Genomic DNA, 57,671 nt, shown 5'->3' on the forward strand with positions numbered 1-57,671 from the left:
CACCCTGGAAATGGCGCCACTTGAAATCCGTCATCGTTCCGTCCGTCCAATCTCCGCCAAGCATGCTCAAGCTTCACGATTTTTGCAACAGAGCCTGTCTGCGTAACCGGCTCAAACGCGTCCACGCACAGCCCCGGGCGCCTTACCGCTGCTCGACATCGTGTACGGAGAGGCATCTGCGCAGGTCAGAGCCCTCGCCAGACGTCTCGCAGCACCATGTCGCCCGGGGGACCGTGGTGATTCATCTGATGCAATACGCAGACTAGCTGCTGACATAAGCTCATTTTTCGTAAGAGGTCGGTCATCGACGGCGCTGCTCCCGGTCCCCGGGTCGGTGCACGACCGTAGACAGGGAGCAACGACATGAACCAATACTCGTCGGAGGGGTGGAACGGCCAGTCCGGTGGGCCGAACAACAACCCGCCCACGTCCGAGTTCGGTCCCGTGCAGCAGAATCCGCAGGGGTACGGGCCACTGCCGCCCAGGCCGGGGATGTCGACCCCGGTGGTCGTGGTGATCACTCTGCTCGTCGCGCTGTTGGTCGGTCTGCTGGTCGCCGCGGCGTTCTTCGTCACCTCACGTCTCATGGGCAGCTCGGAGGGGGCGGCCACCTCGACGGTTTCCGTGACGGCGACCGCGCCCGCTGAGTCGGCGGGTGAGCCCGGCGGGGAATCGGCACCGACCGTCCAGCCCGCACAGCCCGTCCAGCCCGCCCGGCCGGCGCCGGCGGGTCGGCCGGCGGGTGCATACGAGTGCTGGACCAGCGGGTCGGCCGGATATAACTCCGTGGCCGTGGGCTCGTCAGTGACCTCGTGCGAGTTCGCCGAATCGGTCTGGGGAGAGTACATCGGGTCTGGCGGCAACGGCGGGTCCATGACCGTTCGGGCATACAGTCCGGTGACCGGATCCGGATACACGATGTCCTGCTCCGGCGGTGCCGTCGTCACGTGCACCGGCGGGAACAACGCGGTCGTCTACATCTACTGATGCCCCATAATCGCGCAGTGGCGCTCGCCCTGGCCGCAGTTCTCGCTTCCGCGGGCTGTGCCGGCCCCGGCGGCTCGGGGGAGCCCGTGGTGGTCACCGAGACCGTGGCCACCGTGACGGGAGCCCCGGTCCAGGGTGGAGTGGGCGCTCCGGCGGAATTCGCGGAGACCCCGCCGGTGGTGCCCTCTGCGACCGGCGGGCCCACACCCGCTCCGTCGGCCGATGTGGTCGATGCCGAGCTCGCGACGGTGGTGGCTCCGATCTCTCTCCCGGCCGGAGTGGCTGTTGCTCCGGTTGGCGACCACGGAGGGGTCACTGCTGCGGGGACATGGCAGACAGGGGTCGCCTGGTCGACCATCAAGGTGCCGCTCGCCGTCGCGGTCGCTCGCTCCGACCCACAGTTGTTGGAATGGTCGGCGTCGGCGATCACGACGTCGGACAACCAGGCCGCTGAATCGCTGTGGTCCGCTCTCGGCGGGGGGCAATCTGCGGCCTCGACCCTCATGGCCGTTCTGGCAGAAGGTGGGGACACGGTCTCACAGGTGCCGTCGGTCCCTATCCGCGCCGGCTACTCGATTTTCGGTCAGACCCGGTGGTCGCTGGTCGACCAGGCCCGATTCGCGGCGGGACTGCCATGCCTCGAGGGCTCCGCCCGCGTCGTGGATCTGATGGCGCAGATCTCATCTGATCAGCGCTGGGGGCTTGGCGGGATCCCAGGGGCCCGTTTCAAGGGTGGATGGGGGCCGGGCGACGATGGCGGGTATCTCGTCCGGCAGTTCGGCGTGGTGCCCGGTGCAGGCGGCGATCTGGCGGTGGCAATGGCCGTCGAGGCCCCCACATTCGAGGCCGGGGCCGCGGCGCTGACCACGATGGCCGACAGGCTCGCACCGATGATGCCCGGCCTGACGGGCGGGGCATGCTGACGATCGGGGTCGGCATTGTCGCTTACGATCGCCTAGGAGCCGCCTACAGCAGGCCGAGTTCGCGGGCCCGGGCCACCGCGGCCGTCCGAGACGTCACCCCGAGCCTGTCGAAAACATGCACCAGATGGGTCTTCACGGTCGCCTCCGACACATGTAGAGAGGCCGCCACCTGCCGGTTGGTCGACCCCTCGGCCACCGCGTGCAGGACCTCCGCCTCGCGCTCGGTCAGGGCCGGCCGGGGGTTGCGTAACCGGCCCATGAGAGTCGCCGCGACGGTGGGGGAGAGCGCACTCTCCCCGGCCGCCGCGGCGTGGACCGCGCCGAGGAGCTCGTCGGGCCCGGCGTCCTTGAGCAGGTATCCGCACGCCCCTGCCTCGATCGCGCCCACGATGTCTGCATCGGTGTCGTGGCTGGTCAACACCAATACCTGCGGCGGGTCGGGCAGTTCGCGGAGACTGGCCGTGGCGCGGACGCCGGCGGTGGCATCGCCGGCGAATCGCAGATCCATGAGGACCACGTCCACGTCCCCGACCCGCGAACGTTCCACCGCGGCTGAAGCCTCGGAGACGTCGGCCAGCACCTCGATCGCCGGGTCGGACGCCAGCAGCGCCCGCAGGCCGGTGCGTACCACCGCGTGATCGTCGGCGATCAGAATCCGGATCGTCGTCGTCATCTCGTCCTCTCCACCGGCAACGGCAACACCGCTCGCACCGTCGTGCCCCGGCCCACCTCGGAGTCGACGGTGAGCGTCCCGCCCAGGTCGGCCACGCGACGCGCCATACCGTCGAGGCCGAACGAGGCGGCCGCCCGCGGGGCCTCCGGGTCGAATCCGCGGCCGTCGTCCGTGACCGTCAGCGCGATGCGGTCGGCGGATTCGGCGATCGTCATCCCGATCCGCGAAGGCGTACCGTGCTTGACCGCATTGGTCAGGGCCTCCTGCGCCACACGCACTGACACCGCAGCGAGTTCGGCCGGCGGCTCCGCGGGCAGTTCGCCCGTCACCGACACCTCCACCCGCGGGTGTTCCGCACGGACCCGCCCGGCCACCCGGTGCAGCGCGCCGTCGAGCGAGACCCCCTCCAGCGGTGCCGGTCGCAGTGCCTCGATCAGCCGCCGGGTCTCGGTGAGGTTCTCACCGGCCACCTCGCGGGCCAGGCGGATCTGCTCGATCGCGGGATGCCCCGGGTCGGCGCGCTCGGCGGCGTGCAGCAGCATCCCGATGCTGGCCAGGCCCTGCGCCACGGTGTCATGGATCTCGCCCGCCAGACGGGCCCGCTCGGTCTCACGGCCCACCTCCCGCTCCCTCGAGGCGAGCTCGGATCGGGCGGCCACCAGTTCGGCGATCACCTCGCGACGTGCCTGGGACTCGCGGTACAGCGCCCGGACCCCGGCGGCCAGCCCCAGGGCGACGAGTGCGCCGACGACGGGCCCCACCACGCCGGCGGGTGTGAAGCCGTTATGCACTCCCAGTGCGACCACCGCGACCGCGGCCAGGCCCGCGACCGCCGCCGCCCCGGCCCAGGAACCGAGCAGGAACAGCGCGAGGAAGAACAGCGGGAAAACCAGGTAGGCGGCCTCCGGGACCTGCACCACCAATGCCGCCCACAAGGCGAGGACGGCGGCCAACCATCCGAGCCGGGCGGCACGGCCGGTGTGCCGCCGCCGCTCCCACACCGTCCCGGCCACGTACGCGGCCGCAAACCCGATCGCCGCGGCCACGGCCGGGAGATTGGGCTCGCCGGCTGCGTCACGATGCGCGCTGACCAGCGTGAGGACCAGCAACGCGGCCACCAACGTGTGTAACGCCACCTGCAGCTGCGCCAACACCGCGCGCACCCCCGCGGATTCGGGCGGGAGCTCCATGTCGGGTGCGGGCACAGAGGTCACGCCGACGACGCTAGTCGCTTCGGCGAGGCCCGCGCATCCATCGAAAGGTGGAGCGGGGCGTCCTCCGTTCGTGCCCGCGGAACCAACCCCACGGCCGATTCGGATCCGCGCGGACGCGACGAGGGTGGAGACAGACCTTCACGAGAGGAAACCCGATGTTCTTCGCACTGCGTGACCTGCGCACCGCCCGGTGGCGCTTCGCCCTCATCACGGGCGTCGTCCTGCTGCTGTCCGTCCTCGTCGCCGGCCTTCTCGGCCTCACCGCCGGCCTGGCCAACCAGAGCGTGTCCGCGCTCCGGTCTCTCGGATCGGGCGGCGCGTCGTTCGTGCTCCCGGCCGACGAGTCCGGGCCCGTCGATCTCGACCGCGCCGCCCTCACCGACGAGCAGATCGACGCCGTCACCGCGTCGGACCCCACCGCGGTGCCCGTGGGGATCGCGCGGATCAACCTGGACGACGGGACGGAGACGGGCGTCTCGGCCGTCGCCGTGGGTCTGTCCGCACCGGTGGGATCGGTGTCTCCGCCCGCAGGTGGCCAGGCCCTGGTCTCCGACGGGATCGACGACGAGCTGGGCGCGGACGTCCGCTCGATCGGAGCCGACGGAACGGACCTCGCAGTGGCCGGTCAGGCCGGTGACCTCTGGCATTCACACACCCCGGTCGTGGTGACCGATCTCGAGACCTGGCGCGGCCTGGCCCCCAGGGGCGGGCCCGCCACGGCGGTGGCGGTGAACGCGGACGCGGTCGACCCGGACCTGGTGGTCGATAGTTCGGGGCTGGCGCTCGTCGACGGCGACGGGCTCGTGGGCGCACTGCCCTCGCACCGGGCCGAGAACACCTCGCTCACCACGATGACCTACATGCTGCTGGCCGTGACCGCACTGGTCGTCGGTGCGTTCTTCGCCGTGTGGGGGATGCAGCGGCGCCGGGACATGGCCGTGCTCAAGGCCCTCGGCGCGTCCACCGTCGCGGTGGTCAGGGACTCGGTCGGACAGGCCGCGATCGTGCTGGTCGTGGGAGTGGGCGGCGGGGTCGCGATCGCCGCGCTCTTCGGACTCGCGGTGGGCGGAGCCGTGCCGTTCGTGGTGTCCGCCCGAACGACCCTGCTCCCGGCCGCCATCCTCGTGGCCCTCGGCCTGGCCGGAGCCGCCGTGTCGCTGCGGCCCGTCGTGACCGCCGACCCCAACTCCGCCCTGGGCGCCGCGCGATGAGTCCGGTCCCTGCAGGCCGGCTGCAGACGTCGTCGTTGTCGTCGTCGCATGCCACCCCGTCGCGCCCCACCTCACCTTCCCCGACCCACTCCTCGTCCATCGACACCATCAGGAGAACCGCCATGACCACCGCCTACGCCGCGACCGCCGCCCCCACAGACCGGGCCGGTGACACCGGCCCCACCCTCCGGATGGAGGACGTCGTCCTGACCTACCCGGACGGACAGGGACGCGTCACCGCCGTCGACCACGTGAGCCTGGAGATCGATCGCGGCCGCAGCCTGGCGGTGACCGGCCCCTCGGGATCGGGCAAGTCCAGCATGCTCGCGGTGGCCGCCACGCTGACCCGCCCCGACTCCGGACAGGTGTGGCTCCGGACCTCCGACTCGCTCATCCACCTGGCGATGGTCGACCGCGCCCGCGCCGCCGAGCTGCGACGCACCGAGATCGGGATCGTGTTCCAGCAGGCCAACCTCATCGACTCGCTCACCGCGCGCGAACAGCTCGAGGCCATGGTCTGGTTGGGTGCCCGGCCGACGGGTCGGACACGTCGTGCCGCACGGCGTCGGGCCGACGAGCTGCTCGACGTGGTGGGTCTCGGCGGCGCCGCCGGGCGATCCGTCGGAGCGCTGTCCGGCGGGCAGCGGCAGCGGGTCGCGGTCGCCCGCGCGCTGATGGGGCGGCCGTCCCTGCTCCTGGCCGACGAGCCGACGAGCGCCCTGGATTCAGAATCCGGTGAGGCGGTCATGGACCTCCTGCTGGGGACCGCGCGCGAGTTCGACGTGGCCCTGATGCTGGTCACCCACGACGCGCGCAACGCCGCACGGTGCGATGCGCAGGTGGGGCTCGTCGACGGAGCCGTGGTCTGACGGGACCACCGTCCCCGGGCACCCTCTCAGGTGTGCCGGATCGCGATGGCCGACAGCGCAACTAGACTGTTTCGCGGTGGTCGCGTGCCTCGTGGGCGCTTCGCGCCGGCCTCCCGGATCTCGACCGACCCGGGGCCGCCCGTGACCTGGTGAACCCGAGGAAAGGCCATGCCCATGCTCTCCCGCATCGACCTGCGCGGTCGCACGCTCGGCACCGCCGAGTTGCGTCGCACACTCCCGCGCGGAGCCGCCGATGTCGACTCGGTGATCGACACGGTGCGCCCGGTGGTCGAGGCGGTCAGGGAGCACGGCCCCACGGCCGCGCTCGACTACGGCGAGAAGTTCGACGGCGTCCGCCCGCGGTCGGTGCGGGTGCCCGCGGACGTCATCGCCCGCGCGGCCGGGGAACTGGACAGGGATATCCGTGACGCGCTCGTCGAGGCCATCCGTCGCGCGCGCATCGTCCACTCGGCCCAGAAGCGCACCGACACCGTCACCGAGGTCGCCCCCGGTGGCTTCGTGACCGAGCGCTGGGTGCCGGTCGAGCGCGTGGGGCTCTACGTGCCGGGCGGCAAGGCCGTCTACCCGTCCAGCGTCATCATGAACGTCGTCCCCGCCCAGGTCGCAGGCGTCGGGTCGCTCGTCGTGTCCTCGCCGCCGCAGGCGGACTTCGACGGATGGCCGCACCCCACGATTCTCGCGGCGTGCTCGCTGCTGGGGGTCGACGAGGTGTGGGCCGTCGGCGGTGCGCAGGCGGTCGCGCTGATGGCCTACGGCGGGCAGGACCCCGAGGGGGCGGAGTTGGAGCCGGTCGACATCGTCACCGGGCCCGGCAACGTCTACGTGACCGCGGCCAAGCGGCTGTGCCGCAGCGTGGTGGGGATCGACTCCGAGGCGGGCCCGACCGAGATCGCGGTGCTCGCCGACGAGTCGGCGGACCCGGTGCACGTGGCGTACGACCTCATCAGCCAGGCCGAGCACGACCCGAACGCGGCCAGCGTCCTGGTGACCGATTCCCAGGCCTTCGCCGACGCGGTCGACCGTGAGATCGAGGCCCGCTACGAGGTCACCCTCAACGCCGACCGCGTCCGCGAGGCCCTCGAGGGGCCCCAGTCGGCCATCGTGCTGGTCGACGGCATCGATAGCGGAGTGAAGGTGGTCGACGCGTACGCCGCCGAGCACCTCGAGGTCCAGACGCGCAACTCCGCGGCCGACGCCGCCCGGGTGCGCAACGCCGGCGCGATCTTCGTCGGCGCCTACTCGCCGGTGCCGCTCGGGGACTACGCCGCCGGCTCGAACCACGTCCTGCCCACCTCCGGCACCGCCCGTCACTCTTCGGGACTGAGCGTGCAGACCTTCCTCCGAGGGATCCACGTCGTGGACTACGACCAGGCGGCGCTCAAGGAGATCGCGCCCACCGTGATCGCGCTCGCCGACGCCGAGCGGTTGCCCGCGCACGGCGAAGCCGTCCGCGCGCGGTTCGAGGACCTCACCGCAGGGGAGGAGCAGTGACCGCCGCGCCCCGCCCGGGCGTCGGGTTGGACGCCCTCCCGCTGCGGGACAACCTCCGGGGTGGCAGTGCCTACGGCGCCCCGCAGCTCGAGGTCCCGGTACAGCTCAACACCAACGAGAACCCGCACCCGCCGAGTGCGGAGCTGGTCGCGGACATCGCCGCCGCCGTCTCCGAGGCGGCCGCCGATCTCAACCGCTACCCGGACCGGGACGCGGTGGGGCTGCGCACCGATCTGGCCGGGTACCTTGCCCGCCAGACCGGGGTGCCGCTCGATGCGGACATGGTGTGGGCGGCCAACGGCTCCAACGAGATCCTGCAGCAGTTGCTCCAGGCGTTCGGCGGGCCGGGCCGCAGCGCCATGGGATTCGTCCCCAGTTACTCGATGCACCCGATCCTGGCGGCCGGCACCGACACCCGGTGGATCCCGGTCGAGCGCGCCGCGGATCTGTCGATCGACATCGACGCCGCGGAGGCCGCCCTCGTGGAGTGCCGCCCCGACGTGCTGTTCGTGACGACCCCCAACAATCCGACCGGGCACGTCGTGGACCTCGACGACCTGCGGCGCCTGCTCGACGCGGCGCCGGGGATCGTGGTGGTGGACGAGGCGTACGCCGAGTTCTCGCCGTCGCCGAGCGCGTGCACTCTGCTGGCCGAATACCCGGCCAAGCTGGTGGTCTCGCGGACGATGAGCAAGGCGTTCGCGTTCGCCGGCGGGCGGCTCGGCTACTTCGCCGCGGACCCCTCCTTCGTGGAGGCCGTGCTGTTGGTGCGGCTGCCGTACCACCTGTCGATGGTCACGCAGGCGGCCGCACGTGCCGCGCTACGTCACGCGGAGGAGACGCTCGCCTCCGTCGCGCTGCTGGCCGACGAACGCAAGCGGGTGACCGCAGGCCTCGAGGAACAGGGGTACGAGGTGCTGCCGAGCGAGGCCAACTTCGTGCTCTACGGCCCCTTCACCGACGCCGCGCGCGCGTGGCAGCGGTATCTCGACGCCGGCGTGCTCATCCGCGACGTGGGCATCCCCGGACGACTTCGTGCGACCATCGGGCTCGAGAAAGAGAACGACCGGCTGCTGCAGGTGAGCGCCGACCTGGCGGCCGAGGAACTCGGGCCACTGACAGAGGAGAAGCGATGAGTGAGCAGACCACGCGGCGGGGCCGGGTCGAGAGGACGACCAGGGAGTCGTCGATCGTCGTGGATATCGACCTCGACGGGACCGGACAGACGGACATCTCCACGGGGGTCCCGTTCTTCGACCACATGCTCACCGCCTTCGGCCAGCACGGCGCGTTCGATCTGACCGTCCGGGCGACCGGTGACGTCGACATCGAGGCCCACCACACCGTGGAGGACACCGCCATCGTGCTGGGCCAGGCCCTCGGCCGGGCGCTGGGCGACAAGCGCGGGATCCGTCGGTTCGGACAGTGCTCCCTGCCGATGGACGAGACGCTCGCCGAGGCCGTCGTCGACGTCTCGGGGCGTCCCTACTGCGTCCACACCGGCGAGCCCGACATGATGATCGGCTACGTCGTGATCGGCCACGACAGCGCGCCGTACGGCACCGTGCTCAACAAGCACGTCTTCGAGACACTGGCCTACAACGCCCGGATCGCACTGCACGTCCGCGTCCACTACGGCCGCGATCCGCACCACATCACCGAGGCCGAGTACAAGGCGGTGGCCCGCGCGCTGCGCGCGGCCGTCGAGCCCGATCCGCGCATCACCGGCATCCCGTCCACCAAGGGTGCACTGTGATGCCGGCGTGACCCCGCGTGCCGCCAAACCGGGTGCGTTGTCGCAACTGACCCGGACCCCCGGGGTCCTCGCGGCCTTCGCCCTGGTCCTGCTGGCCTTCGGTGGGTTCTCGCTGCTGCTGCCCGTCGTGCCGCTCGCGGTGGTCCGCGGTGGCGGCAGTGAGGTCGTCGCCGGCGCGACGACCGGCGTGTTCATGACGGTCACCGTCCTGTTCCAGCTGATCACCCCGAGGATCACCGCGGCGATCGGCTATCGCTGGGTTCTCGCGATCGGTAGTTCGCTCCTCGGTCTGCCCTCCGGGCTGTTGGCGGTGTTCGACGGTCCGTTCGCGGTTCTCGCGATCAGCGGGGTCCGCGGGGCCGGTTTCGGCATGATGACCGTCGCCGGCTCGGCCCTGGTGGCCGAACTCGCACCGCCGGGCATGCTCGGCCGAGCCACCTCGCTGATCGGCCTGGCGATCGGGATCTCCGAGGCGCTGTTCCTCCCGGCGGGACTGTGGCTTCTCGATGGGTTCGGTCTCCCTGCGGTCGCCTGGAGCGCGACGGCGTTCGGGGTCGTCGGGCTGGTTGCCGCGGCCCGCCTGCCGCGGGTCTACCCGACCCCACCGGAGCCGTCGGACCTCGCCGCCATGAGTTCGAGACAGGTCCTCGTGCTTCTGGCCGGGCCGTTCCTGGTGATGCTCGCGGTCTCTCTTCCCTACGGGGCCGCGGCCTCGTTCCTGTCTCCCGCGCTCGACGAGATCGTCCATGGCAGCGGGGCGGTCGTCGCCGGTGTGGGACTCGGTCTCCTCGGGGTCGGTGTAATCATCGGTCGCACCTTCGCGGGGCTGATCTCGGACCGGCAGGGCCCGGGCGCCCTGGTCTGGCCGGGGCTGGGCTTCGCGGCTCTCGGCATGGCCGGCATCGCCGTGCTGCTGTCGATCGGGGTGAATCCGTGGTGGTTCCTCGTGCCCACCGTGGTCTTCGGACTCGGGTTCGGCGCGGTACAGAACGACGCCCTGGTCGGCTCGTTCGAACGGATGCCGCGGTCCCGGCTGGGGACGGCGTCGGCCTCGTGGAACATCTCGTTCGACACGGGGACCGGTCTCGGTTCGATTGTCATGGGCGGGCTCGCGGGCTTCGGCTACGTGGTCCTGTTCACCGTGGCCGCCGGGATCGTCCTGGTCGTGGGCGGCCCCGCCGCCGTGAACGCCAGGCGCACCAGACCCCCTCGCGAACTGCCCCTGCCCGATTCCGGCGATAAGGTGAACGGATGAGCTCAACGGCCACGCGGGTGGCGATTCTGGACTACGGATCCGGCAACCTGCTGTCGGCCCGGCGCGCCCTCGAGCGTGTCGGAGCGACCGTCGACGTCACCTCCGATCCGCGTGTGGCCACCGAGGCAGAGGCGCTGGTTGTCCCGGGTGTCGGTGCGTTCGCCGCGTGCATGCAGGGTCTGGAGGCCGTCAGAGGCCCTCGGATCATCGGCGAGCGTCTCGCCGGCTCCCGCCCGGTCCTGGGGATCTGTGTGGGTATGCAGGTGATGTTCGACCGCGGGCTGGAGTTCGCCGACGGTGAGCACGCGGAGTCCGCCGGGGCCGCGGGCTGCGGGGAATGGCCGGGGGTCGTCGAGAGGCTCGAGGCGCCCGTCCTGCCGCACATGGGCTGGAACACGGTCGAGGCGGCGGAGCACTCCGTCCTGTTCGCCGGCATGCCTGCCGACGAGCGCTTCTATTTCGTCCACTCCTACGGGGTCAGGGACTGGGTGATGGAGCCGTCCGATCACCTCCGCGCGCCCGACGTCACCTGGGCGGCGCACGGGACCCGGTTCGTGGCCGCGGTGGAGAACGGACCACTGACCGCCACCCAGTTCCACCCGGAGAAATCCGGGGATGCCGGACTGCAGCTTCTCGAGAACTGGATCCGCGCCATTGGCTAGGGGAGGAAGGTCCCCGGCGCCGGTGTCTTTCGCCGCGCTCGCGCTGTGGGTGGCGGGCGCGGGCGTACTCGGGCTCGCACTCACCGCGGTCGTGGTGGCGGTGCTCCCGGTAGGCCCGGTCGGCCGTGCGGTGGCGGCGCTCGCCGGGATCGTCCTGACCATCGTGGCGATGGGTGTGGCGTCGAGCAGAGTCACCGACCGCGCGATCCGCGCGGAGTACGGGGACGACTCCACGGGCGAGGTGGCCGATGACGGTGACCCCGGCCCGCACGGACTAGGCTGACCTCCGTGAGCAACGCTTCTTACCTCGAACTCCTGCCCGCTGTCGATGTCGCTGACGGGCAGGCCGTCCGCCTCGTCCAGGGCGAGGCGGGGACAGAGACCTCCTACGGATCGCCGCTGGATGCCGCGATGCAGTGGCAGCGCGATGGAGCCGAGTGGGTGCACCTCGTCGACCTCGATGCGGCGTTCGGCCGCGGGAGTAACCGGGAAATCCTCGCCGAGGTGGTGGGCACGCTCGACGTCAAGGTCGAGATGTCCGGCGGTATCCGCGACGACGAGTCGTTGGAGGCCGCTCTGGCGACCGGCTGCGCGCGCGTGAACCTGGGCACGGCCGCCCTGGAGAACCCCGACTGGTGCCGTTCGGCGATCGCCCGCCACGGTGACCGGATCGCCGTGGGGCTGGATGTCCGAGTCGTGGACGGCGACCCCCGGCTGCGTGGCCGCGGGTGGGTCTCCGACGGCGGCAACCTCTGGGAGGTGCTCGAGCGCCTGGACCGTGACGGGTGCGCACGCTACGTCGTGACGGACGTCTCCAAGGACGGCATGCTGGGCGGCCCCAACCTCGAGATGCTCTCGCAGGTGTGCGCCGCCACCGACGCGCCGGTCGTCGCCTCCGGTGGCGTGTCCTCGGTCGCGGACCTCGAGGCGATCGCCTCGCTCGTCCCGCAGGGCGTCGAAGGGGCGATCGTCGGGAAGGCGTTGTACGCCGGCCGCTTCACTCTGCCCGAGGCACTCGCCGCGGTGAGCACCCGCTGAGCGCCCCGACCACCTGGTAGGCACCCGCAGCATGACCTCGAGCAGGAGGCCCGAGATGGAAGATCAGCCCGGAAACACCCTGCCGACGGATCTCCCCGTCGACCCGGTCGAGGCGCTCGCGCTCGCCACCCGGGTCCTCGACGAGGCCACGCCCCGGTTCATCGAGGGCCTCGGAGCGCCGGGGGTCCAGACCAAGAGCAGTCGCACCGACTTCGCCACCGAGTTCGATCTGGAGCTCGAGCGCCGCATCTCCGATGAACTGCGTGAAGGCACCGGGCTCGAGGTCCACGGGGAGGAGTACGGCGGCCCTCCCATCAACACGGGCACGCTGTGGGTCGTCGACCCGATCGACGGCACCGCCAACTATTCACTCGGCATCCCCACGACGGGAATCCTGGTCTCGCTGGTCCACGAGAGCCAGCCGGTTCTGGGCCTGACGTGGCTGCCACTGCTGGGGTTGCGTTTCACGTCCGTGGCCGGCGGCCCGCTCCGGGAGAACGACGAGATCGTGCCCGCCCTGCCCGACGTGTCGATCCGCGACGTCGCGCTCGGTCTGGGCTCCCTCAACACCGGGGCCCGGGCCACCTACCCTCCGGCCTACCGCCGCGAGGTCTTCGAGCAGCTCACACTGGCCGCCGCCCGGACACGGAAGTTCGGTTCCACCGGGGTGGACCTCGCGTTCGTGGGCTCGGGCAGGCTGTCGGCCGCGGTGAGCTTCGGGAACTACGCCTGGGACAACGCGGCGGGCGCGTCGCATATCCGGGCCGCCGGGGGTGTGGTCACGGACCTGGCGGGCGAGCAGTGGTCCACCCGGTCGCAGTCGATCCTGGCGGCGTCCCCGCGGGCCCATGCCGAGGTCCTGGATACAGTCACGCAGCTCGGCGAGCCGGGCAATTTCTTCGAAGCGGGTCGTCGACGGGCGGCCCCGGAACCCGAGAGCCCTCGTCCGTGGCTCGAGGGAGGACGGTGAACCGATCATGACTCTTGCAACCCGAGTGATCCCCTGTCTGGACGTCGACGCGGGCCGTGTGGTCAAGGGGGTCAACTTCCTGGACCTGCGAGACGCCGGCGACCCGGTCGAGTTGGCGGCCGCCTACGGCGAGCAGGGAGCCGACGAGCTGACGTTTCTCGACGTGACCGCGTCGTCGTCCGGGCGCGGCACCATGATCGACGTGGTCAGGCGGACCGCCGAGCAGATCTTCATCCCGCTCACTGTCGGGGGCGGCGTCCGGACCGGGGACGACGTGAACCAGCTGCTGCGCGCCGGCGCCGACAAGGTCAGCGTCAACACCGCCGCCATCGCCCGCCCCGAGCTGCTCGGTGAGCTCAGCCGCCGCTTCGGCTCGCAGTGCATCGTCCTGTCGGTCGACGCACGCACCGTGCCGGAGGGTGAGCAGCCCACCCCGTCCGGTTGGGAGGTCACCACCCACGGCGGGCGCCGGGGGACCGGCATCGACGCGGTCGAGTGGGCGAAACGTGGCCAGGAGCTCGGAGTGGGCGAGATCCTGCTCAACTCGATGGACGCGGACGGCACCAAGGCGGGCTTCGATCTGGCGATGCTGCGCGCGGTCCGCGAGGCGGTCAGCATCCCCGTCATCGCCTCGGGCGGGGCCGGGGCGGTGGAGCACTTCGCGCCCGCCGTCCACGCGGGCGCCGATGCGGTGCTCGCGGCCAGCGTGTTCCACTTCGGGGACATGACCGTCGGGGACGTCAAGAAGGCGATGGCGGCCGAGGGGATCACGGTCCGATGAGCGACCACGTCCTCGACCCGGCGATCGCCGGGCGACTCTCCCGCACGGAAGACGGCCTTGTCGCGGCGGTCGTCCAGGACGCGACGTCGAATCGCGTGCTCATGATGGCCTGGATGGACGACGCCGCCCTCGCCGAGACCCTCGCGACCCGTCGCGGGGTGTACTTCTCGCGCTCCCGCGGGCAGCGGTGGGTGAAGGGCGAGACCTCCGGGCACGTCCAGGCCGTGCGCAGCGTCGAGATCGACTGCGACGGCGACACCGTGCTGCTGCGCGTGGACCAGACGGGTGCGGCCTGCCACAACGGCACCACCAGCTGCTTCGACACCGCCACACTTCTCCGGGAGGACTGAGCCCAGTGCCCTTCATCCAGATCAACCAGCTCGCCGGCATGCCCGCCGCGGACAAAGCCCGTGTCATCGACGCGGTGACCGCGGCCTACGCCGAGGCAGCGGGCAAGGACGCTGCCAAGGTGTGGGTCCATGTCGCCGACATGCCTCACGACTCCTTCGGCGTGGGGGGCAGGGTTCTCGGATGAGCACCCGGACCACGACTCTCGAGCAGTTCCGGGCCCTGGCGGCCGGACACCGTGTGGTGCCGGTCGTCCGTACGGTCCTCGCCGATTCCGAGACCCCGCTGTCGGCCTACGCCAAGCTCGCCGACGACAGGCCGGGCACGTTCCTGCTCGAGTCGGCCGAGCACGGCAGGTCGTGGTCGCGGTGGTCGTTCATCGGCTGCGGTGCGGCCGCTGCGCTGACGGTCGATGAGGCGGGTGAGGCGACCTGGTGGGGGAGCGTGCCCGCCGGGGCGCCGACGGGCGGCGACCCGTTGACGGCGCTGCGCCGCACTCTCGAACTGCTGCGTACGGACCAGATCGAGGGCCTGCCGCCGCTGACCTCCGGCATGGTGGGCTATCTCGGTTACGACATCGTGCGCAGGCTCGAACGGATCGAGCAGGACACGACAGACGACCTGCAGGTGCCCGAACTGGTGCAGTTGCTGGCCACGGACCTGGCCGCGTTCGATCACCACGAGGGGCGCATCCATCTCATCGCCAACGCCGTCAACTGGGACGGTAGCGATGAGCGGATCGAGCAGGCCTACGAGGACGCGGTGGCCAGAGTGGAGTCGATGACGGCCCGACTCGCCGCTCCCGGGAGCGGCGGGGTCAGCGTGTTCGACGCCGCGACGCCCGAGGTCCGACGCCGCACCGATGAGCAGACCTACCACTCCCGCGTCGCGAACATCATCGAGCAGATCCACGCCGGCGAGTCGTTCCAGGTGGTGATCAGCCAGCGGTTCGAGGTGGACACCTCGGCCTCGCCGCGGGACGTCTACCGGATCCTGCGTACCACCAACCCCAGCCCGTACATGTTCCTGATGACCATCCCGGACGGCTCCGGCGAGGACGGGTTCGGTGGCACGGCGTTCACGATCGTCGGCTCGAGTCCCGAGGCGTTGGTGACGGTCACCGACCGGATGGCGACGACGCACCCGATCGCGGGAACGAGGCCCCGGGGCGACGACGACGAGCACGACGCCCTGCTCGCCAAGGATCTGGTGGACGACGCCAAGGAGAATGCCGAGCACCTCATGCTCGTCGACCTCGGCCGGAACGACCTGGGCCGGGTCTGCGAGCCGGGCACGGTGACCGTGACCGAGTTCCGTCAGGTGGAGCGGTACAGCCACGTCATGCACCTCGTGTCCACGGTGACCGGGAGGCTGGCCGACGGACGTTCGGGCATCGACGCGGTGACCGCCTGCTTCCCGGCCGGCACCCTCTCCGGCTCGCCCAAGCCGCGTGCACTGCAGATCATCGAGGATCTCGAGGACACCCGCCGTGGGGTGTACGGGGGAGTGGTCGGATACGTCGATTTCGCGGGCAACACCGATCAGGCGATCGCTATCCGGTCGGCGGTGATCAAGGACGGCACCGCCTACGTCCAGGCGGGCGCGGGGATCGTCGCGGACTCCGTGGCGGCCGCCGAGGACGAGGAGTGCCGCAACAAGGCGATGGCGGTCCTGCGCGCCGTGGCGTCCGCGGAGACGCTGCGGGACGCCGCGGACCCGGGCTCCGCGGACCGGATCGACGAGGGGGAGTCGCGGTGACGCAGCGTGCCCGCCTTCTGGTCCCCGTCGTCCTGCTTCTCGTGGCCGCGGTTCTGTTGTGGCTGGCCTCCCGGGCCACCTGGCTCGAGGTGGTGGCCTTCAACGACCAGTCGGGCGAGGTCGTCCGGAGCCTGACCGGGAGCGATTGGCAGCCCGCCCTGGTGCCCTTGGCGCTCGGTGCGGTAGCGGCGATCGCCGCCGTCGCCCTGGTGCGGGGAATCGGTGCACGGGTTATCGGCGCGGTCATCGCACTGCTGGGCCTCGCAGCGGTGTTGCTGGTGCTCTCCGGCGTGGGCGACATCGACACTGATCGAGCCCACTCGGTCGTCACGAGCAGCGAGGGGCAGGCCCGTACGGACGCGGGACCGGGTGCCGAGGGGTCGGCAGCGGTCCCGGAGTGGTCGCAGATCACCGAGATCTCCGCGCGGGCGGCAGGCCCCGCGGCGACCGGCGCTGGCGCGTTCGCGCTCCTGGCCGCCGGCGTCGTCGTCATCCTCCGGCCGGCGCGGGCGGTGAGCCGCGACGATCGGTACGTCACGCCCGCCGCCCGTCGACAGGACGCCGCTACGACTGTTGAGTCGGATCCCGACTCCGGCCGTGACCTGTGGCAGGACCTGGATGACGGGCGCGATCCGACAGTGTGACGGACCCGCGGGGCGGACCCGATTCGGGAACCTCGCCGCGGACCTCTATTGTTGATCTCGATCACACTTTTCCCCCATTTCTACTGAGGGAGGTCACGGTGGGCACCGTGCTCGACTCGATTCTCGACGGGGTCCGCGAGGACGTCGCGGCCCGCGAGGCGGTTATCGACCTGGAGTCGGTGAAGAAGGCGGCCAAATCCGCCCCCGCACCGCGCGACGCGCTCAAGGTGCTGCGTGACCCTGGTGTCGGGGTCATCGCCGAAGTGAAGCGGGCGAGCCCCTCCAAGGGGCAGCTCGCCGACATCCCGGATCCCGCCGTGCTGGCCCGGATGTACGAGGACGGTGGCGCGCGGATCATCTCCTGCCTGACCGAGGAGCGCCGGTTCAACGGCAGCCTGGCGGATCTCGACGCCGTGCGCCGTGCCGTGGACATCCCCGTGCTGCGTAAGGACTTCGTCGTGGGTCCGTACCAGATCCACGAGGCCCGGGCGCACGGAGCGGACCTGGTCCTGCTCATCGTCGCGGCGCTCGAGCAGGAGGCGCTGGTCTCGCTGCTCGACCGTACGGAGTCCCTGGGCATGACCGCACTGGTGGAGGTGCACACCGAGGAGGAGGCGGACCGCGCTCTCGAGGCCGGTGCCACGGTCATCGGGGTCAACGCCCGCAACCTCAAGACCCTCGAGGTCGACCGTGACGTGTTCTCCCGCATCGCACCTGGCCTGCCGTCGGGTGTCGTGAAGATCGCGGAGTCCGGCGTTCGCGACGCCTCGGATCTGCTGGCGTACGCGAGTGTGGGCGCGGACGCGGTCCTCGTGGGCGAGGGCCTGGTGACCCAGGGCGATCCGCGGGCGGCGTGCAACTCGCTGGCCACGGCGGGTGCGCACCCCTCCTGCCCGCAGGGACCCCGGTAGGCCTTCTGCGCAGGCTTCCGGCAGACTGGGACCGTGAATTCCTACGATCTGCCACCACTTCCCACGATGGGGGACGTTCTGCGTACCCCCACCGACCACGAGCCCGATCAGAAGGGCCACTGGGGGCTGTTCGGCGGACGCTATGTCCCCGAGGCGCTCATGGCGGTGATCGACGAGGTGACCGACGCCTACGGCAAGGCGCGCGCAGACGAGGGATACCTCGGGGAGCTGGACCGGTTGCAGCGTCACTACTCCGGACGCCCGTCACCGCTGTACGAGGCGGAGCGGTTCGGTGCCGAGGTGGGCGCCCGCGTGTTCCTCAAGCGTGAGGATCTCAACCACACGGGCTCGCACAAGATCAACAACGTTCTCGGGCAGGCGCTGCTGGCCCAGCGGATGGGCAAGTCGCGGGTGATCGCCGAGACGGGCGCCGGTCAGCACGGTGTCGCCACGGCCACCGCGTGCGCGCTGCTGGGGCTCGAGTGCAAGGTCTACATGGGCGCGGTCGACGTGCGGCGCCAGGCGCTGAACGTGGCCCGGATGCGGCTGCTGGGCGCGGAGGTCGAGGCGGTGGAGATCGGCTCGGCCACGCTCAAGGACGCCATCAACGAGGCCATGCGGGACTGGGTGTCCCGGGCGGATGACACCTACTACGCCTTCGGCACGGCAGCCGGGCCCCACCCGTTCCCGGCGATGGTCCGTGATTTCCAGCGGATCGTGGGAACGGAAGCGCGAGCGCAGATGCTCGACCAGGCCGGCAGGCTCCCTGACGCGGCGGTCGCGTGCGTCGGCGGCGGCTCCAACGCGATCGGCCTGTTCCATCCGTTCATCGACGACGCCTCGGTACGACTCGTGGGCTGCGAGGCCGGCGGGGACGGTGTGGACACCGGGCGGACCGCGGCCACCGTCAACGCCGGCCGCCCGGGCGTCTTCCAGGGCTCGTACGCGCACCTGATGCAGGACGCGGACGGCCAGACCATCGAGTCGCATTCCATCTCCGCGGGTTTGGACTACCCCGGTGTCGGGCCGGAGCACTCACACCTGTCCGAGGTCGGCCGGGCCGAGTACCGCCCGGTCACGGACTCGCAGGCCATGGATGCCTTCGCCCAGCTGTGCCGCACCGAGGGCATCATCCCGGCGATCGAGTCCGCGCACGCGGTCGCGGGCGCGGCCCAGCTCGCCGCCGAGGGCGTCGGGCTGATCCTGGTCAACGTGTCGGGTCGAGGAGACAAGGACGTCGACACCGCCGCCCGGTGGTTCGGCTTGTTGGACGGGGGCGCCCCGCCCGAGGCCGGGGTTGATTCACGCCAGACCAACGACGACGGCGAGGGTGCGTACGCGGACGGGGGAGTCGAGGGATGAGCGTTCTCAGTGACGTGTTCGAGCGGTGCCGGGCCGAGGACCGGGCCGCGCTCATCGGGTACTACCCGGCCGGGTATCCGACACTCGAGGGATCGATCGAGGCCGTGCGCACGATGGTGGCCAATGGGTGCGATGTCGTCGAGGTGGGTATCCCGTACTCCGACCCGATGATGGACGGCCCGACCATCCAGGCGGCCGCCAACACCGCGCTCGAGGCCGGCTTCCGGGTTCGCGACACCTTCGAGGTGGTCCGCGCCGTCGCCGAGGCCGGCGCCGTGCCGGCGGTGATGAGCTACTGGAATCCGATCCTGCAGTACGGCGTGGAGCGGTTCGCCGCCGACTTCGCCGAGGCCGGTGGAGCCGGAGTGATCACCCCGGACCTGATCCCGGACGAGGCGGACGAGTGGATCGCGGCCACCGATGCGCATGGCGTGGACAGGGTATTCCTGGTCGCGCCGTCGTCCACGCCGGAGCGCCTCGCCATGACGCTGGCGCAGACCGGCGGGTTCGTCTATGTCCAGGCGGTCATGGGTGTGACCGGCGCCCGTGACGTCGTCACGGACGCCCCCGAGGTGCTCACGGCCCGTGTGCGCGAGCTCTCGGGTCTGGCCTGTGGCGTCGGACTCGGGGTCCGCAACGGCGACCAGGCCGCGGAGATCGCCTCGTACGCCGACGGCGTGATCGTCGGTTCCGCGTTGATCACCGCCGCGTCGGAGGGACTCGGGGAACTGGGCCGACTCACCGCCGAGCTCGCCGAGGGCGTGCGCCGGCCGGGGCGTCCGTCATGATCCCCAGTCCGCCGCAGGGGGTGTGGGAGATCGGGCCGCTGCCGCTGCGCGCCTATGCGCTGTGGATCATCCTCGGGATCGTCGTGGCGATCTGGTGGGGCGAGAAGCGCTGGGTCTCCCGCGGCGGTCGGGCCGGCGTGGTCATCGACACCGCGTTGTGGGCCATTCCCTTCGGACTGATCGGTGGCCGCGTCTATCACGTCGCGACCGACTGGTACCGCTACTTCGGTGAGGGGAAGAACCCCGTCGACGCGCTGAAGATCTGGGACGGCGGCCTCGGGATCTGGGGCGCCGTCCTGTTCGGCGCGCTCGGTGCCTACATCGGCCTGCGGCAACAGGGCATCCGTGCCATCGGCGCGTTCGGCGACTCCGTGGCGCCCGGCATCGTGTTGGCGCAGGGCATCGGCCGACTGGGCAACTACTTCAACCAGGAGCTCTACGGTCGCGAGACCGATGTGCCGTGGGCGTTGGAGATCTACCAACGTTACGACGAGACCTACGGCTACTCCGAGACCATCGGGCGATCCACCGGCCAGGTGCTCGCGACCGTCCATCCCACGTTCCTCTACGAGCTGGTGTGGAACGTTCTCGTGGCGGTCGTCCTGGTGTTGGTCGACCGCCGGTTCCGGCTCGGCCACGGCCGGGTCTTCGCCCTGTACGTGGCGCTGTACTGCTTCGGTCGGTTCTGGGTGGAGCTCATGCGCGCCGACGAAGCGACACTGGTGTTCGGTCTCCGCATCAACACCATCGTCTCGGTGGTCGTGATGGTGGTGGCGTTGATCTACGTCTGGCGGGCCCGTCGGGGCCGCGAGGAACCCGCGGAGCTGCGGGCTGCGGACGAGGCCGACACCGTCGCCTCGGACAACACTGTCGCCTCGGACAACACCGTCCCCTCGGACAACGCCGACGACCCGGCACCCGGCCGTGCCGGCGCCGACTCGCACCGCCCGGCGGGAGGCGACAACACCGGATAGTCGGGGGAAGCACCCCCGTTGGCCGGTCGTTGACGTCCGGTTCACCGGCAGTCCGACCGAGGGGACTAGATTGGTCCGGGTGAACCGTCGTACGAAGATCGTCTGCACCCTGGGTCCCGCCGTCGCCTCCGAAGCCGGCATCCGTGAACTCGTCGACGCCGGAATGGACGTCGCGCGACTGAATTTCAGTCACGGCGAGCATTCCGATCACGAGACGAACTACCGCTGGGTCCGTAAGGCCTCGGACGAGTCCGGCCGCGCCGTGGGCGTGCTCGCCGACCTCCAGGGGCCCAAGATCCGGCTCGGCCGCTTCATCGAGGGCAGCCACGTCTGGGCGGAGGGCGACCGCGTGGTCATCACCGTCGCGGAGGTCGAGGGCACCAAGGAGCGCGTCTCCACCACCTACAAGGGGCTCGCGGATGACGCGCGCCCCGGCGACCGTCTGCTCGTGGATGACGGCAACATCGGCCTCACCGTCGAGCGGGTCGAGGGAGAGGATGTGCACTGCCTGGTCACGGAGGGCGGCACGGTCTCCAACAACAAGGGCGTCTCCCTGCCCGGAATGAACGTCTCGGTCCCCGCGCTGAGTGAGAAGGACATCGCGGACCTGCGTTTCGCGCTCGAGTTGGGCGTGGACTTCATCGCGTTGTCGTTCGTCCGTTCCCCGGCCGACGTCGACCTGGTGCACGAGATCATGGATGAGGTCGGCATCCATGCGCCGGTCATCGCCAAGCTGGAGAAGCCCGAGGCCATCAAGAACCTCGAAGCCATCGTGCTGGCGTTCGACGCGATCATGGTCGCCCGTGGTGATCTCGGCGTGGAGTTGCCGCTCCAGGAGGTGCCGCTCGTCCAGAAGCGGGCCATCCAGATCGCCCGTGAGAACGCCAAGCCCGTGATCGTCGCGACCCAGATGCTGGAGTCGATGATCGGGAACTCCCGGCCGACTCGGGCGGAGGCGTCTGACGTGGCCAACGCAGTGCTCGACGGCGCGGACGCGGTGATGCTGTCCGGGGAGACCTCCGTGGGCAAGTACCCGATCGACGCGGTGCGGACGATGTCGTCGATCGCCCTCGCCGTCGAGTCGGACTCCACCGCGGCGCCGGACCTCGTCCACATCCCGCGCACGAAGCGCGGCGTGATCTCGTACTCGGCCAAGGAGATCGGCGAGCGGCTGGGGGCGAAGGCTCTGGTCGCGGTCACCTCCACCGGTGACACCGTGCGGCGGTTGGCGCGTCTGCACAGTCACCTGCCGCTCATCGCGATCACCGGCGACCCGAGGATCCGCAGCCAGCTGGCGTTGACGTGGGGCACCGAGACGTTCCTCACCGACCGGATCAACGACACCGCGGAGGTCGTCAAGGTCACCGATGAGATGTTGCTCCCGCTCGAGGGCTACAACGAGGACGATCTCATCGTGCTCGTGGCCGGGAACGTGCCGGGCGTCGAGGGGTCGACGAACTTCATCCTGGTCCACCGGATGGGCGAGGCCGACCACTGATCACTGTCGGATAACGTCGCGTAGGTGCCGGTCAGCAGTTCGCTGACCGGCATCTTTGCGCCTATTTGTTTTTTTGGCGTGACAGCACCGATACAGTTCTGTTACCTTTTTGGAGGCCACCGGGGAAGCCGGTCGGCCCTCTGCTCTACCCCGCAACAGACTTTGAGGTTTCCCTGATGACCGACGCCACTCGCATCCCCTTCGCCGAGCTCGCCGACCGGCTCGGTGTCGATGGCTCCGTTGCGGCCACCGGCCGTCACCGTGCAGTTCGTTCGTCGGCCCGGATGGGTCGCCTCGTCGCCGGCGCCGTCGCCGGTGCAGCTCTCTCCGGTGGCGTCGCCATGGCCGCCGCTCCCGCCGCCTCCGCCCAGTCGGCGGAGGTCAATCCCGACCAGCTCGCCGAGATGGCACAGGGTGTGATCCAGGGCATCGGGCTGAACGAGCAGCAGCTGCGCGACTACGCGAACGACTTCGCGATCGATCCGTCCATGCTCGGCTCGCTGGGCGTCCCGGGCGTCGGGGGCGCACACGCACCCACCCACGGCCCCATCACCTCGGGCTTCGGCCCGCGGTGGGGCACGTTCCACAACGGCACCGACTTCGGGGCGCCCATCGGCACCCCGATGTACGCCGCCAAGTCCGGCCAGGTCGTCGCCGCAGGGCCCGCGTCCGGTTACGGCCTGTGGATCCGGATCCAGACCGATGACGGCGAGCTGCTGGAGTACGGCCACAACGACACGAACTACGTCTCCGTCGGCCAGCGCGTCAACGCCGGCCAGGTCATCGGCACCGTCGGCAACCGCGGATACTCGACCGGCCCGCACCTGCACTTCGGCGTCCGCAACGCCGCCGGCCAGTGGATCGATCCGGTGCCGTGGCTGCGCGGCAACGGCGTCGTCGTCTGATACTTCGGCCCGGCTCGACACCTGATCTCGCGCCCCGTCTCCCACCCGGGAGGCGGGGCGCGAGCTGTTGTCGCGCCACCGGTCGGGCTTTCTGACACAGTGGTGCGGGAGTATTCAGATCTAGCGGAGAGGCGATCAATGTCGCAGACCGTCAAGGGCGTCATCGCCCGCAGCAAGGGGGCCGAGGTCGAGCTGGTCGACATCGTGGTCCCCGACCCCGGACCGAACGACGTCATCGTCCGCGTGCAGGCGTGTGGGGTCTGCCATACGGACCTCGCGTACCGCGACGGCGGGATCAACGACGAGTACCCGTTCCTGCTCGGCCACGAGGCCGCGGGCATCGTGGAGACCGTGGGCGAGCGCGTCACGCACGTGGCCGAGGGCGATTTCGTGGTTCTCAACTGGCGCGCGGTGTGCGGCGAGTGCCGGGCCTGTAAGCGCGGCCAGCAGCAGTACTGCTTCGCGACCCACAACGCCTCCGGGAAGATGACGCTGACCGACGGCACCGAGCTCACGCCCGCGCTCGGTATCGGCGCGTTCATCGACAAGACGATCGTGCACGAGGGCCAGTGCACCAAGGTGGATCCGTCGGCCGATCCGGCCGTAGCGGGCCTGCTCGGATGCGGCGTGATGGCCGGCATCGGCGCCGCCGTCAACACCGGCGGCGTGAGCCGTGGCCAGTCGGTCGCGGTCATCGGGTGTGGCGGAGTGGGCGTCGCGGCCATCGTCGGCGCCCGGCTCGCCGGCGCCTCGACGATCGTGGCGGTCGATATCGATGACACCAAGCTCGAATGGGCCAAGGACTTCGGCGCCACCCACACGGTCAACTCGCGAGGGACGGACCCGGTGACGGCGATCCAGGAGCTCACCGGAGGGTTCGGCGCGGACGTGGTGATCGATGCGGTCGGTCGTCCGGAGACCTACGAGCAGGCCTTCTACGCGCGAGACCTCGCCGGGACCGTGGTCCTGGTCGGCGTCCCGACCCCGGAGATGCGACTCGAGATGCCGTTGCTCGACTTCTTCGGTCGTGGCGGCTCCCTCAAGTCCTCGTGGTACGGGGACTGCCTGCCGGAGCGCGACTTCCCGATGCTCGTCGATCTGCACCTGCAGGGTCGTCTGCCGTTGGACAAGTTCGTCTCGGAGCGGATCGGTATCGACGCGGTCGAGGCGGCGTTCGATGCGATGAAGGCGGGCTCTGTCCTGCGATCGGTGGTGACGTTGTGAGCGAGACCTACACCAGTGCCAGCCACACCGGCGGGCTGCGTATCGAGAAGGTCGTCACGAGCGGGATCTTCGCGCTCGACGGCGGCGAATGGGAGGTGGACAACAACATCTGGATCCTCGGTGACGATTCCGAGGTGTTCGTGATCGACGCCGCCCACACCGCTCAGCCGATCATCGACGCGGTGGCCGGACGCAAGGTCAAGGGCATCCTGTGTTCGCACGCCCACAACGACCACATCACGGTGGCCCCCGAGTTGTCCGAGAAACTCGACGCCCCGATTCTGGTGCACCCCGGCGATCAGATGCTGTGGGACGAGACCCATCCCGACGTGTCCCACGGAGACCTCGCGGACGGTCAGAAGCTGGAGATCGCGGGCACGCGGGTCGACGTCATGAACACCCCCGGTCATTCGCCGGGATCATGTGTTTTCCATGTCCCCGAGGCGGGAGTCCTGTTCTCCGGTGACACCCTGTTCTCCGGGGGGCCGGGCGCCACCGGGCGTTCGTATTCGGACTTCCCGACCATCATCACCTCGATCCGGGAGCGCATCCTCACCCTGCCAGCCGAGACGCTCGTGCACACCGGCCACGGCGACGGCACCAAGGTCGGGGACGAGTCCCCGCACCTGGAGGAGTGGATCCGACGCGGGCACTGATCCGCACCTCGCACAGTGACGGGCGCGTCGGGCAGGATGGTTCCTGTCCGACGCGCCCGTCCGTGGGTGCCGGCCCGGCGAACACCGGTCCGCGACCAGGTCGGGCCTCGCGAGGAGGAACACCACACATGGCCAGGGTCACCGCCACCAACACCATCGTCATCGAGGCGCCAGTCGAGGCCGTGACCACGGCTATCGCCGACTATGCGGGCGTGCGCCCACGCATCCAGCCCGAGCAGTTCAGCGCCTACCGTCTTATCGAGGGCGGGCAGGGCCAGGGCACCGTCGCCGCCTGGCACCTCCAGGCCACCAAGAAGCGCAGCCGCGACGTCAAGGTGAGCGTCACGGTCGAGGACGCCGCCGGACACTGGTCACTCGTGGAGCAGGACGCGAACTCCTCCATGGCCACGACCTACACCGTGCGGGAGGCCACCGGCGGTTCGCTGGTCGAGATGACCACCTCGTGGGACGGCGCCGGGGGAGTCGGTGGCTTCTTCGAGCGCACCTTCGCCCCGGCCGGCCTCAAGCGGATCCAGCACGAGCTGCTGACCAACCTCAAGGCCGACGCCGAGAAGTAGGGTGCGCAGTCAGAACGGGGAGCCCGCCGGACGGTAGCGTTCGTCCGGTCGGCGGGCCTGCTCGGTCGGGGCCCGGGCAGGCCCGCCGGGTGTCCGCGCCTCAGCGGGCCGGGTCGGGCGGGGAACTGCTCGTCGTCGTCGCCCCTCCGGCCCCGCGGGGGTCGGTCGCTCCGCCCACGTCCGGAGTCTCCGGACCGTCCGCCACGACCGGGGCTGGAGTGGCGGCGACCTCCGCGGCCTCCGGATGTGTGCCGGAGGCCGCGGCCGCTGCAGCGGCCCGGGCGGCGTCCGCCTGCGGTGAGGTCGTCCGCAGCACGATGCGGGGCAGGAAGAACAGGACCACCGTGGCGATGACGGCCAGGATCCCGGCCACCAGGTAGATGCTGGACATGCTCAGCGCGTAGCCCTGCTCGAACGGGTACGCGACGGCAGCGGGGAGACGGTTGATCACGGCGGAATCCTTGGTCGCGGCCTCGAGCGCGCCGGCCGCCGCCCCGCCGCCGGGATCCGCGAGGGCCTCCAGGATCGAGTAGGCCTCCTTGTCCTGCCGCAGTGACGGGTCGGCCAGACCTTCCCGGATCCCGCGTGCGAGGCTGCCGTTCTTCTCCGCGATCTCGAGCTGGTCGCGGATCGCCCCTCCGACGCGGCTGAACAGGATGGACAGGAAGACCGCGACGCCGGCGGTGCCGCCGAGCTGACGGAAGAACGTCGCCGCGGCGGTGGCCACGCCGATCTCCTGTGGTCTCGCCGTGTTCTGGATGATCAGGGTCAGCGGCTGCATGCAGTTACCCAGGCCGATCCCCATGATGAACATGTAGGTCATCACCAGCCACAGCGAGGTGTGGGCATCGATGGTCGACAGCAGGAACAGCCCCACCGCGGCGATGGCGGTACCGGCGATCGGGTACCCGCGGATGTAGCCGGTCTTGGAGATGAGCTGGCCCGAGACGATCGAGGCGCCCATCATGCCCACCACGAGCGGCAGCATCATGAGACCGGACTTCATGGGGTCGGCGCCGTGCACGATCTGCATGTACAGCGGCAGGGTCATCAGCCCCCCGAACATGGCCATGCCCACGATGACGCTGCCGATGGTGATGATCGTGAACGTGCGATCGCGGAACAGCCTCAAGGGGATCAGGGCGTGGTCGCCGGCGCGGGCCTCGACGATGACGAACACGCCGATGCCCAGAACACCGACGATGTAGCACACCAGCGCGATGGGCGAGCCCCAACCCCACGTGCTGCCCTGCTCGGCGACGACCAGCAGCGGGACGAGCGCCACGATGATGGCGGCCGCGCCCGCCCAGTCCACCCGCTGCTGCACCCGCACGTTCTTCACGTTGAGGGTGAGGATGACCATGGTCAGTGCGATCGCCCCGATCGGGAAGTTGACCAGGAAGACCCACCGCCACCCGGCGATGCCCAGGATGGAACTCGTACCGGCGAAGAACCCGCCGATGAGCGGGCCGAGCACCGACGACGTGGCGAAGACCGCCAGCATGTAGCCCTGGTACTTGGCGCGCTCGCGGGGCGGGAGGATGTCACCGAGGATGGCCAGCGACAGCGACATCAGGGCGCCCGCGCCGAGGCCCTGGAAACCGCGGAACGCGGCGAGTTCGTACATCGACGTGGAGGACGAGCTCAGTATCGAACCGGCCACGAAGATGATGATGCCCACGATGAAGAACGGCTTGCGTCCGTAGATGTCGGACAACTTCCCGTACAGGGGTGTCGAGATGGTCGACGTCAGCAGGTACGCCGTGGTGACCCATGCCTGGGCGCTGAGCCCGTCCAGGTCGTCGGCGATGGTCCGGATCGCCGTAGAGACCACGGTCTGGTCGAGGCTGGACAGGAACATCGCGGCCATGAGGCCGGCGAGGATGACGAGTATCTGTCTGCGGCTCAGTTCACTGCCGTCGGAACCACTCTGGTCGGTACCACCGCGGTCGTCGCCTGTGTCGGGTGCCGCGGATTTCGGGGTCGTCAACGAGTCTCCTCTTACGGATCAGGGATCCGGGAAGCGGCGCCCCGCAGGGAACGGTGGGGAGCAGCCGGATGCCACGCGAGTATATGTGGGGTCCATGCCGTCCGACGTCGAATGACGGTCCGAGGGACACGTCTGAGGGACAGGGCGGGAGAGGGTCGGCCGTACGTGGTGCCCCCGGTCGGACTCGAACCGACACTGGACGGGTTTTGAATCCGTTGCCTCTGCCAATTGGGCTACGGGGGCGGGCGCGGCGAGCCGCTGGTCGGAAAGTCTAACCGACGACCGTCGAGCGTCTGTCCGACGCCCGCCCTAGAGTGGCGGTGTGAGCACCACGAGTCAGACCGTCGAAGCCAGTACCCCGTCAACCGCCGTCGTCGAGGACGGGCCCGCGCGTCTGCTCCTCCTGGACGGGCACTCGCTGGCGTTCCGGGCGTTCTACGCGCTGCCGGCGGAGAACTTCTCCACCGCATCGGGGCAGCACACCAACGCCGTCTACGGCTTCTTGTCCATGGTGGCGAATCTCGTGACGGAGGAGGAGCCGACGCACCTCGCGGTGGCGTTCGACGTCTCCCGCGCGACGCTGCACCGCACGGCCGAGTACCCGGAGTACAAGTCGACCCGGTCCGCCGCCCCCGAGGAGTTCAAGGGGCAGGTCGAGCTCATCCAGGAGGCGCTCGCCGCGCTCGGGGTGCGGACCCTGTCGCTCGAGGGCCACGAGGCGGACGACATCATCGCCACCCTCGCCACCCAGACCGTCGCGGCGGCCCCGGGCTCGAGCACGTTCATCTGCACCGGCGATCGGGACGCTCTCCAGCTCGTCACGGACGCGGTGACGGTCCTGTATCCGGTCAAGGGGGTCTCGGAGCTCGCCCGGTACACACCGGAGTCCGTCGAGGCGAAGTACGGCGTGACCCCCGCCCAGTACCCGGACGTCGCCGCGCTGCGTGGCGACACCTCCGACAACCTGCCGGGCGTGCCCAAGGTCGGGGACAAGACGGCGGCAAAGTGGATCACCCAGTACGGATCACTGTCCGAGCTCATCGCCCACGCCGACGAGGTCAAGGGCAAGGTCGGCGAGAGCTTCCGCGAGCATCTGCCGCAGGTGCAGCTCAATCGCCGGATCACCGAACTGACCCGCGACCTGGACCTCGGCGTCGGGCTCCCGGATCTGGTCCGCCACTCCCCGGAGCGAGCGGACGTCAACGCGCTGTTCGACCGCCTGGAGTTCGGGCCGCAGGCCCGCGACCGCTTCCTCAAGGCGTTCCTGCCGGAGGGGGCACCCGAGCCGGTCGCCGAGGTCGCACTCGAGCAGGCCTCGGTCCTGCACGCCGGTGAGGTCTCCGACTGGCTGGCCGCGCACGCGCCGGCCGGGCAGCGGCATGGCGTCGTCGTCGTCGGACCGTCCAAGCCCGGCGCGGGCGACGCGCAGACCATCACCATCGCCGCCGCGGGCGGCGCCTCCGGTCACCTCGGCCTCGCGGCGATCGGCCCCGCCGACGAGCAGGCTCTACAGGCGTGGCTCTCGGACGAGGCGGTGGCCAAGGCCCTCCACGACGCCAAGGCCGCCACCCACGCCCTCGCCGGGCGCGGTCTCGCCCTGGGCGGGGTCACGATGGACGTGGCACTCGCCGCCTACCTGGTGCGCCCCGGCCAACGGAGCTACGGGCTGGCCGAGTTGTACCAGCGCCACCTTCAGCGGGAGCTGCCCGAGGTCGAGGCGGGGGAGAAGCAACTGTCGCTGCTCGACGAGGAGGACGACGCCGAGGTCGAGCAGAAGAACGCCGACGCGGCCGCGACCCGCGCCCGCGCGGTGGTCGATCTGGCGGACCGTCTCGACGTGGAGCTCGATCAGGTGCACGGCGCCCGGCTGCTCGCCGAGATGGAACTTCCGCTGGTACCGGTGCTGGCGCGGATGGAGTCGCTCGGGATCGCGGTGGACGGTGCCGCACTGGACGAGCTGCGCGACGGGTTCGCCGACCGTGGCCGGCAGGCGCAGGAGGCGGCGTACGCGGCCATCGGCGGTGAGCAGATCAACCTCGGCTCGCCCAAGCAGCTGCAGGTCGTGCTGTTCGAGACACTCGGCATGCCCAAGACCAAGAAGACCAAGACCGGCTACACCACCGACGCCAAGGCGCTTGAGGAGTTGCTGGCGAAGGAGACCGGCGAGACCCCCGGCCGGGCGTTCCTCGAGGCGCTGCTGCTCTACCGCGAGACCACCAAGATGCGCACCACCGTCGAGGGGCTCATCAAGACCATCGGCGACGACCGGCGCATCCACACCACCTTCAACCAGACCGTTGCCGCCACCGGGCGGCTGTCCTCGACGGACCCCAACCTGCAGAACATCCCCGTCCGTACCGAGGACGGGCGCCGCATCCGACAGTCGTTCGTCGTGGGAGAGGGATACGACTGCCTGCTCACCGCGGATTACAGCCAGATCGAGATGCGCGTGATGGCACACCTGTCCGGTGACGAGGGGTTGATCGAGGCGTTCCGGACCGGCGAGGACCTCCACTCGTTCGTCGGATCGCGCGCGTTCGGCGTGCCGATCGACGAGGTGACGCCGGAGCTCCGGCGCCGGGTCAAGGCCATGAGCTACGGACTGGCCTACGGCCTCAGCGCGTTCGGTCTGGCCGCGCAGCTCGGGATCAGCCAGGGGGACGCGCGCGAGCAGATGGACGCCTACTTCGCACGGTTCGGCGGGGTCCGCGACTACCTGAAGGCCGTTGTCGAACAGGCGCGGCGGGACGGCTACACCGAGACCCTGTTCGGTCGCCGCCGGTACCTGCCCGAGCTCAACTCGGACAACAGGCTCAAGCGGGAGAACGCCGAGCGGGCCGCACTCAATGCGCCGATCCAGGGCACCGCCGCCGACATCATCAAGGCTGCCATGCTCCGGGTCGATGCCGACCTCACCGAGCGCGGGCTGAAGAGCCGGCTCCTGCTGCAGGTACACGACGAGCTCGTGGTGGAGGTCGCCGAGGGGGAGCTCGACGAGGTGCGAGACCTGGTGGTGGATCGTATGTACTCGGCCATCGAGCTGGACGTGCCGCTCGACGTGTCCACCGGCACAGGGCCCGACTGGGACGAGGCCGCGCACTGAACCCCGGACGGGGTCCCGACCCGTCCACGTTCAGATCCCGTACCGACCCCGATCCGATACGGCCGATTCATTTTGTGCCGGTCCCCGGATGCCCTAGGTTCATTGCAGATTCGGCTAAACAACGCCTGAAAGGCCTGTCATGACCTTCACTTCACGGCGCGGACTGCGTGCCGCCCTGGCCATGTCCGCCACCGCGGCCCTCGTGCTCACCGGTTGCACCACCAACACCGAGGGGCCGGAAGACTCCGGTGAACCGCGTGAGGAGGTGGCCGTCGAGGTGAACGACGAGATCGCCGCGCTCGTCCCGGCGGAACTACGCGAGCGGGGGGTCATCGTGATCGGCACCAACACCCCGTACGCGCCCAACGAGTTCAAGGACGAGAACGGCGAGATCGTCGGGTTCGACATCGACGTGATGGATGCCGTCGCCGCGGTCATGGGCCTGGAGGCGGATTTCCGCGAGTCGGATTTCGAGAAGATCATCCCCGCCATCGAGGGCGGCACCATGGACATGGGCGCCTCCTCGTTCACGGTCAACGCCGAGCGGCTCGAGACCGTCGACTTCGTGACCTACTTCGAGGCCGGGATCCAGTGGGCCGCCGCCGCGGGCAGCGACGTGAATCCGGATGACGCGTGCGGGCTGCGGGTCGCCGTCCAGCGCACCACCGTCTCCGACCAGGAGGATGTGCCCGCACGCAGCGAAGCCTGTGTCGCCGCGGGCAAGCCCGCGATCACGAAGGTCCAGTTCGATACCCAGGACGAGGCCTCCACCGCCGTCGCGCTGGGCAAGGTCGACGCCATGTCGGCGGACTCCCCGATCTCGGCGTACGCGGTCAAGCAGTCCGGCGGAAAAATGCAGCTCGTCGGCGAGGTGTTCGACTCCGCGCCGTACGGCTGGCCCGTGCGTAAGGGCAACGAGCTGGCCGTGGCCCTTCAGGCGGCCGCGAACGAGCTCATCGAATCCGGTGACTTCGAGACCATCGCCACCAACTGGGGCGTCGAGAACGGGCTGATCTCCCAGTCCGAGATCCGGGAGTGACCGCTCCGTGAGCAGCACGGAAATGGGTACCGGGACACCCTCGGGGTCGGCGCCCACACCGATCAAGGCGGTGCCGCTGCGGCATCCCTGGCGATGGGTCTCCGCGGTCGTCGTCCTGGTCCTGGTGTTCCTGTTCATCTGGGGCGCCGCCACCAATCCCGCCTACGGGTGGGACACCTACGGCCGGTACCTGTTCGACACCCGGTTCGGTACCGCGGCGTTCTACACGATCGCGCTGACGCTGCTGTCGATGATCCTCGCGGTGGTCCTCGGCATCATCCTGTCGGTGATGCGGATGAGCAGCAATCCGGTGCTCAAGTCGGTCGCCTGGGTCTACCTGTGGATCTTCCGTGGGACACCGGTCTACGTCCAGCTGCTGTTCTGGGGTCTGGTCTTCACGATCTACCGGCAGGTCCAGTTCGGGATCCCGTTCACCGAGATCCAGTTCATCCGGTTCGACGACACGATGGTCCTCTACTCGGCCTTCTGGCTCGCCGTGATCGGTCTGGCGATGAACGAGGCCGCCTACATGGCGGAGATCGTCCGCGCCGGCATCTCGTCGGTTCCGGAAGGGCAGGCCGAGGCGTCCACGGCGCTGGGTATGTCCTGGGGTCAGACGATGCGTCGGACGATCCTCCCGCAGGCGATGCGGGTGATCATCCCGCCGACGGGCAACGAGTTCATCTCGATGCTCAAGACGACCTCGCTGGTGGTGGCGATCCCGTTCTCCGGGGAGTTGTACGGGCAGGCCCGCGACATCTCCGGGGTCAACTTCCAGCCCATCCCGTTGCTGCTCGTGGCGGCCACCTGGTACCTGGTGATCACCAGCGTCCTCATGGTGGGCCAGCACTACCTCGAGAAGCGGTTCTCCCGCGGCGCGACCCGGAAGCTGACCGGCAAGCAGCTGCGGGCGTTGGCCGATGCCGAGGGGCTGACCCCGTCGTCACTGGCCGCCAGCGGGGCCGCGGGTCCGACCGTCACCGACCAGCCCGGGGGGAACCGATGACGCCGATGGTCAAGGCCGACCAGGTAGTGAAGAACTTCGGGTCGCTGGAGGTCCTCAAGGGCATCGACCTCGAGGTGGGCGCCGGTGAGGTGCTGTGTCTCGTCGGTCCGTCCGGATCGGGCAAGTCGACGTTCCTGCGGTGCATCAACCACCTGGAGAAGGTCGATGCGGGACGCCTGTACGTCGACGGCGCGCTGGTGGGATACCGGCAGAAGGGCGACAAGCTCTACGAGATCTCACCCAAGGAAGCCGCCAGGCAGCGCCGCGAGATCGGGATGGTGTTCCAGCACTTCAACCTCTTCCCGCATCGCACCGCACTCGAGAACATCATCGAGGCGCCGATGCTGGTGAAGGGCGAATCCCGCGCGACGGCCACCGAGCGGGCCGGGAGACTTCTGGAGACGGTCGGCCTCGCGGCCAAGGCCGACGCCTACCCCGCTCAGCTCTCGGGCGGGCAACAGCAGCGGGTGGCCATCGCCCGAGCGCTGGCGATGGAGCCGAAGCTCATGCTGTTCGACGAGCCCACCTCGGCACTCGACCCGGAGTTGGTCGGCGAGGTGCTCGCCGTGATGCGGGATCTCGCCGAGGCCGGGATGACCATGGTCGTGGTGACCCACGAGATGGGCTTCGCCAGGGAGGTCGCCGACACCGTCGCGTTCATGGACAACGGGGTCGTGGTCGAGTCCGGCAAGCCCGCGGACGTGCTCGGAGCGCCCACACAGCAGCGGACGAAGGACTTCCTGTCGAAGATCCTGTGACCGCCGATGCCGCCGGATCGCGTCCCCTCGTGTGCTGTCACCCGCGAGGGGACGCGTGTATCAGGACCGCGGGTGGCCACCGAACGGGCGGCCTCGCGATGTCAGGGCAGCGTGGCCACGAAGATCGCGGTGCCGGGGAAGATCCCCCCGCGCAGAGGACTCCACTGGCCCCACTCCCGGTCCAGCCACTCGGGCCACTCCGGCTCGATGAGATCCCGGACGACGAAGCCGGCCGCGACCAGCTCCCGGATCCGGTCGCCCACGGTCCGATGGTGTTCGACGTAGGTGAGCTCACCGTCGTCGTACTCCGTGTAGGGCGACCGGTCGAAGTACGGGAAGACGGCGACGAGCCCGTCGACCCCCGGGTCGTCGCGGAAGATCCACCGCATCGGATGGTTGACGGAGAACACGAAGCGCCCTCCCGGACGGAGCACCCTGGCGGCCTCGGCCATCACACCCGCCGAATCCGCGACGAACGGGATCGCGCCGAAGGCGGAGAACGCCACATCGAAGCTGTCGTCGGCGAAGGGCAGCCGCCCGGCGTCGGCCTGGATCAGAGGAACCGATGCAGCCGGGCCGGTGGACCTGCTCGCGGCCTCCGCGCCCACGCGGAGCATGCCCGCGGAGAGGTCGACCGCCACGGCCCGGGCGCCGCGGCCGGCGATCCAGCGAGCGCAGGGCGCCGAGCCGCTACCGATCTCGAGGACATCGCGGCCCTCGACCTCGCCCAGCAACCGCCAGTCGCCCTCGTGCAGGCCTTCCGGGCACCAGACGAACTCGCCGTCGGGGGAGTGGGCGCCGAGAAAGTCCCCGTGGGTGGCGTGATATTCGGTGGCCTCGGAATCCCACCACGTGCGGGAGGCGCGGACAGACTCTCCATGTCCAGGGGGGTTTGTGGACGTCACGCTGGAAGCGTACAGTTGACGGTCGCGTGCGTACACGCTCGCGTTTTTCCCGCCCACCTACGATTCCTATCCACCTCGGAGCACCCCACCATATGACCACCAACACCACGTCCCCGCAGGTAGCCGTCAACGACATCGGCTCCGCCGAGGACTTCCTCGCCGCCATCGACGCCACGATCAAGTACTTCAACGATGGTGACATCGTCGAGGGCACGATCGTCAAGGTTGACCGCGACGAGGTTCTGCTCGACATCGGCTACAAGACCGAGGGCGTCATCCCCTCGCGTGAGCTGTCCATCAAGCACGATGTCGACCCGGGTGAGGTCGTCGAGGTGGGCGATGAGGTCGAGGCTCTGGTCCTCACCAAGGAGGACAAGGACGGACGTCTGATCCTGTCCAAGAAGCGCGCCCAGTACGAGCGTGCCTGGGGCACCATCGAGGAGCTCAAGGAGAAGGACGAGGCCGTCAAGGGCACCGTCATCGAGGTCGTCAAGGGCGGCCTCATCCTCGATATCGGCCTCCGTGGCTTCCTCCCCGCCTCGCTGGTGGAGATGCGCCGCGTCCGCGACCTCCTGCCGTATGTGGGCAAGGAGCTCGAGGCGAAGATCATCGAGCTGGACAAGAACCGCAACAACGTCGTGCTCTCGCGCCGTGCATGGCTCGAGCAGACCCAGTCCGAGGTCCGCTCCGAGTTCCTGCACCAGCTGCAGAAGGGCCAGGTCCGCAAGGGCGTCGTGTCCTCGATCGTCAACTTCGGTGCGTTCGTGGACCTCGGCGGCGTCGACGGCCTCGTCCACGTCTCCGAGCTGTCCTGGAAGCACATCGATCACCCGTCCGAGGTCGTCGAGGTCGGCCAGGAGGTCACCGTCGAGGTTCTCGATGTCGACCTGGATCGCGAGCGCGTCTCCCTGTCGCTGAAGGCGACGCAGGAGGATCCGTGGCGGCACTTCGCCCGGACCCACGCGATTGGCCAGATCGTCCCGGGCAAGGTCACCAAGCTCGTTCCGTTCGGCGCGTTCGTGCGCGTCGAGGAGGGCATCGAGGGTCTGGTGCACATCTCCGAGCTGGCCGAGCGCCACGTGGAGGTCCCGGACCAGGTTGTGTCGGTGGGCGACGACGCCATGGTCAAGGTCATCGACATCGACCTCGATCGTCGTCGTATCTCGCTCTCGCTGAAGCAGGCGGACGAGGACTACACCGAGGAGTTCGACCCGTCGAAGTACGGCATGGCCGACAGCTACGACGAGGCCGGCAACTACATCTTCCCCGAGGGCTTCGATCCCGAGACCAACGAGTGGCTCGAGGGCTTCGAGAAGCAGCGTGAGGAGTGGGAGGCCCGCTACGCCGAGGCCGAGCGTCGTCACAAGATGCACACCGCCCAGATCGAGAAGGGACGCGCCGCCGCCGCGGAGGCCGCCGAGGCCGCGCCGACCAACTATTCGTCGGAGTCCGCTCCGGCCTCGCGTCCGGCCGCCGAGGCCAGCCAGGCCGAGTCGACCAGCGGTTCGCTGGCGTCGGACGAGCAGCTCGCCGCACTGCGCGCGAAGCTGGCCGGCGGCGAGTGATCCTCGTTGCCCTGAGGCGCTAGCCGTCTCGTAGCACTCAGCACGGCCCCGGCCCGCTCCCGAGATAGGGGAGCGGGCCGGGGCCGTCGCCTATTTGCCGCCCGCCCGCGGGTTCGGGCGATCGCTGCACAGCCGGAGTGGGCGTGTGACGCGTCGCTGGGGTGAACGTGGCGTCGGGCCTCGGCGCCTGTCAACGTGGCCGGGTGGTGGTATACGACGTCGAGGTCATCGGGCGCCGAGGATGCCCACAGTCCCGGGCCCGTCCTCCGCGCTCTGCCCGCGGGGTGACTGAGGCGGCAGGAGCCGGACGAGGCGGAGCGGCACTTTCGGACGGTTGCTCGAAATGAACTTACCGGCGCCGGAGGCATAGTGCTCCGACGCCGGTGGGTGTTCGTCGTACGCGTCTTTCAGGAGCGCACGGCGGTGGGTCCGCGGTTCACCGCCCGAGAGCGGCTCAGCGGCCCGCCGGTTCCGTGATCGGCTCGGGTGCGGCCGGTGCGGTCTCGGCGGCCTCCTCCAGGCGCTGCTCGTCGATCACGCCCTCGTCGTTGATGGCGCCGGCCTTCACCGCCTCGCCCACGGTGATACGGGACTGCACGTCGGTCTTGGTGTCTGCGGTGGGTGCGCTGAAGTCGAACTGGTCGAGGTCGGTGCGCAGCAGGAAGACGTTGTAGGCATCCCACGTGGAGAGTGTGTAGTAGAGGTACCTCCCGCCCGAAGTGATCGACTCCGGGTGGATCATCGGTGCGTAGGCGTTGGGGAACATGCGCCGGTTGACCAGAGTCTGGGGCTCGGACCAGGGGCCCTGTGGTTCGTTTGCGACCCGCATCGAGACGACGCCGCTCGCCATCGAGGTCAGGGACACGTACTTGTCCAGGTGCTCGTTGTACGCCACGGAAAGCTCCTCGACCGGTCGCGGAAGGACCTCGTAGTCGGTCGGCTCGTTGGCCCAGGCGCCTTCTCCCGCGTACCACTCGTATGCGGTGGGGTCCTCGATCTTGTCGAGATCGACACGCGCGAGCGTGGCCGGCCCGCGACGCCCGGACGGGGTCATGTACTCGTACAGGTGGCCGTCGGCCTCGAGGAAGGCGCTCATCTGCATGCCGTACCAGCGGTCCTGGTCGACTGCGGGCAGGTTCTCAGCGGTGTGTGGCGCATCGAACTTCACCGACTGGTTCCAATCAGTGAAGTTGGTGACGCGGCGCATCGAGTCGGTGAGGACGGTCCAGGTGGCGCCGTCGTCCTCCGACTTCACCAGTGCGGAGTAGTTGGTGTTCCAGCCACCCGGGGCGTTCCAGTCCCGCACGGACATGACGCGCATGTACATGGTGTCGCCGACGCTGATCGCGGCGGTGGGTATCACCGTCACCTCGCCCACGCCGTTCGCCTGGTGGGCGCCCTGGACCAGCGCGGTTGCCTGCTTCCCGTCGGAGGGCCGCGCGCCGGTGATCCTCAGACCGTTCGTGGGTGTGCCGGACTGCGCCGTGAGCATGACGTTGGACCGCCAGCTGTTGTCCGTCAGGGTGCAGTCGCCGAAGGTGTCCCCGAACATCACCATCGTCTCGTCGCCGTGCTCGAACATGATCCCGAGGTCCGTGCCGTGGATGTTGTACGCGGAATCGGTCTTGGCGGGGCTGGTGGGGCCGGTGACCAGCTGGAGTACGGACGTGGCGCCCTTGAGTACGGGGATCGTGCCCTGGTCACTGGTGATCCACCGCGGGAAGTCGCGCACGGAGGAGGCCGCGACACCGGCCACGGAGTTCGCGGCGTCGGCGAGTGAACCGGTGGTGAGGTTCAAGCCCAGCGAGGCGGGAGGGAAGTTGCCGAGGAAGTTGTTGCACGGCCCGCTCTGGGACCCCGTCGATCCGGTCGATCCCGCTGAGCCACTCGACCCGGGCAGTCCGGCGGAGCCGAGCGAGCCCGAGGACTGGGCGGCGGCGGTGATCGGCGCCACGAGGGATACCGACATGACGGCCACGGGCACGGTGAGGAGAAGCGAGTTGATCGCTGAACGACGACGCATAAGCGGGAGTTTAGGGGAAGTGGTTATTGGGGTGCACATTGATGGGTCACTTACACTCCAGGCATGTTGATGGTGGGTCTGACCGGAGGGATCGGTGCCGGTAAGTCGACGGTGACCGCGGTGCTCGCTGAGGCCGGGGCGGTGATCGTTGACGCGGACCGGATCGCACGTGAGGTCGTGGAGCCGGGCACTCCGGGCCTGGCCATGCTCGTCGCCGAGTTCGGCGAGCAGATCCTCGGCATGGACGGGGCACTGGACCGGGCGGCCCTGGCGGGGCTGGCGTTCGTGGACGCGGGGCGCACCGCCGCGCTCAACGCGATCACGCACCCGTTGATCGGCCAGCGCACCGCCGAACTGTTCGGCACGGCGCCGGAGGACGCGATCGTCGTGCACGACATGCCGTTGCTCGTCGAGGGCGGGATGACCCCGGGATACAACCTGGTGATCGTGGTGGACACGCCCGCCGATATCCGCCTACAGCGACTCGTCGAGCAGCGCGGAATGCCCGAGGACGACGCACGGGCCCGCATGTCCCGGCAGGCCACCGACGAGCAGCGGCGAGCGGTCGCCGACGTCCTGCTCGACAACTCGGGGGAGCGTCAGGTCGTCGCGGATCTGACGCGATCGCTCGTCGAGTCCCGGCTGCTGCCGTTCGAGCACAATCTCCGGACCGGCACGCCGGTGATAGGGGATCGGGCGGTCGTGCCGTTCCGTCCCGAGTGGGCGGGCGAGGCGGAGCGGGCGTCGGCGCGGCTGGGCCACGTCCTGGGGGAGGTCGCCGTGCGGATCGACCACGTCGGTCCGACCTCGGTGGGCGGACTCGATGCGCCGGACATCATCGATATCCAGGTGACGGTCCGTGATGAGGCGGGCCGGGACGCGGCACTGCGCGCGCTCACCGCCGCGGGCTGGGTGCGGGACCGTTCGAGCGAACGCCCGCTGTTCCACTGGTGCGATCCCGCGCGGCCCGTCGAGGTGTCGGTCATCGCGGAGGACGACCCGGAACACGAGTTCTCGTTGCTCATGTCGGAGGTGATCGCCGATGATCCCGCGGCCCGCGAGGAGTACGCCGGCATCCTTCGACGTGCGGATCGCGAGGAGACGCGGCAGTGGGAGCGCGCGCGATGCGCATCTGCGCGGTCCTGACCGGGAACGCTGCCGCGCGGTCCTGAGTAACCGATGACCGGACACCTGAAGGCCCGTCTGTCGCCGGGCCTTCAGGTGTCTTCATCGGATCACTCGGTCGGGACTACCCCGTTCACCAGTTCGGCGACCGGAACCTGTCGCACGACCTCGGACTGTGCGGGCGCCGCGGCCCTCGCGGTCCGCAGAGCGGAGGGGGCCGGGAACAGCTCGTTCAGGTCGGTGCGCACGAGGAACACGTTGTATGCGTTCCAGGTGGTGACCAGGTAGTACAGATCGCCACCCTGTGCCCACGGGTGCATGAAGCCCCCGTATACGCCCGGCAGCATCGAGTAATCGATCAGCGCGGTGGTGTCGCTCCACGGCCCCTCCGGGTGGTCCGCGGTGCGCATGACGATCGAGTCGAACCCCTTGGAGTACATCGCCGTGTACTTTCCCAGGTGCTCGTTCCACATGGTCGACAGCTCGCTGGCGGGGGCGGGCATCACGACGGAGGCGTCCTCGATATCGGACACCCACGCCTTCGCATCCCCGTCCCAGTAGTAGTAACCCGCCGGATCGAGCACGCCCGTGAGAAGGGTGTCGTCGGTGAGGTCGTCGTCGCCGAGTTCGGCAACGGTGGGGGAGTCGCCCGTCGCCACCCGCGCCAGGATCACCGCGCCCTGCCGGCCCGAGGGCGTCAGATACTCGTACAGGTAGTCGTCGTCCTCGCCCTTGACGAACGAGCTCATCTGCGCGCCACGCCAGGAGCTGTCGACGGCGGGTGCGCCGTCGCCGACGGGCACCGCGTCGGTGATCGGCCGGGCCATCTCGGGCACGGGAGTCCAGTTCTCGCCGTTGTCGGTGGAGTAGGCGATGCCCGAGTAGTTAGTCGTCCACGATCCCGGCTGTCCCCAGTGCGCCACCGACATGTATCGCAGGTACTGCACCCCGTTGACGGAGATGCCCGCGGTGGGGATGATCGTCACCTCGCCGGGCTGGTCGGCCCGGGGCACGATCGACTTGGCGAGCCCGTCGGCCCCCATCGCGGCGGAGTCTATGGTGATGCCGTCGTCCAGCACGGCGTCGCCGGAGCGGAACAGGACGTTGGAGCGCCACTGGTTGCCGGGCACGGAGCAGTCGCCCATGGTGTCGCCGAAGGCCATGAGGATCTCGCGATCATCGGCGTCGCCGTTGTCCCACATGATGCCCAGGTCGGTTCCCCCGACCCCGTACTCGGCGAGGGACTCGGAGGGGCTGGTCGGGCCGGTGACCAGCTGCAGGAACTGGGTGGGGCCGCGGAGGACGGGCACGGTGCCCTCCTCGCCGGTGATCCACGGCGGCATCCCGTAGACGGAGCCCACGAGCGGATCGAGCGATCCGGAGAGACCGTTGCCGACCGACCCGGTCTCGAGCTCCTGCACGAGCGACCCGGACCGGTCCGCTGACCCCAGCGACCCGGAAGCCGAGCCCAGCGACCCGGAGTCGCCGGTTGAGCCGAGCGACCCGAGGGAGCCGGTGGCCATCCCCGCGCCGGTCCGGTGTTCGAGAAGCGAGCCGAAGTTGCCGAACATCTCGCTGCAGGGTCCGGCGTCGGCCGTGCCCGCGCCGAGTGTGCTGACGGCCGTCACCGTGGCGGCCGCCGTCACGGTGACAGCGGCCGCCGAGGCGAGGCGCCGGGCGAGGGAGGGGGTGAGGGGGCGGGTCATGTACTAGGCCTCCGGGAGGGGGATTCGGTCGACGAGAACGGTCTCGCCGGTGTCTGCGGGGTCGGGGGTGTCGCGGGTCCAGCTGTCGTCGGCGGCGCGCATGCGGGCCGCCGCGGACGGCGCCGTCCGCGCGGGGAGCACATCGAGATCCGTCTTCATGAGGAAGACGTTGTAGGCGTCCCACGTGGACAGCGTGAAATACAGATCATCCCCGTTCGTCTTGATCGCGGGACTCCAGGGGTGCGCGAACGCCCCGTAAAGGGTGGGGAGATGGTCGTACGACAGGAGGATGTCCCTGCCCGACCACCGTCCCTGGGGCGTCGGGGCCCGGCGCATCACGACGTCGTTGTTCTGGTCGGTGTACAGCGAGATGAACTGTCCGAGGTGCTCACTCCAGGAGACCGACAGTTCGCTCACCCGGCCGTCGAGCACCACCGTCGCGGCGTCCTGATCCGCCACCCAGCCGGTGCCGTCCCAGAATTCGTAGGCGTCCATGTCCTCGATCGAGGCCTCGTCGACGCGGGCGAGGATCGCCGAGCCGTTGCGGCCCGACGGGGTCAGGTACTCGTAGACGAGACCGTCGTGTTTGAGGAAGGCGCTCATCTGCCCGGCGGTGTGTGCGGAGTGCGGTTCCCCGAGAGCGGACGGGACCAGCGCCGGATCGCCTGTCCCCGTACGGGCGGTGCCGGCGACCTCGGTCCAGATTTCGCCGTTGTCTGTGGACTTTGCCAGGGCCGAGTAGTTGGTGGTCCACTCGCCGGGTGCGCCCCACGTCCGCACGGACATGTAGCGCACGTACTGGGTCGTCCCCACGGCGACGCCCGCGGTCGGGATCACCGTGGTCTCACCCGGGACGTTCTGCCGGGGCAGGATCGACTTGGCGATGCCCGCGCGTTCCATCGGGGCGTCGTCGATGCGCATGCCATCGGAGAGGTCGCGGTCCGAGGAGCGGAAGAGGATGTTGCTGCGCCACTGGTCGCCGTCGACGCTGCAGTCGCCCATGGTGTCGCCGAGCGCCATGTGCACCTGGTTCTTCCCGTCGGCGTTGCCGTTCTCCCAGAGTATGCCCAGGTCGGTGCCGGTTATCGCGAAGCGGTCCACGGTGTCGTTGGGGCTGGTGGGCCCGGTCAGGAGCTCGACGGTGGTGGTGCGGCCCTCCAGCACGGGGATGTATCCCGACTCGCCGTTGTGCCACGGGGTGGCGGGGTTCGACGGCGCCGCGGACGAACCGCCGAGGCTGCTCGAGCCGCCCCCGCCGCCCCCGCCGCCGGCACCCGACGGCGGCCAGGGGTCGCAGGGGGCTGCGGCCGCGATCGGCGCGGCGAGGGTGAGGGTCCCCGCCGCGAGGGCGGTGGCGGTGGCCATCGCCGCGGGTCGGCGCCCGATGCGGTATCCGGGGCGGTGGGAAGTACGACGACGACGAGGTTCATTGAACACAGGGCGACTCCAGACGGACGAGCACGATTCACGCCGATTCATGGACGGGGCGGCGATGCGGGCGGTGGAGGCGTAAACACTAGACGAGCGGGACGCGTCGCAGGCTCGTATCCTGGATGTCATGGCTTTCGCGACCGAGATCCCCGACGACGGGATCCCCGTCGACCCGACTGTCCTGTCCTACTCGGAGTTCCGTCCGATCGGCGATATCGAGCGCAGTACGGACCGTTTCGAGGTGGTCAGCGAGTTCACGCCGTCGGGCGACCAGCCCACGGCGATCGCAGAGCTGGCCGAGCGGCTGGGCCGGGGCGAGCGGGATACGGTCCTGCTCGGCGCGACCGGTACCGGCAAGTCCGCCACCACGGCGTGGCTCATCGAGCAGGTGCAGCGGCCGACACTGGTGATGGCCCCCAACAAGACGCTCGCGGCGCAGCTCGCCAACGAGTTGAGGGAGATGCTGCCCAACAACGCGGTCGAGTACTTCGTGTCCTATTACGACTACTACCAACCCGAGGCGTACATCGCCCAGACGGACACCTTCATCGAGAAGGACTCCTCCATCAACGACGATGTGGAGCGGCTCCGGCATTCGGCCACGTCCTCGCTGTTGTCTCGCCGCGACGTCGTCGTCGTCAGTTCCGTCTCCTGTATCTACGGCCTGGGCACCCCGCAGTCCTACCTCGACCGCTCAGTGGCGCTGTCCGTCGGGCAGGAGGTCGACCGCGACCAGCTGCTCCGGCTCCTCGTCGACGTGCAGTACGAGCGTAACGACGTCTCGATGACCCGCGGGACGTTCCGGGCCAAGGGCGACACCGTCGACATCATCCCCACCTACGAGGAACTCGCCGTCCGCATCGAGTTCTTCGGCGACGAGGTCGACGCCCTGTACTACATCCACCCGCTCACCGGGGACGTGGTGCGCAAGGTCGACGAGGTGCGCATCTTCCCGGCCACCCACTACGTCGCGGGTCCGGAGCGCATGGCCAGGGCGATCGCCTCCATCGAGGAGGAACTGGAGGGGCGGCTCGCGGAACTGGAGAACCAGGGCAAGCTGCTCGAGGCCCAGCGGCTTCGCATGCGCACCACCTACGACATCGAGATGATGCAGCAGGTCGGCTTCTGCTCCGGCATCGAGAACTACTCGAGGCACATCGACGGGCGCGCGGCGGGCAGTTCGCCGGCGACACTGATCGACTACTTCCCGGAGGACTTCCTCACGGTGATCGACGAGTCCCATGTGACCGTCCCCCAGATCGGGGCGATGTACGAGGGCGACGCCTCCCGCAAGCGCAATCTCGTGGATTTCGGGTTCCGGCTGCCGTCCGCGCTGGACAACCGGCCGCTCACCTGGGAGGAGTTCTCCGAGCGGGTGGGGCAGACCGTTTACCTGTCCGCCACGCCGGGCAACTACGAGATGGGGCAGACCGGCGGCGAGTTCGTCGAGCAGGTGATCCGTCCGACCGGGCTGGTCGACCCGAAGGTGGTGGTCAAGCCGACCAAGGGCCAGATAGATGACCTGGTGGGGGAGATCCGGGCGCGCGCCGAACGGGACGAGCGGGTGCTGGTCACCACGCTGACCAAGAAGATGGCCGAGGATCTAACCGACTACCTGCTCGAACTGGGCGTTCGCGTGCGCTACCTGCACTCGGAGATCGACACGCTGCAGCGTGTGGAGTTGCTGCGTGATCTCCGGCGCGGCGAGTACGACGTGCTGGTGGGCATCAACCTCCTCCGCGAGGGACTCGACCTGCCGGAGGTCTCGCTGGTGGCGATCCTCGACGCGGACAAGGAGGGCTTCCTCCGGTCGAGCACCTCGCTCATCCAGACCATCGGTCGTGCCGCGCGAAACGTCTCCGGCGAGGTCCACATGTACGCGGACCGGATCACCGACTCCATGCAGCACGCGATGGAGGAGACCGATCGGCGCCGCGAGAAGCAACTCGCCTACAACGCCGAGCACGGGATCGACCCCCAGCCGCTGCGTAAGAAGATCGCCGACATCCTCGATCGGGTCGGGGAGGATCGGCCCCTGACGGGCGATGCCCAGGAGCGCCGCGAACTCGTCGGCGCCCGCGCGGTGGGCGATGCCGCCCGTCCTCGGCAGGAGTTGGAGAAGCTCATCGAGGAGATGACCGAGCAGATGGTTTCTGCGGCTACAGATCTGCGGTTTGAGCTGGCCGGACGCCTCCGGGACGAGATCGCGGAGCTCCGTAAGGAACTCAAGGGTATGCGCGAGGCCGGTATCGAGTGATAGCTCATCTGTGATGTGACACGCTTACCCCCTACGGTGGCGGCCTCTGCCGTCTACGCTGGACGAAACGTGTTCCCTAGGAGAGGACTGAGAATGAGCGCCTACACCAAGGTGATCGTGGGGACGGACGGGTCCGAGTCGTCGTACCGTGCGGTCGAACGTGCCGCGGTTCTGGCGGCCGACGCGTCCGCGACCCTGGTGGTGGCCTGCGCGTACGTGCCGGCCGATCAGCGGTCGGTCAGCCAGGTGGCGGATCAGATGGGCGAGGACGCCTACCAGATCCGTGGCGACAATCCCGCCGAGGACATCGTCCGCGGCGCCAAGGACAGGGCCCACGCCGCGGGCGCCACCGAGATCGAGGTGCGCACCGTCAAGGGCGCCCCGGTCGAGTCGCTCATCTCCCTGGCGGAGGAGACCGGCGCCGACCTGCTGGTCGTGGGCAACAAGGGTCTCAACTCGCTCACCGGTCGGCTCCTGGGTTCGGTGCCCGCCGACGCCGCGCGTCGCGCCGCCTGCGACGTGCTCATCGTCCACACCACCTAGCAGCACGCCCGGCCAGGGAACCGTGGGCATCGTTCGGCACGGAACTCCGGGGGCGGGGCGCTCGTCTTGAATCGAGGCCGGCCGGATCAGTCGCAGAGGTGAGCCCGGCTGGCCTCCACGATGGTGCGACCGACGCGGTCGGTGTCCTGGTCCCTGCTCTGTGTGGCGATCGCGCTGCTGAGGGGGCGGATCTGGTCGAGAATGGTCTCGGTGTCGACACCTTCCGCGGTGTTCTCGCAGATCCCGATCCCCACCTCGACAGTGGTTTCGGCGCTCATGCCGGTCGGCAGCCCGAACTCCGCGAGATCATCGAGAAACGCCTGCTCGGCGTCGGTCCTCGTCTCCGGTGCGGGGTCGGCAGGTGCCGGCGCGCTGTTCGCCTTCACGGAGGTGGGGGAGTCGGCGGCGGTCTCCGACGCCTCCTCGGCCGCCTGACCGCACCCGCCGGCGGCCAGCGCGAGGATGAGGAGGGCCGGCACCACCCGGACGCGATCCGGAACGGACCTCATGCGGTGAGTTCCTCTCTGCTGCCGGCCAGCGTGTCCCGGATCTCCGCGAGCAGGGGGCCGAAACCTCCTGGCTGGGCCAGGACCAGCTCCTGCGTCGCCCGGGTCGTACCCACGTAGAGGTCCTGGAGACCCTGGGGCGAGCGTGCCAGGATCTGTTCGGGATCGATCACCACCACCACGTCGAACTCGAGCCCCTTGGCCAACGCCAGCGGCAACACGGACGTGCCCGGGCGGACGCGCTCGACCGCCTCGCGAAGATCCGGATAACCGGTCGACGCGGCGGAATCGTTCACGCCACCGACGTCGGCGGTGCCGTGACCGTCCTCCGGGTGGACGCCGTTGTCGTCGTCGTACTCGTTCCCATCCGGGACCACCACCGCCACGGCCCGCTCGGGCGATACGGCGGTGACCCGCTGCACCACCAGATCCACCAACGACGCGGCGTCCGGTTCCGCCCACTCCACCGGGTGCCGGCCCTGACGGACCGGACGCGGCGATGTCGCCGCGGGGTCGATCTCGGCGAGCAACGCCTCGGCCACCGCCGACACGGTCGCCGGGGTCCGGTAGTTGACGGTGAGCTCGCACAGCACCCACCGGTCGTCCACATACGGCGACAGCGCGTCGCCCCACGAGTCGATACCCGCCGGGCTCGACGTCTGGGCCACATCGCCCACCAGGGTCATCCAGCGGTTGGGGGAGCGGCGCATGAGAGTGCGCCACGCCATCGCCGACAGCTCCTGCGCCTCGTCGACGATCACGTGCCCGAACGCCCACGTCCGGTCAGCACCGGCGCGGTCGGCGACGGTGAGATCGGAATCCGCGCTGTGCCGACGGGCCAGCGACTCCGCATCCACCACGTCGTACGCCATGAGCACCTCGGGGTCGAGATCATCCTCGATGTCCTGGACCGCGGAACCGGTGAGGATCTCGAGTGCCTCCTCCGCCTGACGGACCTGCTCGGCCCACGCGCGATCGGCCTCGGTGCCCTCCTCCGACGGGTCGTCGCCGAGGAGCTCCGCCAGCTCGTCCAACAGCGGGACGTCGGCCACCGAGAAGGCGTAACCGTCCTCGCGGAACAGCGCCTCCTGGTCCTCTGCCACATAGTCGCCGGCGGCCTCGGTGATCCGCTCACGACTCGACAGGAGCTCCGCGAGAAGCCGCTCGGGTCGCAGTACCGGCCACCACTCGTCGATGGCCTCGCCCACCTCGACGGACTCCTCGACCTCCGTCCGGAGAGCGGCCCGGTCCTCGGCGTCCAACAGGGGGCGGGCCGGATCGCCCAGATCGCCCAGGCCGTCGCCCCGGGGTGCCCACGCCTCGTCCTCCGCGTCACCCACGGGATCGGTCAGGGCGGCCATGTACTGCTCGGTCAGTGCCTCCGTGATCCGCGTCGCGAACGCGTCCCGCGCCTGATTGTGCGGGCGGCGCGTCATCCGGGCCCGGCCGCGCGCGGCACGGACCGTCGCCGGTTCCAGGACCAGCCGGTGGCCGTCGACGTGGACCTCCACCTCGTCCGCGGGGGCGAGCTGGCGTGCCCGCACCGCGGCCCTGAGGATGTCGACCATCGCCTCCGAGCCCTTGACCTCTTCGCCGCGCAGGGACTCGGGACCGGTCGCCCTCACCCCGGGGTAGAGGTCCCCGAGAGTCCGCAGAACGACCCCCGACTCGCCGAGGGACGGGAGGACGCGGGCGATGTAGTCGAGGAACCGCGGGTTCGGGCCCACGATGAGCACGCCGCTGCGGTCCAGCCGCTGGCGATGGGTGTAGAGCAGGTAGGCGGCGCGATGAAGCGCCACCGCGGTCTTCCCGGTGCCGGGGCCACCCTGGACCACCAGGACCCCGGAGTGTGGGTTACGGATGATCTCGTCCTGCTCGCGCTGGATGGTGGCGACGATGTCCGTCATGTGGCCGGAACGGGCCGCGTCCAGCGCCTCGAGCAGCGCGGACTCACCCACCACGTCGTCGTGGTCCTCCGGCACGTCGCCGTCCACCGGGGCGGTGAGGAACTCATCGTGCACGCCGATCACCCGGCGGCCGATCGTGCGCAGATGGCGACGCCGGTGGGCCCCCTCCGGGCGGGCCGTCGTGGCCAGGTAGAAGGGCCGGCTGTGGTCGGCGCGCCAGTCGAGGAGAAGCGTCGTGAGGTCCTCGTCGTCGTCCCTCAGTCCCACGCGGCCGATCCGGCGGACCTCGCCGTCCTCCATGTCCAGGCGCCCGAAGTACAGGCCCAGGTTGGCGGCGTTGAAGGACGCGAGCTCCGACGAGTACAGGCGGGCGAACGACTCGCGCTCGGATCGGGCCTGGGGCGTCCCTCCTGTCCCGCGGAGAACGGCGTCGAGCCGCGCGCGGGTGTCCTTGCGCAACTCCTCGAGCCGGTCGAGGAGTCGACCGAGGTGTTCTTGCTCCTCGGCGAGGGCATCGTTTCCCGTCACGGGCGCTCCTTCCCTGGTGGACGGCTCTGGGCAGGACGTCCAGGCTACCGGTATTCGCGACAGGACCGACGACGACGACCCCGCCCGTCGACGGGCGGGGTCGTCACTGGACCCGGGCGGCCCCAGGGTGGGCCGGAGTGGCGTCAGGGCGCGATGGCCCTGGCCGCCTTCTTGCGCAGTTTGTCGCTCTTCTTCCGGGCGTCGGCGCCGGCCTTGCGGGCGCGCTTCTCGGTCTTGCCGCCCCGCTTCTCGGCCGCCTTGCGGGCGTCCTTCGCGGTCTTGCGCACGGCCGAGGTGTCGATCTCCTCGACCCGGTCGGCCACGTTCGCCGCCACGGACCCGGCGCGGTCACGCGCCTGCGCGGCGAGCGGTCCGGCCTCCTCCGCGGCGAGGTGTGCGGCGGTGGTGGCGCGCTCTCGTGCCTCTGCCGCGTACGGGGCGACCTGCTCACGGGCGTCGGCGACGCGGTCGCGCACCTGAGCGGCGATGACCGGGGCCTTGGACTTCACCAGTCCGGCGATGCCCGACGCCTGGTCACGAACCTGCTCGGCCACCTCGGGGGCCCGCTCGCGGACCTGTTCGGCCACCTCGGGCGCCTTGTCGCGGACGGTGTCGGCCGCGTCGCGCGCCTGGTCGGCCACGGTGTGCGCCACCCCGGCGACAGCCGAGCCGGCGGTGAGGGCCTCCGCCTTCGCCCCGGGCAACCTGGCCGCGACCTTGTCCCTGGCCTTGCCGGCGCGCCAGGCCAGCCCCGGCTGGCCGGCGGTGTCGGCGGAGGCGATCAGCAGTGCGCCGAGCAGTGCGACATCGGTTGCCAGGCCGGTCGTCTTACGGCTGCGCGCCGCCGGATCGGACTCCGTCCAGAACGCGTGACGACTGACCGTCGAGGGCACGTGTGACGCGGTCAGGGCGAGGGCCGACAACCGCGGCGCCTTGCCCAGCGCGAAGAGAGCGCCCGCGCCGATCTTGACCCCGGCGAGTGCCTTGACGAGGGTCTCGGTGTCCTTGGGGACGGGCGGCACGGTCGTGTTGACGCGCTCGTTGACCGCCTGCTCCCCCTTCTCCACCAGCGGGGTGGCCTGGTCGACCAGCGGGGCCGCATCGGCGACATGGGCCTGGGGATTACGCAACGTCTCGATGCCGTCGATGACGAAAACCGAGGCGAGCATTGGTCGTGCGAGTCGTCGGATCATCGTTCCTCCTGAATCAGTGGGAGTGCGTGCTCGAACCTAGTGCGAACTCGGGTGCCGCGCCTCCGATCGCGTCATCCCGGGTCGGTGTCGACGATGTCCGACAGGGGATGGGCTGCGGGAATCGTGTGACGAGTGGGATTGATAACGATTCGGAAATGGCCGTCGCGACGGTTCGGTCGGGCGGCCGGAGCGGCGATCACCGATGTCCTTCTCCCGTCACCAGCCGCGGTCCCGCCACTCGGCCAGGTGCGGGCGCTCGGCCCCCACGGTGGTGTCGTCGCCGTGCCCGGGGTGGACCACCACGTCGTCCTCGAGTTCCGCGAACACCCGCGACTCCAGGTCGCTCATGAGACGGTCGAAGTCCTCCGGTGAGCCGGTCTTGCCCGGGCCGCCTGGGAACAGCGAATCACCCGAGATCAGGTGGGTGCCCTCGTCCGTCCTCAGCAGCAGGGCGATGCCGTCCGGGGTGTGCCCGCGCAACCCGATCACCTCGAGCCGCAGATCGCCGACGGTGAGCTGGTCCCCATGGGACGCATGACGATCGGTGGGGATGTCGATCGACCCGGCGTCACCAGGGGAGGCGATGGTGGTGAGACCGAGCGCCTCCACCGTCTCCGCGAGCCCGATCCAGTGGTCGGCGTGCAGGTGGGTCGTGAGCACCTCCTTGAGCGACGGGGCGTGCTCACGCAGGTGGGCGATCAGCTGAGGCGCGTCGTTGGCCGCGTCGACGAGGAGGACGTCGCCCGTCGCGACCGACTCGACGATGTACACGTTGTTGTCCATCTCGCCGACGGAGATCTTGGTCAGGCGGGCAGGACCCACGGTCCAGCGCTCGCCGGTGAGACGGCCGTCGAGACGGCCGGTGTAACCCTCGGTGAGGGTGATTCGGTCAGGGATTGGCGTGGTGGAAGTCGACATAGCTGCAGGCTACCGACGCTGCCGGTGGTCGGGGACCGGAAACATGTCGGACGACGTTGGTACCTTCGTGTGCGGGAACGGCGGCCATGCGGCACGTACGGCAATGTGGCGACCTCCCCCCGGAAGGAGAACCCCCATGGTGGACCGGCTGGTCGTCCGCGGCGCGCGTGAGCACAACCTCAAGGGCGTGGATATCGACGTCCCCCGAGAGGCGTTGATCGTGTTCACCGGTCTGTCGGGGTCGGGCAAATCCTCGCTGGCGTTCGACACGATCTTCGCGGAGGGGCAGCGGCGCTATGTCGAGTCCCTCTCGGCGTATGCGCGGATGTTCCTCGGCCAGATGGACAAGCCGGATGTCGACTTCATCGAGGGTCTCTCCCCGGCGGTGTCGATCGACCAGAAGTCCACCAACCGGAACCCGCGCTCGACCGTCGGCACCATCACCGAGGTGTACGACTATCTCCGGTTGCTGTACGCCCGGGCCGGCGTCCCGCACTGTCCCACCTGTGGTGAGGAGGTGTCGCGGCAGACGCCCCAGCAGATCGTCGACCAGATCCTGGAGGGCGAGGAGGGCGTCCGCTTCCAGGTCCTGGCGCCGGTGGTCCGTACACGCAAGGGCGAGTTCGTGGACCTCTTCGCCCAGCTCGCCGCTGACGGGTACAGCCGCGTCCGGGTGGACGGGGAACTGCACACCCTCGCGGAGCCCCCGACGCTGAAGAAGCAGGAGAAGCACGACATCGAGGTGGTGGTGGACCGTCTCGCCGCCAAGCCGTCCGCACGGCAGCGGCTCACCGATTCCGTGGAGACCGCGCTCGGCCTCGCGGACGGTGTGATCGTGATCGACTACGTGGATCTCGAGGAATCGGACCCGGGCCGGCGTCGGCGCTTCTCCGAGCACATGGCCTGCCCCAACGGTCACCCCATCGCCCTGGACGACATGGAGCCCCGGGCGTTCTCGTTCAACTCGCCGTACGGTGCGTGCCCGGTGTGTGACGGTCTCGGATCGCACCTCGAGGTCGATCCGGACCTGGTGGTACCCGATCCGGAGGTCTCTCTCGCGGACGGTGCGATCGCCCCGTGGGCGGGCGGCCAGAGCGCGGACTACTTCCAGCAACTCCTGACCGGACTTGCTGACGACATGGGTTTCGACCTCCGCACCCCGTGGCAGGAGCTACCCGCGAAGGTGCGTAAGGCCGTTCTCGGCGGTGCCTCGACCAAGGTCCGCGTGCGCTACCGCAACCGCTACGGGCGGGTGCGGACGTACGACGCCAAGTTCGAGGGCGTCATGTCGTTCCTCAAGCGCCGGCTCGAGCAGACCGAATCGGAGTCGCAGAAGGAGCGGTACCAGGGCTACATGCGCGAGGTGCCGTGTCCCGCGTGCGAGGGCACCCGTCTCAAGCCCGAGATCCTCGCGGTGACCCTGAGCGGTCACGGCGGGCACGAGCGCTCGATCGCCGATATCAGCAGGATGTCCGTCGCGGACTGCGCAGCCTTCCTCGACGGGCTCGAACTGAACGCCCGGCAGGCCATGATCGCCGGCCGCGTGCTCAAGGAGATCCAGGCGCGCATGGGCTTCCTGCTCGACGTCGGGCTGGACTACCTGTCGCTCGACCGCGTTGCCGGAAGCCTGTCGGGCGGCGAGGCACAGCGCATCCGGTTGGCCACCCAAATCGGTTCGGGTCTGGCGGGGGTGCTCTACGTGCTCGACGAGCCGTCCATCGGGCTCCACCAGCGCGACAACCGACGCCTCATCGACACCCTGGTGCGTCTGAGGGACCTCGGGAACACCCTCCTGGTGGTCGAACACGACGAGGACACGATCAGGGCCGCCGACTGGATCGTCGATATCGGACCTCTCGCCGGCGAGCACGGTGGCCGGGTCGTCCACTCCGGTGACTACGAGGGGCTGCTGGCCAACACCGAATCACTCACCGGTGACTACCTCGCTGGTCGACGCTCCATCGCGCTCCCGCAGTCTCGCCGTGAACGCGATCCGGACAAGCAGTTGCGGGTGCGTGGCGCCCGCGAGAACAACCTCAGGAACGTGGACGTGGTGTTCCCCGGCGGCGTGCTGTGTGCGGTCACGGGAGTATCCGGATCGGGCAAGTCGACCCTGGTCAACGACATCCTCGCGACGGCGCTGGCCAACCAGCTCAACCGGGCCCGGCAGGTCCCGGGGAGGCACTCCGGGATCGACGGCGTGGAGTCGTTCGACAAGTTGGTGCAGGTGGACCAGTCGCCGATCGGCCGGACGCCCCGGTCCAACCCGGCCACCTACACGGGCGTGTTCGACAAGATCCGCACCCTTTTCGCCGCCACCACAGAGGCCAAGGTCCGGGGCTACAAGCAGGGGCGGTTCTCGTTCAACGTCAAGGGCGGCCGCTGCGAGGCGTGCCAGGGCGACGGCACGTTGAAGATCGAGATGAACTTCCTGCCGGACGTCTACGTCCCGTGCGAGGTCTGCCACGGAGCGCGGTACAACCGCGAGACCCTCGAGGTGCACTACAAGGGCAAGACCATCGCCGAGGTGCTGGACATGCCGATCGAGGAGGCTTGTGAGTTCTTCGAGCCGATCACCTCGATCCACCGCTACCTCAAGACGCTCACCCAGGTCGGTCTCGGATACGTGCGGCTCGGTCAGTCCGCACCCACACTGTCCGGAGGCGAGGCGCAACGCGTCAAGCTCGCCGCCGAGCTGCAGAAGCGATCCAGCGGACGGACCGTCTACATCCTCGACGAGCCCACCACGGGCCTGCACTTCGAGGACATCACCAAGCTTCTCCTGGTCATCCAGGGGCTGGTGGACAAGGGCAACACGGTGATCGTCATCGAGCACAACCTCGATGTCATCAAGAGCGCCGACTGGGTGATCGACATGGGGCCCGAGGGTGGTGCAGGCGGCGGAATGGTGGTCGCCGAGGGCACGCCTGAACAGGTGGCGCGGGTGCCGGAGAGTCACACTGGGCGCTTCCTCGCCGAGATCCTGCCCGCCGGATCGCCGAGCGGTGAGGACGCAGCGGGCGATTCAGCGCCGGGCCCGGCCACGAAGCCGGCGGCCAAGAACGCGGCGAAAAAGTCCGCGGCCAAGGCGACACCCAAGAAGTCCACTTCAACGAAGTCGGCAGGGCAGAAGACCTCGGCGCAGAAGACCTCGGCGCAGAAGACCTCGGCGCAGAAGACCGCGGCCAAGGCCGCGCGAAAGGCCAGGTCGCTTCGCTGACACGCAAGGGCCGCCCCGGGGCGTTTCTGTCCCGGGGCGGCCCTGATGTGCGTGGGCGGGATCACGGTCCCGCGGGAAGTGAGTCAGTAGACGGGGCCGGTGAACTTCTCTCCGGGTCCCTCGCCGGGCGGATCGGGGTAGGCGCTGGCCTCGCGGAAGGCGCGCTGCAGGCCCTGCAGGCCGTCGCGCACCACGCTCGCCTGCGGGCCGAGGTGCTCGGCGGACCCGGCGACGAGGCCGGCCAGGGCGGTGACGAGCTTGCGGGCCTCGTCGAGATCGAGGTGGGCGCTGGCCGTCGGCTCATCGTCGGAGAGTCCGAGCTTCTCCGCGGCCGCGCTCATGAGAACGACGATGGACCGGAAGATGACTTCCTGAGCGGAGACGTCGGCCAGATCGACGATCTCGACCTCACGGGCATCGACGTGCTCCTCGAGGGGGCTGTCCGAGGCCTGGTCGGCGGATGCTGGCTGGTCGGTGGTCATGGCGAATACTGTCCCACGGACGGCCCGGTCGCGCGTGCACGGGCACCGGTTTGGGGGTCCCCGCCGAACCTGGTAGTCTCTACCTCGACTGTGGGATCCCGTTAAGCAATGGGGTCCATCGTCCAAGAGGAGCCTGATCTCCCACCATCCGACGCCAGTAGGGTTGTTTGATGGTCACCACCCCCGGCGAGGGGTCTGCGAAGTATGGCAGACGTGTCTTCGACGAGGGTGAGGAGTGAGAGGCCCCGGGTATTCGTACCGTGGGGCCTTCTCGGTTTTCCCGACGTTCGTCGGGGCGACCGGGGTCCCTCGAGGGCGCAGGTGCGATCACGCGAGTGATCGACAGCACACACGCACCGTTACTACCGAGGAGGGCCCATCAGCGCCGAAGCACGTATCAACGAACGAATCCGTGTCCCCGAAGTCCGACTCGTCGGCCCCGGGGGCGAGCAGGTGGGGATCGTTCGCGTCGAGGATGCACTTCGTCTGGCCCTGGAGGCCGATCTGGACCTCGTTGAGGTCGCGCCCAACGCCCGCCCGCCGGTCTGCAAGATCATGGACTACGGCAAGTTCAAGTACGAGGCCGCGCAGAAGGAACGCGAGGCCCGGAAGAACCAGCAGCAGACCGTCGTGAAGGAGCAGAAACTCCGTCCGAAGATCGATACGCATGACTACGAGACCAAGAAGGGGAACGTCGTCCGTTTCCTGGAGAAGGGCTCCAAGGTCAAGGTCACGATCATGTTCCGCGGCCGTGAGCAGTCACGGCCCGAGCTCGGGTTCCGTCTGCTGCAGCGGCTCGCGGACGACATCACCGACTACGGATACGTCGAGACCAGCGCCAAGCAGGACGGCCGCAACATGACGATGGTCGTGGCCCCCCATCGCGGCGCGAAGACCCGCGCCAAGGCGCAGGACTCGAAGGTCACCGACCCCGCTTCGGAGTAGTCCGCCCGGCTCTGAAACGCCGAACCAGACCCCGGACGTCCGCCGTCCGCCCCCCGAGACCCCACCGGGTCCCGGGACGAACCATGTGAGGAAGACCGATCATGCCGAAGATGAAGACCCACAAGGGCACCGCCAAGCGTTTCCGGAAGACCGGAACCGGCAAGCTGGTCCGCCAGCAGGCCAACCGCCGCCACATCATGGAGAAGAAGCCCACCAAGCGCACCCGTCGTCTCGACGGCCGCACCGACGTCGCCCCGGCCGACGTGCCCCGCATCAAGCGGCTCCTCGGGCTCTGAGCCCCTTCCCATACGTAGAACTTTCGGTCACCGCAGCAGGTGGCCACCCCAGACCAGTGAGGATTGACCAGTGGCACGCGTGAAGAGGGCCGTCAACGGCCAGAAGAAGCGTCGGACCGTACTCGAGTCCACCAAGGGCTACCGCGGGCAGCGTTCGCGGCTGTACCGCAAGGCCAAGGAGCAGATGCTCCACTCGATGAACTACAGCTACCGCGATCGTCGCCAGCGCAAGGGCGACTTCCGCAAGCTGTGGATCTCGCGCATCAACGCGGCGGCCCGCGCCAACGACATGACGTACAACCGCTTCGTCCAGGGCCTCAAGCTCGCCGGCGTCGAGGTCGACCGCAAGGTCCTCGCCGATCTCGCCGTCACCGACCCGGCCGCCTTCACGGCGCTGGTCGAGGTCGCGCGCAAGGCCCTCCCGGCCGACGTCAACGCTCCGGCGGCCTGACGTCCGCGAATTGACGCATCACACCTCGCCCGAGCAGGGCACGCAGCGACGACCCGCGGATCCGTTCACCGAACGGACCCCGCGGGTCGTTTCTGCGTCGAAGCTCCACCGGGCGGCATCCAGACGTAAGGCCGGCCGCTTCCTCGCGGAGGGCGCGAACTCGGTCGAGGCGGCCCTGGCGACCGACCGTGCGCTGGAGGTCTTCTGCGACGAGGACGCTGCCGATCGGTTCTCCGCCCTCATCGACACTGCCCGCGGACGCGGCGTTCGGGTCTCCATGGTGACCGCGCGGGCGATGCGGTCCCTCGCGGATACCGTGACGCCGTCCGGGATCGTCGCGCTGTGTCGGACCCTCGTTGTCGAATCCGGGCACGATCCGGCCGACACCGCCGGGTCGCACCCGGCACGGCTCGTGGCGATCGGGCAGGCCCTGGCCGAACCCGGCAACGTCGGCACCCTCATCCGCGTCTCGGATGCGCTCGGCGCCGACGCGGTATGGCTCACCGAGGGCTCGGTGGATCCCGAGAACCCCAAGGCGGTCCGCGCGTCCGCGGGGAGTCTTTTCCATCTACCGGTCGTGCGGGGCATCGCCGAGTCGGGGCTGGTTGCGCGCGCCCACGCCAGTGGGTTACAGATCGCCGTGGCGACCGCCGACGGCGAGGTGGACATCGAGCACGCCGACGAGATCCTGTCGCGCCCGACCGCCTGGATCTTCGGCAATGAGGCGCACGGGGTGCCCGCTGCGCTGGCCGCGGCCGCCGACGTGCGGGTCCGCATTCCGATCCGCGGGCGAGCGGAGAGCCTGAACATCGTCACCGCCGCCTCGATCTGTCTCCACACCAGCGTCCGTCTGCAGGGCGCCGGGTTGTGACGGCCACGTTGACGGCACGTGGGGTCGGGGCCACCCGCGGTGCACGGACACTCTTCGACGGGCTCGATCTCGTCGTCGCCGCCGGTGACGTCTGGGGACTGACCGGCCCCAACGGTGCCGGTAAATCCACGCTGCTCCACGCGCTCGCCGGTGCTCCCGATGCGGAGATGTCCGGTCGGATCACCGTGAGCCCACCGGAGGCGACCGTCGGAGTGTTGCGCCAGGAGGTGGAGAGCGACGACGACGAGCTCGTCCGTTCACTCCTGCACCGGGTGACCGGTGTGGCGCGAGCCCAGACGCTCATGGACGGTTTGGCCGAGCAGATGGCGGAGTCGGACGCGGCCGCCGAGGCCTACGGGGATGCCCTCGAGCGATGGCTGGCCCTCGGAGGCGGCGACCTGGACGAGCGGATCCCGGTTGTGGCCGCACGACTCGGGCTCGACGAGCAGGTTCTGGGCCTTCCGGTCGCGGCGCTGTCCGGTGGGCAGGCGGCCCGGGTCAACCTCGCGGCGGTACTGCTCAGTCAGTACGACATCCTGCTGTTGGACGAGCCGACCAACGACCTCGACCTGGCGGGGCTCGACGTGCTCGAGGAGTTCATGCGATCCGAGCGGCGGCCGATGGTCGTGGTCAGTCATGACCGTGAGTTCCTCGCCCGCTGCGTCACGGGGATTGTCGAGCTCGATGCGGCGCAGCGACAGATCACCGTGTTCGACGGCGGATACGAGTCCCACCTTGCCGAACGGGTCCTGTCGCGTCAGCGCGCCCGCGAGGCGTATGAGGAGTACGCGGGGCGGGTTGATCAGCTCGCCAGCCGCATCCAGACGCAGAAGACGTGGCTGGACAAGGGCGTGCGAAACACGATGCGCAAGTCCGGCGGTAGAGACGCTGAGCGCGACAAACACATCCGCAACCGGGCCGGGCAGCGCTCGGAGAAGCAGGCGGCCAAGATCGCGCAGTCCGAGCGGGCCATGGAGCGGCTCGAGGTGGTGGCCGAGCCCCGCAAGGAGTGGGAGCTGCGGATGGAGATCGCGTCGGCGCCGCGTTCCGGCTCGGTGGTGGCCGTGCTCGACGAGGCGCTCGCCCGACAGGGCGACTTCGTGCTGGGCCCGGTGACGCTGCAGATCGATGCCGGCGACCGGGTCCTCATCAGCGGCGCCAACGGGTCCGGCAAGTCGACACTGCTCTCGCTCCTCCTGGGCGATCGCACGCCGGGGTCCGGGCGGGTCACCCTCGGTTCCTCCGTCGAGGCGGGGCGGGTTGATCAGGCGCGCGCCGCGTTCGCCGGTCCGGATGAGCTCCTCGACGTCTTCTGCGCCGCTGCTGACCCGGACGGGGCCGACCCCACCGAGGCCCGGACGCTGCTCGCCAAGTTCGGTCTCGGCGGCGAGCACGTGTCGCGACTG

The 57,671-nt window shown here is 69.5% G+C and carries 52 protein-coding genes and 1 tRNA gene (1 of these 53 running past the window's edge); 40 read left to right on the top strand and 13 right to left on the bottom strand.

The features are described 5' to 3' along the window. The first annotated feature begins 363 nt into the window (after positions 1-363). A complete protein-coding gene (locus tag ACWIFB_RS14840; RefSeq protein ID WP_452100182.1) occupies positions 364-987 on the top strand; it encodes a hypothetical protein in 624 nt (207 codons plus the stop codon). A 17-nt stretch (positions 988-1,004) separates the two neighbouring features. Then, entirely contained in the window at positions 1,005-1,910 is a 906-nt protein-coding gene (locus tag ACWIFB_RS14845) for a hypothetical protein (protein ID WP_454058658.1), read from the top strand. 43 nt (positions 1,911-1,953) lie between these two features. On the opposite strand, the gene ACWIFB_RS14850 is transcribed toward ACWIFB_RS14845, so the two are convergent. Both ACWIFB_RS14850 and ACWIFB_RS14855 read right to left on the bottom strand, forming a co-directional pair. Further along, on the bottom strand, positions 1,954-2,583 hold the full coding sequence (locus tag ACWIFB_RS14850) for a response regulator (protein ID WP_454058659.1): 630 nt from the start codon (positions 2,581-2,583) through the stop codon (positions 1,954-1,956). Continuing rightward, entirely contained in the window at positions 2,580-3,797 is a 1,218-nt protein-coding gene (locus tag ACWIFB_RS14855) for a sensor histidine kinase (RefSeq protein ID WP_454058660.1), read from the bottom strand. The genes ACWIFB_RS14850 and ACWIFB_RS14855 overlap by 4 nt, the downstream gene beginning before the upstream one ends. Positions 3,798-3,952: 155 nt before the next feature. Here ACWIFB_RS14855 and ACWIFB_RS14860 point away from each other — a divergent pair, with 155 nt between their 5' ends. From ACWIFB_RS14860 to ACWIFB_RS14975, 24 genes are all read left to right on the top strand, one after another. After that, positions 3,953-5,008, top strand: a complete 1,056-nt coding sequence (locus ACWIFB_RS14860) for an FtsX-like permease family protein (protein WP_454058661.1) — start codon at positions 3,953-3,955, stop codon at positions 5,006-5,008. A 122-nt stretch (positions 5,009-5,130) separates the two neighbouring features. Then, a complete protein-coding gene (locus ACWIFB_RS14865) occupies positions 5,131-5,877 on the top strand; it encodes an ABC transporter ATP-binding protein (protein ID WP_454058662.1) in 747 nt (248 codons plus the stop codon). A 174-nt stretch (positions 5,878-6,051) separates the two neighbouring features. Beyond that, on the top strand, positions 6,052-7,389 hold the full coding sequence (gene hisD, locus ACWIFB_RS14870) for a histidinol dehydrogenase (protein WP_454058698.1): 1,338 nt from the start codon (positions 6,052-6,054) through the stop codon (positions 7,387-7,389). Further along, positions 7,386-8,525: a histidinol-phosphate transaminase gene (locus ACWIFB_RS14875; RefSeq protein ID WP_454058663.1), complete on the top strand. Its 1,140-nt coding sequence runs from the start codon at positions 7,386-7,388 to the stop codon at positions 8,523-8,525. Before hisD ends, ACWIFB_RS14875 begins: the two co-directional genes overlap by 4 nt. Next, positions 8,522-9,145, top strand: coding sequence for an imidazoleglycerol-phosphate dehydratase HisB (gene hisB / locus ACWIFB_RS14880; RefSeq protein ID WP_452100174.1), 624 nt, complete (start codon positions 8,522-8,524; stop codon positions 9,143-9,145). The genes ACWIFB_RS14875 and hisB overlap by 4 nt, the downstream gene beginning before the upstream one ends. A 7-nt stretch (positions 9,146-9,152) precedes the next feature. Next, positions 9,153-10,400, top strand: coding sequence for an MFS transporter (locus ACWIFB_RS14885; protein ID WP_452100173.1), 1,248 nt, complete (start codon positions 9,153-9,155; stop codon positions 10,398-10,400). Next, a complete protein-coding gene (hisH, locus tag ACWIFB_RS14890) occupies positions 10,397-11,062 on the top strand; it encodes an imidazole glycerol phosphate synthase subunit HisH (protein WP_452100172.1) in 666 nt (221 codons plus the stop codon). The genes ACWIFB_RS14885 and hisH overlap by 4 nt, the downstream gene beginning before the upstream one ends. A 22-nt stretch (positions 11,063-11,084) precedes the next feature. Next, entirely contained in the window at positions 11,085-11,345 is a 261-nt protein-coding gene (locus ACWIFB_RS14895; RefSeq protein ID WP_454058664.1) for a hypothetical protein, read from the top strand. Positions 11,346-11,350: 5 nt separating this feature from the next. Continuing rightward, the gene (gene priA, locus ACWIFB_RS14900) at positions 11,351-12,100 is read left to right on the top strand and encodes a bifunctional 1-(5-phosphoribosyl)-5-((5-phosphoribosylamino)methylideneamino)imidazole-4-carboxamide isomerase/phosphoribosylanthranilate isomerase PriA (protein WP_452100170.1); all 750 of its coding nucleotides are present in this window, start codon (positions 11,351-11,353) and stop codon (positions 12,098-12,100) included. Between the two features lie 55 nt (positions 12,101-12,155). Continuing rightward, positions 12,156-13,070: an inositol monophosphatase family protein gene (locus tag ACWIFB_RS14905; RefSeq protein WP_454058665.1), complete on the top strand. Its 915-nt coding sequence runs from the start codon at positions 12,156-12,158 to the stop codon at positions 13,068-13,070. A gap of 7 nt (positions 13,071-13,077) precedes the next feature. Then, complete coding sequence (gene hisF, locus ACWIFB_RS14910; protein WP_452100168.1) at positions 13,078-13,851, top strand: imidazole glycerol phosphate synthase subunit HisF; 774 nt, start codon at positions 13,078-13,080, stop codon at positions 13,849-13,851. Continuing rightward, positions 13,848-14,201, top strand: a complete 354-nt coding sequence (hisI, locus tag ACWIFB_RS14915) for a phosphoribosyl-AMP cyclohydrolase (RefSeq protein ID WP_452100167.1) — start codon at positions 13,848-13,850, stop codon at positions 14,199-14,201. The genes hisF and hisI overlap by 4 nt, the downstream gene beginning before the upstream one ends. 5 nt (positions 14,202-14,206) lie before the next feature. Beyond that, positions 14,207-14,386 carry a tautomerase family protein gene (locus ACWIFB_RS14920; protein ID WP_230931280.1) on the top strand — a complete coding sequence of 60 codons (180 nt, stop codon included), beginning with the start codon at positions 14,207-14,209 and terminating at the stop codon, positions 14,384-14,386. Further along, positions 14,383-15,957 (top strand): anthranilate synthase component I, encoded by a 1,575-nt coding sequence (locus tag ACWIFB_RS14925; RefSeq protein WP_454058666.1) that lies wholly within the window; start codon positions 14,383-14,385, stop codon positions 15,955-15,957. The genes ACWIFB_RS14920 and ACWIFB_RS14925 overlap by 4 nt, the downstream gene beginning before the upstream one ends. After that, a complete protein-coding gene (locus ACWIFB_RS14930) occupies positions 15,954-16,601 on the top strand; it encodes a TIGR02234 family membrane protein (RefSeq protein ID WP_454058667.1) in 648 nt (215 codons plus the stop codon). Before ACWIFB_RS14925 ends, ACWIFB_RS14930 begins: the two co-directional genes overlap by 4 nt. Before the next feature lie 98 nt (positions 16,602-16,699). Next, entirely contained in the window at positions 16,700-17,512 is an 813-nt protein-coding gene (trpC, locus tag ACWIFB_RS14935; protein ID WP_230931277.1) for an indole-3-glycerol phosphate synthase TrpC, read from the top strand. Between the two features lie 66 nt (positions 17,513-17,578). Further along, complete coding sequence (trpB, locus tag ACWIFB_RS14940; protein ID WP_454058699.1) at positions 17,579-18,874, top strand: tryptophan synthase subunit beta; 1,296 nt, start codon at positions 17,579-17,581, stop codon at positions 18,872-18,874. Continuing rightward, the gene (gene trpA / locus ACWIFB_RS14945; RefSeq protein WP_452100163.1) at positions 18,871-19,662 is read left to right on the top strand and encodes a tryptophan synthase subunit alpha; all 792 of its coding nucleotides are present in this window, start codon (positions 18,871-18,873) and stop codon (positions 19,660-19,662) included. Before trpB ends, trpA begins: the two co-directional genes overlap by 4 nt. After that, a complete protein-coding gene (lgt, locus tag ACWIFB_RS14950; protein WP_452100162.1) occupies positions 19,659-20,636 on the top strand; it encodes a prolipoprotein diacylglyceryl transferase in 978 nt (325 codons plus the stop codon). Before trpA ends, lgt begins: the two co-directional genes overlap by 4 nt. 79 nt (positions 20,637-20,715) lie before the next feature. Further along, positions 20,716-22,134, top strand: coding sequence for a pyruvate kinase (pyk, locus tag ACWIFB_RS14955; RefSeq protein WP_452100161.1), 1,419 nt, complete (start codon positions 20,716-20,718; stop codon positions 22,132-22,134). Positions 22,135-22,310: 176 nt separating this feature from the next. Beyond that, positions 22,311-23,039, top strand: coding sequence for a M23 family metallopeptidase (locus ACWIFB_RS14960; protein WP_452100160.1), 729 nt, complete (start codon positions 22,311-22,313; stop codon positions 23,037-23,039). Between the two features lie 138 nt (positions 23,040-23,177). After that, positions 23,178-24,263 carry an S-(hydroxymethyl)mycothiol dehydrogenase gene (locus tag ACWIFB_RS14965; RefSeq protein WP_454058668.1) on the top strand — a complete coding sequence of 362 codons (1,086 nt, stop codon included), beginning with the start codon at positions 23,178-23,180 and terminating at the stop codon, positions 24,261-24,263. Continuing rightward, entirely contained in the window at positions 24,260-24,919 is a 660-nt protein-coding gene (locus ACWIFB_RS14970) for an MBL fold metallo-hydrolase (protein ID WP_454058669.1), read from the top strand. Before ACWIFB_RS14965 ends, ACWIFB_RS14970 begins: the two co-directional genes overlap by 4 nt. 128 nt (positions 24,920-25,047) lie before the next feature. Then, entirely contained in the window at positions 25,048-25,497 is a 450-nt protein-coding gene (locus ACWIFB_RS14975) for an SRPBCC family protein (RefSeq protein WP_230931270.1), read from the top strand. 100 nt (positions 25,498-25,597) lie between these two features. Here ACWIFB_RS14975 and ACWIFB_RS14980 read toward each other — a convergent pair whose 3' ends face one another. Continuing rightward, complete coding sequence (locus ACWIFB_RS14980; RefSeq protein ID WP_454058670.1) at positions 25,598-27,487, bottom strand: MDR family MFS transporter; 1,890 nt, start codon at positions 27,485-27,487, stop codon at positions 25,598-25,600. A 166-nt stretch (positions 27,488-27,653) separates the two neighbouring features. Next, positions 27,654-27,730: transfer RNA gene (locus ACWIFB_RS14985), tRNA-Leu, on the bottom strand. A gap of 79 nt (positions 27,731-27,809) precedes the next feature. Between ACWIFB_RS14985 and polA the strand changes: the two genes are divergently transcribed. From polA to ACWIFB_RS15005, 4 genes are all read left to right on the top strand, one after another. Next, the gene (polA, locus tag ACWIFB_RS14990) at positions 27,810-30,590 is read left to right on the top strand and encodes a DNA polymerase I (RefSeq protein WP_454058671.1); all 2,781 of its coding nucleotides are present in this window, start codon (positions 27,810-27,812) and stop codon (positions 30,588-30,590) included. Between the two features lie 139 nt (positions 30,591-30,729). Next, complete coding sequence (locus tag ACWIFB_RS14995) at positions 30,730-31,629, top strand: ABC transporter substrate-binding protein (protein ID WP_454058672.1); 900 nt, start codon at positions 30,730-30,732, stop codon at positions 31,627-31,629. A gap of 22 nt (positions 31,630-31,651) precedes the next feature. After that, entirely contained in the window at positions 31,652-32,635 is a 984-nt protein-coding gene (locus ACWIFB_RS15000; protein ID WP_454058700.1) for an amino acid ABC transporter permease, read from the top strand. Beyond that, entirely contained in the window at positions 32,632-33,393 is a 762-nt protein-coding gene (locus ACWIFB_RS15005; RefSeq protein WP_454058673.1) for an amino acid ABC transporter ATP-binding protein, read from the top strand. Before ACWIFB_RS15000 ends, ACWIFB_RS15005 begins: the two co-directional genes overlap by 4 nt. A gap of 101 nt (positions 33,394-33,494) precedes the next feature. On the opposite strand, the gene ACWIFB_RS15010 is transcribed toward ACWIFB_RS15005, so the two are convergent. After that, positions 33,495-34,298: a class I SAM-dependent methyltransferase gene (locus ACWIFB_RS15010; protein WP_454058674.1), complete on the bottom strand. Its 804-nt coding sequence runs from the start codon at positions 34,296-34,298 to the stop codon at positions 33,495-33,497. 92 nt (positions 34,299-34,390) lie between these two features. Between ACWIFB_RS15010 and rpsA the strand changes: the two genes are divergently transcribed. Further along, entirely contained in the window at positions 34,391-35,863 is a 1,473-nt protein-coding gene (gene rpsA, locus ACWIFB_RS15015; RefSeq protein ID WP_230931322.1) for a 30S ribosomal protein S1, read from the top strand. Positions 35,864-36,317: 454 nt separating this feature from the next. Here rpsA and ACWIFB_RS15020 read toward each other — a convergent pair whose 3' ends face one another. Continuing rightward, positions 36,318-37,886 (bottom strand): DUF4185 domain-containing protein, encoded by a 1,569-nt coding sequence (locus ACWIFB_RS15020; RefSeq protein WP_454058675.1) that lies wholly within the window; start codon positions 37,884-37,886, stop codon positions 36,318-36,320. A 63-nt stretch (positions 37,887-37,949) separates the two neighbouring features. Between ACWIFB_RS15020 and coaE the strand changes: the two genes are divergently transcribed. Then, positions 37,950-39,032, top strand: coding sequence for a dephospho-CoA kinase (gene coaE, locus ACWIFB_RS15025; protein WP_454058676.1), 1,083 nt, complete (start codon positions 37,950-37,952; stop codon positions 39,030-39,032). A gap of 89 nt (positions 39,033-39,121) precedes the next feature. Here the strand turns inward: coaE and ACWIFB_RS15030 are convergent, their stop codons facing one another. Together ACWIFB_RS15030 and ACWIFB_RS15035 are read right to left on the bottom strand one after the other, a co-directional pair. Next, positions 39,122-40,717, bottom strand: a complete 1,596-nt coding sequence (locus ACWIFB_RS15030; RefSeq protein WP_454058677.1) for a DUF4185 domain-containing protein — start codon at positions 40,715-40,717, stop codon at positions 39,122-39,124. A gap of 3 nt (positions 40,718-40,720) precedes the next feature. Next, positions 40,721-42,154 carry a DUF4185 domain-containing protein gene (locus tag ACWIFB_RS15035; protein WP_454058678.1) on the bottom strand — a complete coding sequence of 478 codons (1,434 nt, stop codon included), beginning with the start codon at positions 42,152-42,154 and terminating at the stop codon, positions 40,721-40,723. A 121-nt stretch (positions 42,155-42,275) separates the two neighbouring features. Here ACWIFB_RS15035 and uvrB point away from each other — a divergent pair, with 121 nt between their 5' ends. Beyond that, positions 42,276-44,405 carry an excinuclease ABC subunit UvrB gene (uvrB, locus tag ACWIFB_RS15040; RefSeq protein ID WP_454058679.1) on the top strand — a complete coding sequence of 710 codons (2,130 nt, stop codon included), beginning with the start codon at positions 42,276-42,278 and terminating at the stop codon, positions 44,403-44,405. A 93-nt stretch (positions 44,406-44,498) separates the two neighbouring features. Then, positions 44,499-44,948 (top strand): universal stress protein, encoded by a 450-nt coding sequence (locus ACWIFB_RS15045; protein WP_454058680.1) that lies wholly within the window; start codon positions 44,499-44,501, stop codon positions 44,946-44,948. A gap of 86 nt (positions 44,949-45,034) precedes the next feature. On the opposite strand, the gene ACWIFB_RS15050 is transcribed toward ACWIFB_RS15045, so the two are convergent. The 4 genes from ACWIFB_RS15050 to ACWIFB_RS15065 all read right to left on the bottom strand — a co-directional run bounded on the left by ACWIFB_RS15050 (position 45,035) and on the right by ACWIFB_RS15065 (position 50,000). Then, the gene (locus ACWIFB_RS15050) at positions 45,035-45,457 is read right to left on the bottom strand and encodes a DUF732 domain-containing protein (protein ID WP_454058681.1); all 423 of its coding nucleotides are present in this window, start codon (positions 45,455-45,457) and stop codon (positions 45,035-45,037) included. Then, entirely contained in the window at positions 45,454-47,889 is a 2,436-nt protein-coding gene (locus ACWIFB_RS15055) for a HelD family protein (protein ID WP_454058682.1), read from the bottom strand. The genes ACWIFB_RS15050 and ACWIFB_RS15055 overlap by 4 nt, the downstream gene beginning before the upstream one ends. A gap of 143 nt (positions 47,890-48,032) precedes the next feature. Continuing rightward, positions 48,033-49,082 (bottom strand): DoxX family protein, encoded by a 1,050-nt coding sequence (locus ACWIFB_RS15060; RefSeq protein WP_452100146.1) that lies wholly within the window; start codon positions 49,080-49,082, stop codon positions 48,033-48,035. Between the two features lie 216 nt (positions 49,083-49,298). Further along, the gene (locus ACWIFB_RS15065; protein ID WP_452100145.1) at positions 49,299-50,000 is read right to left on the bottom strand and encodes an MBL fold metallo-hydrolase; all 702 of its coding nucleotides are present in this window, start codon (positions 49,998-50,000) and stop codon (positions 49,299-49,301) included. Positions 50,001-50,136: 136 nt separating this feature from the next. Between ACWIFB_RS15065 and uvrA the strand changes: the two genes are divergently transcribed. Next, on the top strand, positions 50,137-53,220 hold the full coding sequence (gene uvrA, locus ACWIFB_RS15070; RefSeq protein ID WP_454058683.1) for an excinuclease ABC subunit UvrA: 3,084 nt from the start codon (positions 50,137-50,139) through the stop codon (positions 53,218-53,220). A gap of 83 nt (positions 53,221-53,303) precedes the next feature. Here uvrA and ACWIFB_RS15075 read toward each other — a convergent pair whose 3' ends face one another. Beyond that, on the bottom strand, positions 53,304-53,702 hold the full coding sequence (locus ACWIFB_RS15075) for a DUF1844 domain-containing protein (protein ID WP_230931333.1): 399 nt from the start codon (positions 53,700-53,702) through the stop codon (positions 53,304-53,306). Between the two features lie 378 nt (positions 53,703-54,080). Between ACWIFB_RS15075 and infC the strand changes: the two genes are divergently transcribed. The 5 genes from infC to ACWIFB_RS15100 form a co-directional block, all read left to right on the top strand. Beyond that, positions 54,081-54,647, top strand: coding sequence for a translation initiation factor IF-3 (gene infC, locus ACWIFB_RS15080; protein WP_454058701.1), 567 nt, complete (start codon positions 54,081-54,083; stop codon positions 54,645-54,647). Between the two features lie 101 nt (positions 54,648-54,748). Then, positions 54,749-54,943 carry a 50S ribosomal protein L35 gene (gene rpmI, locus ACWIFB_RS15085; protein ID WP_007630819.1) on the top strand — a complete coding sequence of 65 codons (195 nt, stop codon included), beginning with the start codon at positions 54,749-54,751 and terminating at the stop codon, positions 54,941-54,943. A 70-nt stretch (positions 54,944-55,013) separates the two neighbouring features. Beyond that, on the top strand, positions 55,014-55,394 hold the full coding sequence (rplT, locus tag ACWIFB_RS15090; RefSeq protein WP_182632080.1) for a 50S ribosomal protein L20: 381 nt from the start codon (positions 55,014-55,016) through the stop codon (positions 55,392-55,394). A 10-nt stretch (positions 55,395-55,404) separates the two neighbouring features. Then, positions 55,405-56,265: a TrmH family RNA methyltransferase gene (locus ACWIFB_RS15095; protein WP_454058684.1), complete on the top strand. Its 861-nt coding sequence runs from the start codon at positions 55,405-55,407 to the stop codon at positions 56,263-56,265. Further along, positions 56,262-57,671, top strand: the 5' portion of a protein-coding gene (locus tag ACWIFB_RS15100; protein ID WP_454058685.1) for an ABC-F family ATP-binding cassette domain-containing protein. It continues 252 nt past the right edge of the window; 1,410 of the gene's 1,662 nt are visible here — the first part of the coding sequence; its start codon is at positions 56,262-56,264; its stop codon lies off the right edge, out of view. The genes ACWIFB_RS15095 and ACWIFB_RS15100 overlap by 4 nt, the downstream gene beginning before the upstream one ends.

The sequence above is a fragment of the Dietzia sp. NPDC055340 genome, from assembly GCF_053645335.1.

Bases quoted from the DNA above. Each gene is read 5' to 3' on its own strand.
- ACWIFB_RS14840 (WP_452100182.1), top strand. From the start codon at position 364: ATGAACCAATACTCGTCGGAGGGGTGGAACGGCCAGTCCGGTGGGCCG.
- ACWIFB_RS14850 (WP_454058659.1), bottom strand. From the start codon at position 2,583: ATGACGACGACGATCCGGATTCTGATCGCCGACGATCACGCGGTGGTA.
- ACWIFB_RS14860 (WP_454058661.1), top strand. From the start codon at position 3,953: ATGTTCTTCGCACTGCGTGACCTGCGCACCGCCCGGTGGCGCTTCGCC.
- ACWIFB_RS14865 (WP_454058662.1), top strand. From the start codon at position 5,131: ATGACCACCGCCTACGCCGCGACCGCCGCCCCCACAGACCGGGCCGGT.
- hisD (WP_454058698.1), top strand. From the start codon at position 6,052: ATGCTCTCCCGCATCGACCTGCGCGGTCGCACGCTCGGCACCGCCGAG.
- hisB (WP_452100174.1), top strand. From the start codon at position 8,522: ATGAGTGAGCAGACCACGCGGCGGGGCCGGGTCGAGAGGACGACCAGG.
- hisH (WP_452100172.1), top strand. From the start codon at position 10,397: ATGAGCTCAACGGCCACGCGGGTGGCGATTCTGGACTACGGATCCGGC.
- ACWIFB_RS14905 (WP_454058665.1), top strand. From the start codon at position 12,156: ATGGAAGATCAGCCCGGAAACACCCTGCCGACGGATCTCCCCGTCGAC.
- hisF (WP_452100168.1), top strand. From the start codon at position 13,078: ATGACTCTTGCAACCCGAGTGATCCCCTGTCTGGACGTCGACGCGGGC.
- hisI (WP_452100167.1), top strand. From the start codon at position 13,848: ATGAGCGACCACGTCCTCGACCCGGCGATCGCCGGGCGACTCTCCCGC.
- ACWIFB_RS14925 (WP_454058666.1), top strand. From the start codon at position 14,383: ATGAGCACCCGGACCACGACTCTCGAGCAGTTCCGGGCCCTGGCGGCC.
- trpB (WP_454058699.1), top strand. From the start codon at position 17,579: ATGGGGGACGTTCTGCGTACCCCCACCGACCACGAGCCCGATCAGAAG.
- trpA (WP_452100163.1), top strand. From the start codon at position 18,871: ATGAGCGTTCTCAGTGACGTGTTCGAGCGGTGCCGGGCCGAGGACCGG.
- lgt (WP_452100162.1), top strand. From the start codon at position 19,659: ATGATCCCCAGTCCGCCGCAGGGGGTGTGGGAGATCGGGCCGCTGCCG.
- ACWIFB_RS14960 (WP_452100160.1), top strand. From the start codon at position 22,311: ATGACCGACGCCACTCGCATCCCCTTCGCCGAGCTCGCCGACCGGCTC.
- ACWIFB_RS14965 (WP_454058668.1), top strand. From the start codon at position 23,178: ATGTCGCAGACCGTCAAGGGCGTCATCGCCCGCAGCAAGGGGGCCGAG.
- ACWIFB_RS14975 (WP_230931270.1), top strand. From the start codon at position 25,048: ATGGCCAGGGTCACCGCCACCAACACCATCGTCATCGAGGCGCCAGTC.
- ACWIFB_RS14995 (WP_454058672.1), top strand. From the start codon at position 30,730: ATGACCTTCACTTCACGGCGCGGACTGCGTGCCGCCCTGGCCATGTCC.
- ACWIFB_RS15000 (WP_454058700.1), top strand. From the start codon at position 31,652: ATGGGTACCGGGACACCCTCGGGGTCGGCGCCCACACCGATCAAGGCG.
- ACWIFB_RS15005 (WP_454058673.1), top strand. From the start codon at position 32,632: ATGACGCCGATGGTCAAGGCCGACCAGGTAGTGAAGAACTTCGGGTCG.
- rpsA (WP_230931322.1), top strand. From the start codon at position 34,391: ATGACCACCAACACCACGTCCCCGCAGGTAGCCGTCAACGACATCGGC.
- ACWIFB_RS15020 (WP_454058675.1), bottom strand. From the start codon at position 37,886: ATGCGTCGTCGTTCAGCGATCAACTCGCTTCTCCTCACCGTGCCCGTG.
- coaE (WP_454058676.1), top strand. From the start codon at position 37,950: ATGTTGATGGTGGGTCTGACCGGAGGGATCGGTGCCGGTAAGTCGACG.
- ACWIFB_RS15030 (WP_454058677.1), bottom strand. From the start codon at position 40,717: ATGACCCGCCCCCTCACCCCCTCCCTCGCCCGGCGCCTCGCCTCGGCG.
- uvrB (WP_454058679.1), top strand. From the start codon at position 42,276: ATGGCTTTCGCGACCGAGATCCCCGACGACGGGATCCCCGTCGACCCG.
- ACWIFB_RS15045 (WP_454058680.1), top strand. From the start codon at position 44,499: ATGAGCGCCTACACCAAGGTGATCGTGGGGACGGACGGGTCCGAGTCG.
- ACWIFB_RS15050 (WP_454058681.1), bottom strand. From the start codon at position 45,457: ATGAGGTCCGTTCCGGATCGCGTCCGGGTGGTGCCGGCCCTCCTCATC.
- ACWIFB_RS15060 (WP_452100146.1), bottom strand. From the start codon at position 49,082: ATGATCCGACGACTCGCACGACCAATGCTCGCCTCGGTTTTCGTCATC.
- ACWIFB_RS15065 (WP_452100145.1), bottom strand. From the start codon at position 50,000: ATGTCGACTTCCACCACGCCAATCCCTGACCGAATCACCCTCACCGAG.
- uvrA (WP_454058683.1), top strand. From the start codon at position 50,137: ATGGTGGACCGGCTGGTCGTCCGCGGCGCGCGTGAGCACAACCTCAAG.
- ACWIFB_RS15075 (WP_230931333.1), bottom strand. From the start codon at position 53,702: ATGACCACCGACCAGCCAGCATCCGCCGACCAGGCCTCGGACAGCCCC.
- rpmI (WP_007630819.1), top strand. From the start codon at position 54,749: ATGCCGAAGATGAAGACCCACAAGGGCACCGCCAAGCGTTTCCGGAAG.